This is a genomic window from Chlamydiota bacterium, assembly GCA_016178055.1.
Classification (GTDB): domain Bacteria; phylum Auribacterota; class JACPWU01; order JACPWU01; family JACPWU01; genus JACOUC01.
In genome coordinates this window covers 1-44,711 of the sequence record JACOUC010000078.1, presented here as the reverse complement: position 1 = coordinate 44,711, position 44,711 = coordinate 1, and the positions used below count along the sequence as shown (strand labels likewise).

The 44,711-nt window shown below is 41.1% G+C and carries 35 protein-coding genes, 3 tRNA genes and 2 pseudogenes; 26 read left to right on the top strand and 14 right to left on the bottom strand.

Annotated elements, in window-relative coordinates; genetic code table 11:
• Positions 1-78: 78 nt before the first annotated feature.
• A complete protein-coding gene (locus HYS07_11285; GenBank protein MBI1871750.1) occupies positions 79-6,993 on the bottom strand; it encodes a hypothetical protein in 6,915 nt (2,304 codons plus the stop codon).
• A gap of 322 nt (positions 6,994-7,315) precedes the next feature.
• Here HYS07_11285 and HYS07_11280 point away from each other — a divergent pair.
• A pseudogene (locus tag HYS07_11280) lies at positions 7,316-7,549 on the top strand (transposase).
• 24 nt (positions 7,550-7,573) lie between these two features.
• Here HYS07_11280 and HYS07_11275 read toward each other — a convergent pair.
• The 10 genes and pseudogenes from HYS07_11275 to HYS07_11230 form a co-directional block, all read right to left on the bottom strand.
• Positions 7,574-8,744, bottom strand: a pseudogene (locus tag HYS07_11275) (IS4 family transposase).
• Between the two features lie 260 nt (positions 8,745-9,004).
• Positions 9,005-10,177 carry an ATP-binding protein gene (locus HYS07_11270; GenBank protein MBI1871749.1) on the bottom strand — a complete coding sequence of 391 codons (1,173 nt, stop codon included), beginning with the start codon at positions 10,175-10,177 and terminating at the stop codon, positions 9,005-9,007.
• A 136-nt stretch (positions 10,178-10,313) separates the two neighbouring features.
• The gene (locus HYS07_11265) at positions 10,314-10,811 is read right to left on the bottom strand and encodes a YajQ family cyclic di-GMP-binding protein (protein ID MBI1871748.1); all 498 of its coding nucleotides are present in this window, start codon (positions 10,809-10,811) and stop codon (positions 10,314-10,316) included.
• 359 nt (positions 10,812-11,170) lie between these two features.
• A complete protein-coding gene (locus tag HYS07_11260) occupies positions 11,171-11,977 on the bottom strand; it encodes an ABC transporter ATP-binding protein (protein ID MBI1871747.1) in 807 nt (268 codons plus the stop codon).
• A 146-nt stretch (positions 11,978-12,123) separates the two neighbouring features.
• Positions 12,124-13,086 carry an ABC transporter ATP-binding protein gene (locus HYS07_11255; GenBank protein ID MBI1871746.1) on the bottom strand — a complete coding sequence of 321 codons (963 nt, stop codon included), beginning with the start codon at positions 13,084-13,086 and terminating at the stop codon, positions 12,124-12,126.
• Positions 13,080-13,880: an ABC transporter permease gene (locus tag HYS07_11250; protein MBI1871745.1), complete on the bottom strand. Its 801-nt coding sequence runs from the start codon at positions 13,878-13,880 to the stop codon at positions 13,080-13,082. Before HYS07_11250 ends, HYS07_11255 begins: the two co-directional genes overlap by 7 nt.
• A gap of 246 nt (positions 13,881-14,126) precedes the next feature.
• Positions 14,127-15,053: an ABC transporter permease gene (locus HYS07_11245; GenBank protein ID MBI1871744.1), complete on the bottom strand. Its 927-nt coding sequence runs from the start codon at positions 15,051-15,053 to the stop codon at positions 14,127-14,129.
• Positions 15,050-16,615 carry an ABC transporter substrate-binding protein gene (locus HYS07_11240; GenBank protein ID MBI1871743.1) on the bottom strand — a complete coding sequence of 522 codons (1,566 nt, stop codon included), beginning with the start codon at positions 16,613-16,615 and terminating at the stop codon, positions 15,050-15,052. Before HYS07_11240 ends, HYS07_11245 begins: the two co-directional genes overlap by 4 nt.
• Positions 16,616-16,753: 138 nt before the next feature.
• The gene (locus HYS07_11235; protein MBI1871742.1) at positions 16,754-17,461 is read right to left on the bottom strand and encodes a gamma-glutamyl-gamma-aminobutyrate hydrolase family protein; all 708 of its coding nucleotides are present in this window, start codon (positions 17,459-17,461) and stop codon (positions 16,754-16,756) included.
• Positions 17,448-18,872, bottom strand: coding sequence for an amidohydrolase family protein (locus HYS07_11230; GenBank protein ID MBI1871741.1), 1,425 nt, complete (start codon positions 18,870-18,872; stop codon positions 17,448-17,450). Before HYS07_11230 ends, HYS07_11235 begins: the two co-directional genes overlap by 14 nt.
• A gap of 64 nt (positions 18,873-18,936) precedes the next feature.
• On the opposite strand from HYS07_11230, the gene HYS07_11225 reads away from it, so the two are divergent.
• The 18 genes from HYS07_11225 (at position 18,937) to bioA (ending at position 35,195) form a co-directional block, all read left to right on the top strand.
• Complete coding sequence (locus HYS07_11225; protein ID MBI1871740.1) at positions 18,937-19,056, top strand: hypothetical protein; 120 nt, start codon at positions 18,937-18,939, stop codon at positions 19,054-19,056.
• Positions 19,057-19,288: 232 nt separating this feature from the next.
• The gene (gene gspG, locus HYS07_11220) at positions 19,289-19,708 is read left to right on the top strand and encodes a type II secretion system major pseudopilin GspG (protein MBI1871739.1); all 420 of its coding nucleotides are present in this window, start codon (positions 19,289-19,291) and stop codon (positions 19,706-19,708) included.
• Positions 19,709-19,941: 233 nt separating this feature from the next.
• Entirely contained in the window at positions 19,942-20,295 is a 354-nt protein-coding gene (locus HYS07_11215) for a hypothetical protein (protein ID MBI1871738.1), read from the top strand.
• 113 nt (positions 20,296-20,408) lie between these two features.
• A complete protein-coding gene (locus HYS07_11210; protein ID MBI1871737.1) occupies positions 20,409-20,891 on the top strand; it encodes a hypothetical protein in 483 nt (160 codons plus the stop codon).
• Positions 20,888-21,682, top strand: a complete 795-nt coding sequence (locus tag HYS07_11205; GenBank protein ID MBI1871736.1) for a general secretion pathway protein GspK — start codon at positions 20,888-20,890, stop codon at positions 21,680-21,682. The genes HYS07_11210 and HYS07_11205 overlap by 4 nt, the downstream gene beginning before the upstream one ends.
• Complete coding sequence (locus HYS07_11200; GenBank protein MBI1871735.1) at positions 21,667-23,013, top strand: hypothetical protein; 1,347 nt, start codon at positions 21,667-21,669, stop codon at positions 23,011-23,013. Before HYS07_11205 ends, HYS07_11200 begins: the two co-directional genes overlap by 16 nt.
• Positions 23,000-23,422, top strand: a complete 423-nt coding sequence (locus HYS07_11195) for a hypothetical protein (protein ID MBI1871734.1) — start codon at positions 23,000-23,002, stop codon at positions 23,420-23,422. Before HYS07_11200 ends, HYS07_11195 begins: the two co-directional genes overlap by 14 nt.
• A gap of 27 nt (positions 23,423-23,449) precedes the next feature.
• Positions 23,450-24,559, top strand: coding sequence for a glycosyltransferase family 4 protein (locus HYS07_11190; protein ID MBI1871733.1), 1,110 nt, complete (start codon positions 23,450-23,452; stop codon positions 24,557-24,559).
• A gap of 64 nt (positions 24,560-24,623) precedes the next feature.
• Positions 24,624-25,805 carry a glycosyltransferase family 4 protein gene (locus tag HYS07_11185; protein MBI1871732.1) on the top strand — a complete coding sequence of 394 codons (1,182 nt, stop codon included), beginning with the start codon at positions 24,624-24,626 and terminating at the stop codon, positions 25,803-25,805.
• Between the two features lie 148 nt (positions 25,806-25,953).
• On the top strand, positions 25,954-27,057 hold the full coding sequence (locus HYS07_11180; GenBank protein MBI1871731.1) for a glycosyltransferase: 1,104 nt from the start codon (positions 25,954-25,956) through the stop codon (positions 27,055-27,057).
• 31 nt (positions 27,058-27,088) lie between these two features.
• The gene (locus HYS07_11175) at positions 27,089-28,483 is read left to right on the top strand and encodes an undecaprenyl-phosphate glucose phosphotransferase (GenBank protein ID MBI1871730.1); all 1,395 of its coding nucleotides are present in this window, start codon (positions 27,089-27,091) and stop codon (positions 28,481-28,483) included.
• A gap of 35 nt (positions 28,484-28,518) precedes the next feature.
• Complete coding sequence (locus tag HYS07_11170; protein MBI1871729.1) at positions 28,519-28,893, top strand: hypothetical protein; 375 nt, start codon at positions 28,519-28,521, stop codon at positions 28,891-28,893.
• Positions 28,894-29,063: 170 nt separating this feature from the next.
• Entirely contained in the window at positions 29,064-29,759 is a 696-nt protein-coding gene (locus HYS07_11165; GenBank protein MBI1871728.1) for a MotA/TolQ/ExbB proton channel family protein, read from the top strand.
• Positions 29,760-29,768: 9 nt separating this feature from the next.
• The gene (locus tag HYS07_11160; protein MBI1871727.1) at positions 29,769-30,176 is read left to right on the top strand and encodes a biopolymer transporter ExbD; all 408 of its coding nucleotides are present in this window, start codon (positions 29,769-29,771) and stop codon (positions 30,174-30,176) included.
• Between the two features lie 230 nt (positions 30,177-30,406).
• Positions 30,407-31,144 (top strand): SDR family NAD(P)-dependent oxidoreductase, encoded by a 738-nt coding sequence (locus HYS07_11155; GenBank protein MBI1871726.1) that lies wholly within the window; start codon positions 30,407-30,409, stop codon positions 31,142-31,144.
• 230 nt (positions 31,145-31,374) lie between these two features.
• Positions 31,375-32,538, top strand: a complete 1,164-nt coding sequence (locus tag HYS07_11150; protein MBI1871725.1) for a beta-ketoacyl-[acyl-carrier-protein] synthase family protein — start codon at positions 31,375-31,377, stop codon at positions 32,536-32,538.
• A 154-nt stretch (positions 32,539-32,692) separates the two neighbouring features.
• On the top strand, positions 32,693-33,886 hold the full coding sequence (gene bioF / locus HYS07_11145; protein ID MBI1871724.1) for an 8-amino-7-oxononanoate synthase: 1,194 nt from the start codon (positions 32,693-32,695) through the stop codon (positions 33,884-33,886).
• Complete coding sequence (gene bioA, locus HYS07_11140) at positions 33,858-35,195, top strand: adenosylmethionine--8-amino-7-oxononanoate transaminase (protein ID MBI1871723.1); 1,338 nt, start codon at positions 33,858-33,860, stop codon at positions 35,193-35,195. Before bioF ends, bioA begins: the two co-directional genes overlap by 29 nt.
• A 17-nt stretch (positions 35,196-35,212) precedes the next feature.
• Here the strand turns inward: bioA and HYS07_11135 are convergent, their stop codons facing one another.
• A complete protein-coding gene (locus tag HYS07_11135) occupies positions 35,213-36,256 on the bottom strand; it encodes a hypothetical protein (protein MBI1871722.1) in 1,044 nt (347 codons plus the stop codon).
• Positions 36,257-36,467: 211 nt separating this feature from the next.
• Here HYS07_11135 and HYS07_11130 point away from each other — a divergent pair, with 211 nt between their 5' ends.
• The 4 genes from HYS07_11130 (at position 36,468) to HYS07_11115 (ending at position 40,856) form a co-directional block, all read left to right on the top strand.
• Positions 36,468-36,959, top strand: coding sequence for a DoxX family protein (locus HYS07_11130; GenBank protein MBI1871721.1), 492 nt, complete (start codon positions 36,468-36,470; stop codon positions 36,957-36,959).
• Positions 36,960-36,961: 2 nt separating this feature from the next.
• Positions 36,962-37,993, top strand: a complete 1,032-nt coding sequence (locus tag HYS07_11125) for a polyprenyl synthetase family protein (GenBank protein ID MBI1871720.1) — start codon at positions 36,962-36,964, stop codon at positions 37,991-37,993.
• Between the two features lie 14 nt (positions 37,994-38,007).
• On the top strand, positions 38,008-40,032 hold the full coding sequence (gene ligA, locus HYS07_11120) for an NAD-dependent DNA ligase LigA (GenBank protein ID MBI1871719.1): 2,025 nt from the start codon (positions 38,008-38,010) through the stop codon (positions 40,030-40,032).
• Between the two features lie 251 nt (positions 40,033-40,283).
• Positions 40,284-40,856: a prepilin-type N-terminal cleavage/methylation domain-containing protein gene (locus tag HYS07_11115; protein MBI1871718.1), complete on the top strand. Its 573-nt coding sequence runs from the start codon at positions 40,284-40,286 to the stop codon at positions 40,854-40,856.
• On the opposite strand, the gene HYS07_11110 is transcribed toward HYS07_11115, so the two are convergent.
• A complete protein-coding gene (locus HYS07_11110) occupies positions 40,853-42,199 on the bottom strand; it encodes an ATP-binding protein (protein MBI1871717.1) in 1,347 nt (448 codons plus the stop codon). The genes HYS07_11115 and HYS07_11110 overlap by 4 nt on opposite strands.
• Positions 42,200-42,340: 141 nt before the next feature.
• On the opposite strand from HYS07_11110, the gene HYS07_11105 reads away from it, so the two are divergent.
• Complete coding sequence (locus tag HYS07_11105) at positions 42,341-43,720, top strand: ATP-binding protein (protein MBI1871716.1); 1,380 nt, start codon at positions 42,341-42,343, stop codon at positions 43,718-43,720.
• A gap of 61 nt (positions 43,721-43,781) precedes the next feature.
• Here the strand turns inward: HYS07_11105 and HYS07_11100 are convergent.
• A tRNA-Leu gene (locus tag HYS07_11100) sits at positions 43,782-43,863 on the bottom strand.
• A gap of 177 nt (positions 43,864-44,040) precedes the next feature.
• Between HYS07_11100 and HYS07_11095 the strand changes: the two genes are divergently transcribed.
• Together HYS07_11095 and HYS07_11090 are read left to right on the top strand one after the other, a co-directional pair.
• A tRNA-Lys gene (locus HYS07_11095) sits at positions 44,041-44,113 on the top strand.
• A 153-nt stretch (positions 44,114-44,266) separates the two neighbouring features.
• Positions 44,267-44,341: transfer RNA gene (locus tag HYS07_11090), tRNA-Gly, on the top strand.
• Positions 44,342-44,711 lie beyond the last annotated feature (370 nt).

The window sequence follows — 44,711 nt, the reverse complement described above, 5'->3', positions numbered from 1 at the left end:
TTATCCGATGAATCCGGAATTCAAATTGTAGAAAAACCTGTTTATTTTATCTAAAGAAATGACCTGACAAAACTCTGATTACATACTGAGCCGAGTAATTTCGGCGGTCTTGCGGAATCGCTCTAACTGATTTTTCATGGAAGCAAGGACGGGAATGGGTTTCAGGTCTCCACTGCCGGCTAGAAGTTGATCTATTTGGCGAGAGTTCATGCCCAGTTTCTCGAACGCTGTTCGAATGGCTTCCCGATCTCCGCAAGCAATGGCAAAAACAACCGCCAAATCATCCCCATAGGCGTCTTTAACACCATGTCTTTGCATCACGGTCTTAAACTCACGTTTATGGTCCTGATGTCCCAAAAATCGAACGGTTCGAAAATCTAAATCTTGTCCGGGATGTTCCTCTTTCCATAAAGCCTTCACTTTTTCAATAAGCGCCTCTCCGGGATTTTTCTCTCCTTTAAGAGAAATGAGATGAACTTCATCCGGGTGGGTTCCCAATTTGATCAAGGCTTCTCTCAATTTTCCCTCCGTTCGATTAAGGTCTGTAACGATGGGCTTTGCAAAACCAGGAACTTGCTGAATGATCTCTTCCAAACGAAGGCCCTCTTGATTTTTTTCGACGAGCGCAAAGTCGGAAATGGTAAGGAGGGATGCCTCTTTTCCTTGTGTCTCTTGGGTAAAGGAATCTTTCAAGAGATGAGATTGAATCTCACGTAATTTCTTCCTTAGGAGAAGATAGGCTGTAGCGATGGGAAAATCCTTCGCTTCGGCTATCTGAAAGAGATTTCCCCCGACAGTTGAAGGGGTCAATAGGGCTGAAAGGGTCTTAGGAAGAGGACGGGATTTTTCTTCTTCCAATCCTTTTGCAGGTTTAATGAGTTGGGCCTCACGTGGGTCTTGATGAAGCGAAATTTTCACCCTTCCTGAGAATGAACTCTTTTCTAACTCACTCGTGACATCATCCACAGATTCGGGGGTAATGCGGCTCTTCCCTTCAGATCGGCTCAAGACTCCCCATGCCTCTAAAAGAATCAGGGTGGGGGAGAGAAACTGTTGATCTCTTCCAATCAGTTCAGGATGCCTTGCAGCAATCAGGGCATCGGCCACAGCATGATAAAGAGGGTTCAGTTCATTTTCACCTAAATGATTTTCTTCTGCGAATTGTTTTAAAGCGTTCGTGAGTGTAAGATAGAAGAAACGATTCAACTCTTCGTAAGCGACGAAATACTCAAAGCGCCTTTGGGGATGATATTGAGTATTAAATCGCTTTATAAATTTCTCAAAATAGGGCCTGGCCCGGCGATTGATTTTCTTATGAATGAGCATAGCCGCTAGCACTGACACAATGACCAAAGCATCGATACCAATGAGCATAAGCGCTAGCATCCGCATAAAGATCAAACCAATGAGTGAGGTTTGCGTATTATTGAAAGGATCAAGAGGAAATCCAGATAAATATGAAATAGCCATAAGAATAAGATTCATATGTGCAGTAAATCCCAAATTTGGTTCAAGACCCAGAGTGGATGTAGTGAGAATAAAACTAAAGAAAGCGATCATCACAGGATATCGTCTTTCTCCCCTTGGATGAAAAAAGACAAAGATAAGCCTCGAAATGGCATTGATGCAAGAGACCCATAAAAAAGGATTGATGGCCTCACGGTCCCATGAGATATTAAATACTACGATCATGGCAAGGAGAGTGGGAAGAATGAAGAGACCTTCTTCAAGTTTTGGGGCAATGCGCGTGTCGTAAAGAACAGCCTGTTCAGGGCTGAGTATGTGTTTGAACATGAAGCGCTTCAAAGCGGGAATGACACCGCCAGAGGGTGTTTCAACAGGTAGTGCTCCTTTTTCTTCCTCATTCACTTCCTCTGTTTTCCCACCCCCCACATCGAAGGACATCCCCATTTCTGTTACCAATTCGCCATCAAAAAACGTCCACTCAGCCATCTTAACTCCATCTATGGTTACGATAACCTGATCAACACGATACCCTTCAGGCAATGGATAGTATCTGTCACAAAACATTTTGTTACAAAAGAATTGGGTTTCAAATATCACTTGATCACCCGCAAGTGCCTCAGCCCAAATATGGATATTTCGCACACCCAAATTGAGTCCCTTAACACGAAGGTAAGGATATTCATCCGTACTTATGTCATCATAGATCTTTGGAACCTCAACCACCAAATGTCTACGATGCTCGTCATCAAAGTAAGTCTTAACAAGTTTTGGTAACTCTTCTTCATCTCTCTCCTTTTTTTCCTCATCTAAAGTATCCGCAGTCGTTGGTTGCTGATCAGACGGCTCAGAATCATTTAAGTCTGGAATAAGAGAACCGGGAGTTTCACCCTCTTCGCCTTTCAAAGAAGTGCCTTTTCTGATGATAGTTGGAGGGGGTAGAGGAGATACTTCAATGGTTACCGAATTTTGTCGATGAGCAGTTGGTAAAAGACTGTATAAAGGCAATCCCAAAATGAAGATCATGGCCGCCCAAACAGGTCGCATTCTTTTTTCTTCATCTGCTTTATTGATTCCAGTGTGAATGAGAATAACCCCCAGAACAAAAAATGGGAGAAAAATCATAGATAAATTCAAATAGAGAGGAAGCGAAGTGAGGGCAAAACTTGAAAGAGCCACAAGAACGGCCACCCCACGTCCGCCTTGATGTCTGGGCAAAATAAAGAGAGTCCAAGAAAGCAGATTAATGCCCAGACTCCATGTAGGGTCAACTCCTAGCAAAGCAGTCACCAAAAGAGGAAGGCCAAACAATATTGTTTCTAATATAGGGGTCACGCGTGTGTCGTAGTGACTACTCCAAGATGGCATGCGTTGAAGGATCCAACCCTTAAGGGCTGAGATAACGCCGCCGTGACCCTCATGATCTGTTGTTTTTGTAACCCATGCCTGAACGTAAGAATAGGGGTCATTAATTTTCTTAATCTCAATATCTTGAGTGATAGTATTACTGCCTTCGCTTTCATTGCGAAGTTTAATTTGTCTAATTTTTCCATTTTGTTTAAAAACATACGTCCCTGCTTCCTGATTTAAAGGAGCCCCATCAACTCGAACAATCCATAAGTTTTGAGAAGGCACTCTCCCTAAATAGGCATAAGCAAAGAAAATCTTTTGAGCTAGATCAGGATCGTTGTATTGAATCAAGTTGTCGATCGCCTTATTGACGGATCTCTCATAGTCAGTGGCAACCCGAGCTACGGTCTCTGCAATATCTTCTTTTCGAAAGGATGCTTCTATGCTTCCAAGGTATCCTATAGAATCTCTATATGGATCGTACCTACCGTTTTTATCATAAGCCCCTCCTCTTGACTCCTCTACTGTAACAATCCAACTAATCCCTTCCATTTCTTGCCTCATGCGAGAATTGATAAATCTAGAATGCCACCGATGGCCAAATTCGTGGTATACCACGCTTATTGGAAGAATGACCTTACCCTCCCTCGAGGGAAGAGCATCAAAATACTCTTGTAACGCTATGATCATGAGATCATTTCCTTCGTCATTGCTATAAGAACCGTCTATCCCATTACCCCCATCAAAAACCATCGTGACTCCTTGAATTCTTTCCGGAGGTAGATTTCTCATTGCATTAAAAGCAACCATTAAATACAGTTTCTTAAACCTCTCGTCCGTGAAATTTCTAAAGCTAATTTTTATTTGACGACTTGTAAAAAATTTCGTCAAATCATCGTATGATATTTTATCCATGATTGACGCTAACTTCGAAAGCAGTTTATTTTGTGTTAGTTTTCTTAACTCCGGATAAACAGTTTTAAAATCTGTCTTAATTTGAGAGTAATCGCTTTCAAAATTTCCGAAAGCTTCTTCAACTTCTGAACTCCAATCTCTACTTCCTTTGAGATAATCCAACAAAATACTGAATCGAGAAAACTGTGTTGAATATTTCTCCCTTAGGGACTTTAATTTTTCATCCTTATCCAACAATTCTAAAAGACGATAGAAATAGTTTGAGCCACCCCCATATTGAAAAGCATGGCGGAAACTTCCTTCAAAAACCGTACGACAGGTAATAGCAAATGCAGCGTTGTCAGTATATTTTTTAGCTACCTCCTGTCTAAATTTCTCTATCTCTTCGTATGTTGATCTTGGATCGGAGACCGCTCTTAAGAAAGAGATCAAACCCATTTTTTCTTTAGGTGATAGCTTTGCAAGGTCCTCTTTAACTAATTTGGCATAGAGAGGGGCGAGATCCAAGGCATCGATAGCGCTTTCTATAATAGAATCGTCTCCTTTCTCTCGTAACTGATATAAGCCTGTAAAAAGAGGAATCTCTTTCTCTATCCCTTTCTCCAACGTATCACCCATTGCAAAATACCATCTGAAAGATTCATCACTTTCCAACAAGGAGTTTATTGCAGCTAACGATGACTCAACTGCCAAATCAATTGGAATAGTGGTTTGATTAGAACTTTCAGACGGTATGGCAAACAGATTCAATGTAGGAGCTGTATTTTCAGGAGAAACCGAGGGCTCTGAACCTGGCAGGGGAGGAAGGTCTAAAGGAGCAGATGCTTGAACAGGGGTAGAGATAGGTGGAGCCCGTCCTGACGAATCTGAACTTTTCTCTGCATTTCCTTTACAAGCCGTCATCCACAACCAAGGTAAAAGAGCAAAAAGCACCATCCAGTTTCCTGCACCTGAATTTCTGAGAGCACTCATGATTCCTCCACCTGAGGGAGGAAATTGAGGAGGCTCTTCTTCATTTCCCAAAAGCACTCGCCAATCTTTACCTGCATGCCCCGAGAGTGCCAAAAGCTTTTCAATGTAACGTTCTAAAAAGGGACGAACTTGATTATCCTGAAGCAAAGTTCTTAATTCAGGAGCTGACAGCTCTGTCAGATCTAAAAGGGTTTGTAGAGTAAACTCACCTCCTGAAACGGTTCCCGATTCAGGATGACTTCTTTCCAATGCTTCAATCACAGAGGAAAGGTCTTGGGCTTTGCTTTCCCACGCATCGAAGAAACCTTTGGGCAAAATTCTAGCTTCCTCGACCATCACTCTCCCCATCGCCTGGGCTTGGGTCATAAAATGATGAAGCGCAATTTTTTTCAACGTGGAAAAAGAGGCATTCTTGAGGCCGTCATCCATTCCACCCAGAACCTCAAATAGCTCCTTCATTTTTCGATAATAGACACTGCGGTCGTCAGAGTGAGTCATCCGAGGGGCAATCACGCAATAGCCAATATGGGCCTCTTTAAGGGCTTCTTTGACTCCCGACGTGTGAAAGCCACCCATGACCAAAGCTGCATAAGAAAGCTTTTTCTCTTGAAGAACACGAAGTGCATTCTTCATGAAAATCTCATCACGGTCGAGAACCTGTGAATAGAATTTTTCTGCCTTTTCAAAAAGATCGCCAAAGTCGGGGGATTCGTAGTCTATTGCTTCCTTCTCAGTTATATCTGCTAGTCTCTGGAGAAAATCCCCTATAAAGCTGGTCTGGCTTGCCTGGCTCGAGGCTCGAGGCTCAAGGCTCGAGGTAAATACTTCTTCTTTTTCTGTTTTTGCCTCCAGCTTCGAGCCTCGAGTCTCAAGCTTTTTTATATCTTCCCTCTTCCCCTCTAAACTCACGATTCGCTTCAAGATTTCATAATGGCCTTCCAAGGCAACCAAATTCTTTTCCTGTTCTGTGTTTGTCAAGACCGTGGTTAATTCTTTTTCAACTTGATGGATCTCTTCTTCCAAATCTTTCCACGAAAGTTTTTTTAAAATTTTCATCTGTCTGAAGAGCAACTTCAAATTTGGAATTTCGCTCGCTTGGACAAGATGCACATATTGACTTAGAAAAATGTAATGATCTTGATCGCTTTCACGTCCTAATCTGCACTCCAGGACATGGCGAAGGATTAAAGCAGATTTTTCTTGGGGAAGTTTTTTCTCTAACGTTTCAAGAAATTTTAGATATTCCTGCTCAGCTTTTGATAGATCTGTTTTTCCTTCAAGGGATTGAAGTTTGAGAAATCTTTGAATGGCTGGGTAGATGGGAAGCTGGGAGGCTGGGAAAAACATTGCTGGGTTTTTTGAATTTTTAATATTTGATTTGTCATTTTGATCTTTGATTTTTGATATTTGATTTAAGTACTCCCCCATTCCTATCTTAAACTCCCGATACTTCTCCCTCTTTTCCATCAGTTCGCGTATATCTTTTGAATAAATCTTCTCCCTTAATTTTCTAAAATCCATTTCCAAATTTTGCCAAACATGTTCTTGAAGTTCTCTTTCTTCGATAAAATCTCCCATGTACTCAATATTTTTGACATAAGCCTTTAAATCTTCAACACCGACTCCTTCAGCTTTCTCGGGTCCCTCTGTGACCAGAAAGGATTCCACACCGTCCATGTCACTCTTCTGAAGGAACTTTTCAGTAGCTCGTGCGAGAGCCTCTTTATCCGGGAAAGCCGTAAAAAAAGACAGGTCCATTTCACCACTGGCCGCCTCACAGAATATATAGAATGGTTTGAAATCTTGAGATGTTGTCAGAGTTTCCAGACCATTTTGGCTCGAGGCTCGAGGCTGAAGGCTCGAGGAGGAAAGAGGAAAAGATTGATTTTCTGCTTTTTCAGTTTGTTCTTTTGTTTTTGCCTCGAGCCTCGAGCTTCCAGCTTCGAGCTGTCTTTCTGCTTTTACCTCCAACTGTCTTTGAAGTATTTTTAAAATCCCTCGTATGTTTTTTTGAGCCTCAGGATTACAATGAATGTCTTCGACAATAAAAAAATTAGGATGATTGGGAAGAAGATTATTTTCAATCACTTCACCCAAATTGTTAGGAATTCTAAATTGATCTATGAAATTACCTAAATAGTTCTCTGATAGATTAATAGGACCTTTAATATCTGAATGAGAGGCATTTTTGGGTGTTATAATTCCAGAGCGTTGAGCTAAAGTAGGAGAAACGTCATAAAATAAAAGAGAAAAGGAAAGAATAAAAGAAGTCCATTTTTGAATAAATTTCACACTAAAAACCTCCGTTTATAAAATTGGCTCTATAACAGAATCTGTTGGTTAAAAAGAGCGATTAAATAAAAAAGGTGAGCATTGCAACCACTCCTTGTTAGAATGAGTTTTTCTTAGGAGATAAACATTCATTCAGCAGTGGGAGAAAGCCAACAATGCTCATCAAGAGACTACTCAATCAATGCTATCCAATCAAGGGTTTTGTTTATAGAGACCAAGTCCGCCTGGAAGGCAAGAGCGTGGTCGTGAATATCCAGCATCGAAAAAATAGACGGGGCCTGTGCCCGAAATGCCAAACACCATCGCCCGGCTATGATCATCTTGGCGTCTGTTGAAAAACAAATGCAACCAAACACATTCTCAACTGGCTAAACTCAAAGAACTGGTCCAATACAACTTAAAGACCATGCGGACCTATTTACTCAAAGAGGCCTTCCAACACTTCTGGACCTACACAACTCGCTCTCGTGCTGAGCGCTTCCTCAAAGACTGGCTCGCCCGCGCCATGCGGTCTGAGACTTCCCGAAATCAAAAAGGTCGCCAAGCGTCTACGTAAATATCAGGACCCACTGCTGTCCCATTATAAGTTAAACAGTATCAATTGGTTATCGTTTTCACAACTTTGAGTTTCGAGTTGAAACTCGGCAAAGGCTTGTAAAATGGGCATTTTCTCGAATAACGTCACACTCAAAATCTGTAGAATTGTGTAAAGGCCGTGATCGAAGCCAAGCCGCTTTTTCAGGATGGCTACCAGGATGTAAACTGAGACGGCGATCCAGACTTGGGTTTTCACGGCATTTTCTGAGGTACCGTAAAAGGCTTTGATCCTCAGATGTTGTTTGATCCATTTGAAAAACAGTTCCACCTGCCAACGGCATTTGTACAGTTGGGCAATGGTCAAAGCTGGCAGCAAAAAATTGTTGGTCAAGAAGCATAAGCGTTTGTTGTTTTCGCGATCGAAGTAGCGGACACGCCGAAGTTTTTCCGGATACGACTTGGCGGCGTAAAAAGTTGTCAGGACAACGGTTTGGTCCGAGAGGACTCCCGTGGATTTGTCGATCGCGTGAGAATAGAGTCTTCGGAATTGAAGATTCGATTTGGAACGAATCACAAAGAAGGACAGGGCCTGATGCAAATGGTAGAGACGATTGAAGTCGAGATAGCCACGATCCAGAATGTAGAAAGATCCGGGTTCCGGGACCAGATTGTCGAGGACATTGACGTCGTGGACTTTTCCATCGGTAATCTGAATAAAGGAAGGGATGTTGCCGCGAAGATCGATCAAAGTGTGGAGTTTGACGGCGGCCTTGTGTTTTCGGAATCTGGCCCACGGAGAAAGCGAAAGACTTAAGATCGATGGTCGTAGAGTCGAAGGCGTAAACCGTTTGATCCAATTCGACGCCGAAGGGATCGTCGGCATACAGATGCCGTGCTGTGTGAATCAACACTTGAGCAAAGTCGGCCCAGATGCGCCAATCTCGTGTTTCGTTGGCATGAGCCAAGTTGTTGCGGGAAATTCCTCCGCGGATTCCCATATGATAAAGTTTGCTGCGCATAGCCCGCAGACAAACTTCTATATCGCGCAGGCTTTCTCGATAGCTCAATTGAGCGAAGGACATCACAAGAAATGGATCGAGGCATGAAAATGTTTGGATCTTGTAATTGCCGCGGTAGCGTTGGACGCATTTGCGAAACTCCAGAAGCGGCAGATGCTCCATCACTTGAGAAAAAATAGTTGTGCCAATATTCATAAGCCATCCCTTTCTTGAAACTGGAATGGCTAAAGCGTACTGACGATTTCAAATCGATTACAGGCATTTTGATCAATAACCTTTTGCTTTGAAACAAGTTACAATAAAATCTAAATCAAACGTTGGGACAGTAGTGATTTTGAATATGTGCGCAAAGACGTGGAAAAGTTTTTGTACGATAAAGACGAACTTCGTTTTCTGGATAGAGAGATGCTTTTGAGTTTGATGAAATGACCCCTACAAAATCTAATCTCGATTTTTTAAGGCAGCTTCGACAAAAAATGGGTAGCACTTGTGAGAAATATGCCGGAGCTTGTTTTATAATGCACGTTTTCTTCTAGGGCATAAACGGCTTGGAATGCGTAAGTGGGTTTCAGACGCTCTTGAAAGTAGAGAAGGGAGCGGTCGATCGTTTTATCCGAATATTTGCATTCAATTAAGGCCCAAGGTTTCTTTCCGTTAGCGATTAGAAAATCCACCTCACGCTTTTCTTTATCACGGACATAATGAAGTTCGAAATCGCCGTATCCTAAATCATTCCAGGTGTCACAGGCTTTAAGGAGATGAAGCGCAACCATGTTTTCAAAGCGGGGCCCTTCTTTTTGAATCACACTTCCATCGAAAAGATAAACCTTGGCCTCTTGTTTAAGCGTTCGGGCAAGTCGTCCTTGAAACGGCCGTATCGAAAAAAGGTAATAAAGAGAGCTTAGAGTCTGAATCCAGTTTTTGACGGTATTAAACGACACTTCTAAATCCTCTCTTAATGCATTAAGGGAGAGGGTTGATCCGACCCGTTCCGGAAGAAGTTCAACAAGGGCATCAATCAGTCCGATCTCACGAATTCGCGTCAGGTCGCGAAGATCTTCACGGATAATCAGTTGGCGGTGTTCTCTACGCCAACGATGCAGGGTGTTAGGATCATTTTTATAAAAAGGTTCTGGGAACCCGTTGAGTGTAAATAATTTTTCAAGGGTCGCTTTTGAGTTGGGTAGGCCAGGTTCTCTCATTAAAGAATCAACGGTCTCTTGGGGAGAGAAGATTTTATCTTTTTCTTGGCGGGTGATTTCTCCCACACTTAACGGATGAAGGTGAAAGAGGTGATAGCGTCCAAAGAGAGAATCTCCGCCTCTCTGGTAAGTATTCAGCCGTCCACTGCCAGTGATCATGATTTGGGTTTTATCGCCAACCGCGTCAAAAAGCCCTTTTAAAAATTTTTTCCAACGGGGATATTTGTGAATTTCATCTAGGGCGATGCAAGGATGGGCATTTTCCACGATTTTTTCTCGCCAAAAATCTTCTGGACTCCTTAAAATACTCTTTCGATGGCTTTCGATATCCCAGTTAAAGTATGCATCACCGGCTTTTTTTCCCTCGAGGATGTGCTTGACCAAGGTCGTTTTTCCGACTTGACGTGGACCTGTGATCAGGGCCATTTTGTGGTCTTTCTCTATGCAGTCTAGGAGAGCTTGCCGAAGGTATCTCATAAGACTATTCTACATATGTATGAAATAAAGTCACGACTTTTTTTCATGGTTGTGAAATGAATGATTGGGCGAACGCCCCATTATCCTACCTAAAATTAGAAAATTGAAGGGGAATGGAAAGCTCTTTTTCTTTCAGAAGGGCTATGACAGTTTGTAAATCATCTTTGCTTTTGCTGGTCACCCGAACTTGATCTGACTGAATTTGGGGTTGAACTTTGAGTTTAAGCTCGCGAATCATTTGGGTGATTTCTTTAGCTGTTTCAGCGGGGATTCCCATTTGGAGTTCAATTTTTTGCTGAACAGTCCCATCAAGGGCTTGCTCCTTGTCTTGCCATTTGAGGGATTTAAGAGAGATATTTCTAGAGGCCACTCGTTCCTTTAAAATATCTGAGACGGCCTGGTGTTTCATTTTATCATCGGCATTGATTTGAATTTTATTTTCTTTTCGATCAAAGGAGACTTTGCACTTGGAGCCTTTAAGGTCGTAGCGGGTGAGGATCATTTTTTGGGTTTGGTTCACGGCATTGTCCACTTCTTGCAAATCTATTTTAGAAACGATATCGAATGAAGATTCTGAGGCCATGTTAGACTCCTTTTTAGTTTCTTTCCCTAAGCAGGGAAAATAATATCACTTTTTTAAAAATTGGAGGAGGGATAAAAATTAAAGATCAAACATCAAAAATCAAAATGACATATTCAATATCAAAATGTATTTGTGAAATTGTCTTCGATGATCATTTTGGATTTTGATTTGTCATTTTGATATTTGGAATTTGATTTTTGATTTCTATTCGCAGTTGACTCGACGCCTATGGGAAGACATGGGGAAGAGACATGGCAAAGTGCATAATGCCCTTTACTATTTTCTTTCCAGGGAGGAGTTTTTTGATGGCAGATGTTCATCACCTGGTCGCAAACTTGGGTGAAGGGGCATGCTCCTTTCTATGAAAAATAGGTGTTTGTTTCTTCCCATTTTAATTCTAGAGGAAGATGGGATTTGGGATGAATGAGTTTTTGAGTGTAAGGATGAATGGGATTTTTTTGAAAGAATGAAGGGGGCGCCTCTTCCACTTTTTTCCCGTGGAACATGACAAAAATACGATCGGCCAAATAGGTCACAGCCTCCCAATCATGTGAAATCAAGATGAGGCTTATTTTCAGTTCTTTTACTTTTCGTTTTAAAAGGTTCATGACTTGACGTCTCAGATAACGATCGAGAGAAGAGGTAGGTTCGTCCGCGATAAGGATTTTTGGAGAAAGACTTAGAGCCCGAGCGATCACGACGCGTTGGAGTTGTCCTCCGCTTAGCTCACTGGGTTTTCGTGAAATTAAATCATTTGAAAGGTCAAAGTCATCTAAGAGGCGGGATAATTTTTCTTTTATTTCTTTTTGTGAAATAAGATGGTGAATTTTCCATCCTTCTGTGAGAATGTCGAAAACGTCCATCCGAGGATCGAGAGAAGATTTCCAGTCTTGAAAAATCATTTGAATCAATCTTGCTTTTTCACGAGTTTTAAAATGGGATGGATCTTTTCCCAAAAGACTAATTTTCCCAGAGGAAGGAAGAAAGAGTCCGGCTAGAATTTTACCGAGGGTAGATTTGCCTGAGCCGCTTTCGCCCACAATTCCTAGGATTTCTCCAGGGAGAAGATTGAAACTCACTTCATCGAGCGCTAAAATTTCTTTTTTACCCTGATGAAAAATTTTTGAGAGTTTATCAACTTGTAATACAACATTATTCGAGTTCATGATCGTCCTTTTTACCTGAAAATAACCCCTCCATCCCACCACCTCTTGTTGGTCGGATGGCGGACTCACCTCTGTAGACGAGAGGTGGTGGGACCAACTCCCCTTAGAATAAGGGGAGAGCTCCCCTCTTGATACCCCCTCTTTTTCTAAAGAGGGGTCTGGGGAGTTAAGGGGGGAGTTACTCCGTTTTCATAAATCCAGCAGCGAACGCGATGGTCTTCTTTTCCACTCTCTAAAAACCAAGGTGGCATTTCATGATTGCATTTGGGTTTTGTGTGAGGACATCTTAAAGTATAAGGGCAACCTTGGGTTTTAAATTCTAAAAGTGGCTCTTTCCCTGGGTTGGAAATGTTCGTCCCCGATTGCTTCAAAAGCTCTTGGGTATAGGGATGAAGAGGATTTTGAAGGAGTCCAGAGGCGGGGGAATATTCCACGAGAAAACCCCGAAAAATAATTCCAAGAGAATCGCAAATGGTGGATACCGCTTCGAGGTCGTGGGAAATAATAAAAAGGGTTAATCCTTCCATTTCCTTTATTTTTTTGAGGAGCTCTAGAATGCTGTATTTAAGGTTGGCATCCAGGGCGGTCGTAGGTTCGTCCGCAATCATCAGTTGGGGATGTTGCAAGAGGGCAAGTGCAATCATCAGCCTTTGAAGTTGGCCTCCGCTGAGTTCATGCGGATAGCTTTTTAATATTCTTGTTTCGTCCTGCAGGGAAACAGCCTTCAATAATTCTGAAATTCGAGGACGTGACTCTTCCCTTAGAATTTCACGAAACTGTTTTTCAAGACGCAGTGTTGGATTAAAAAAAGTAAAGGGGTTTTGGAAAATCATGCTGATTTTTTTCCAACGGATTTCATGCCACTGATCAGGACTTGATTGAAGCAAATTTTTATTTTCATAAAGGATTTCACCCTTGACTTGAGCTTGGGGGGCTTTGAAAGGGAGAAGTCCCAGAATGGATAGAGCTGTGAGGGTTTTTCCTGATCCAGACTCTCCCATAAGTCCAAAGATTTGATTTCGTGAGATTGAAAGAGATAAATCTGAAAGCGCCATTTTAGGGCCTTCATGAGAAGGAAACGAAATGGTTAAGTTTTTAATTGCTAGCATGATGGAGATTCTCTTTTTTGGAGGCTATCTCCTAATAGATTAAAGCTGATAATTCCCATTGCAATGAAAAGGCCCGGGAAGAAACTCCACCAGGGAGCTGCTCGAAAATATCGGGCTCCATCATAGACCAGTTTCCCGAGCGTAGGATAGGGAGGCGGTGGCCCAAATCCGAGGAAGGAGAGGCTGGACTCAGCAAGAATCATGGTTCCTAAAGAGAGCATCAGAAGAATGGAGAGAATCCCTTTACAGTGAGGAAAGATGTGTCGAATGAGGATATGAAAGTGATTGGCTCCTAGAAGCCGACTTGCGGTTACAAAATCTTTTGAGCGAATGGATTGGACTGTTGAACGAATGACGCGGGCCGAGGAGGCCCAGCCTGAAAAAATAAGAGAGAGGAGTAATGTTTTTTCCCCCGGCCCGAGGGTAGCACAAATGGCCAGGGTCAAAAGCAAGGAAGGAAAGGCAAGCATGCAATCAATGATCGAGACTAAAACCCAATCAATGATTCCTCCAAAGTAACCACTTAAAACCCCAGCAAAGACTCCGATTGCAAGTGTAAGAATCGTGGCGAAGGTTGCTACAATGATGCTGTATCTGAGCCCATAGAGAGAGCGAGAGAAAAGGTCTCGACCGAGTTGATCTGTGCCAAACAGGTGCTCTGGATTGGGAGCCTGAGGTGATTCCACAAGCTCAATTTCTGAGGGGGAATGCGTGGCGAGGAGGGGGGCAAGCATTGCCAGTGTATAGAGAAAGATGACGCCAGTTAGACCTAGAATGCGTTGAAGGTTGATCATGTTTAAGTCTTTTTTTTGAATGGAAAATTCATATTATTAAAATATCAAAAATCAAACATCAAAAATCAAAATTGCGGTAGAGATTTATGAAAGACTTCTGAACCAGATTTGCTAATAGTACACATAAAATACGTCTATTCTTTTAAGTTTTCGAACAGTTTTAAATTTTAATATGTCATTTTGATATTTGCATTTTGATTTTTGATATAAGGCTCTAGATAAAGTGGACGAGTGTTCAAAGAATGCCTATGTTTTTACCCTTAACTTTGGATTCAACGTGTAAATAATCATATCAGCAATAAAATTCATGGTCACAAAAATAAAGGCTGAAAAAAGGACCATGCCCATGACAACAGGATAGTCTCTTCTCCCGAGTCCTGTCAGGGCATATTTTCCAATACCTGGAATTCCAAAAATCGTTTCTGTAATGGCTGCTCCACTTAAAAGGCTGCCAAAATCGAGGGCTAAGGTCGTTAAAATCGGACCGAGTGCATTCCTCAGCGCATGAACGAGAATGATGCGTTTTTGTGATAGGCCTCGTGCCCGGGCGCTCAAAATATAGTCTTCTTTAAGAATTTCAATCATTTGATTCCGTGTGATACGGGAAAGAAGGGCTGTGGGCCGGATTCCCAAGACGAATGCGGCGAGGATAAGATTGAAGGTAAGTGAAGAAAAAGTATTTAAAAGGGGAAGGGTGTCAAGGCGAGAGGCAAAAATTAAAATGAGAATTCCCATCCAAAAAACGGGAAGAGAGATGGCAAAGAGGGTCAGGGTCATGATTCCCTTATCCCAAATTGAATGGGGACGAATGGCCGCAAATATTCCGGTTGGAATTCCCATCAGTCCTCCAATCAGGGTTGCAAGCAAAGCCAGAAAAAAAGTGATGGGAAAGCGTTCCATTAAATTTTTGAGAATATTTTCATGTGTAAAATAGGAGCGGCCTAGATGACCATGAAGTACGTTAGAAATATATTGCATCCATTGATAAAACAGAGGCCGGTCCAATCCTAATTCTTTTCGAATGCTGGAGAGCGTTTGGGCATCCGCATGTTGGCCTGTAAAATTTTGAACGGGATCTCCGGGGACAAGATAGATAAGAATAAAAGTGAGGGTCAGGACGCCTAGAAGGATGAGGAGGGTACTGGTGATTCTCTTTAGAAAATAGCTTTTCAATGCGGCCTCTTTTCTATTTGGAGGAATTTGTTCCCGTTGTATAAAGGATGAGCGATGACGGGGTCGATCCAGGGCTGTTTAACCAGCGGACTCACCGAACTATAGAGAAAGACCATGGGACATTCTTTTAAGATTTTCTTTTGAATGCTTCGATACAATTTTAAACGTCTTTTAATAGAGGTTGTTCTTTGAAGTTTCTCAATCAGTTGATCAATTTCTGGATTATGAAGGCCAGTGTAATTACCTCCGGCCCCTATATTAGATGAATGAAATAAGGGATAGAGAAAATTTTCTCCCTCTGGATAATCAGCCCACCAGCTCATGAGGCAAAGATCAAAGTTCCCTTGGGCAAGACTCATTTTAAAGGAGCTCCACTCTTCCTCGACTATTTTGACATGGATCCCAATCTTTTCAAGCTGGGCTTGAATGGCTTCTGCAATCTCGCGTGTTTCTTCGTTGGTGCTTTCTAAAAGCACGAGCTCTTGTCTGATTTGGGAAGAGGATTGAAGGATTTGACGTGCACGATAAGAATTAAACGGCAGGGTCGACAAATCCTTGTTGTATCCAAAGACTCCGGGCGGGATAGGTCCATTCACCGGAAGAGAACGGTTTTTTCTTAAAGACTGAATGATAGAAGCGGTATCGATTGCTTGCGTCACTGCACGTCGGTATTCTAACGAAATGAAGGGGCTTCTTCTCATGTTCAATCCTAGATAGTAGAGGCTTAAATTTTTTTGCTCAATGATTTTGTCCTTCCACTTCGGATCTTCAAGATATAGAGAAATTTCAGGACCTGGGATATCAATAAGATCTAGATGCCCTCGTTTAAATTCGGATGACACAAAAAGGGTTTCCTTGATCATCCGAAATCGTATCTTCTCGATCTTGGCTTTTCCCTGATAGTAAAGGGGATTTGATTTTAATAGAATTTCATAATCATGACGCCAGTGGTCAAGGAGAAAAGGGCCGGTCCCCATGAATGACTTATTTTCTTCAAACGCTTTCTTGGAAAGGATGCTTGCGTTAGGTAAGGTTAAGAGCGATAGAAAAGGAGAAAAAGGCTCTTCGAGCCGAATGGTAATGATCAAAGGTGTTTTGATCTCGAGCCCAGTCAAATGATTATTTTCTCTAGATCGAAAAGCTTGAAATCCTTCCACATGAGAGAGAATCCAGGCCCTGGGAGAAAGTGTGGAAGGATGGGCGAGCCGTTCGAGGCTGAAGACAATGTCTTCAGCCGTAAGAGGGATTCCATCTTGAAAACGCATATTTTTTCTTAGGAAGAAGGTGTAGATTTTTCCATCTTTCGAGATTTTCCAGGAACGGGCAAGGGCAGGATGAAGGGTTAAATTTTCATTGTACTGAAGGAGGGTATCGTAGAGAAGGGCACTTAATTTTCCACTTTTAACATCGGTCATGAGGGCTGGGTCGAGCGTCGTCGGATCGCTGTCGAAATGAAGACATAAGGTTTTTGAAAGATCTTCCCTTTGGGAACAGCCGATTAGACCAGTAAAAAAGATTAAGGATAGATAGAAAAACAGTTTTTGCATTGTCGTTCTTGTCATATCGATTTACCCAAGGTTAATTTAAAATTCAAAATTCAAAAATCAAAATGACAACCTAAAATCCAAAATTTCTAATGCTATTGCAGGGGAGACATTTTAAGTTTTGATCTGTCATTTTGATATTTCATTTTTGGATTCTTATAGTTGTCGATTACAGTTTAAAATAAAAGCCTCAAAAATCTTCCTTTGAAACGGATCTTTTTCAAAAAGATCCTCAGGATGCCATTGTACTCCAACAATCCAATGAGGTCCGTCTTTTTCAATCGCTTCAATCACATGATCATGGGATTTGGCGCTGATACTTAATCCCTTTCCCAGTTTTTGAATCGCCTGATGGTGACGGCTATTCACTTGTGTTGTGGGAGGTAAAAGAGAACTTAATTTTTTTGAGGCAAGAACCTCAACTTCATGATAGGAAGAAGAACCGTCTGGTTTTCTACAATGAATTTGTTTCGATTCGGGCGATAAATCACTGTACAGCGTTCCCCCAAAAGCGACATTGATGGCTTGAAGCCCCAGACAAATTCCGAAAATAGGTATTTTTTTTTCATGAGCCTTTTGAATCAGTGAAATCTCAAAGAGGGCTCGTTTCTCATCTCTCTCAGTAGGAATGACTCTTGAGACCTCTCCCCAAAGATAAGAAGGAATATCCCCTCCTCCTGTCAATAAAAGGCCATCGATTTGATTTAGAAAGTTTGAATCGATCGTTGGGCTGGGAAAAAGAATTTTAGGATCTCCCCCTACCGATTCAATGGCTGAGATATAATTTTTAAGGTGGGAAACATTTTCATTCTTTTCAGAAGGAATACCTGTTACAACTGCAATTTTGGGTTTATGACTCGCCATGGCGAATAAAAATTCCGGGTCCTGCGTTGGTTTCTTTTCCCTCATCGAGGACGATTTTGCCATTGACCAGAACCATTTTGATTCCTGTTGAATCCAGTGTCGGTTTTTGAAAGCTAGCACGATCTTTTAAGGTTTTAGGATTAAAGAGGACAAGATCGGCATAAAAATTTTTGTCAATGAGTCCTCTCTTTTTTAGGCCCAATCGCTGGGCTGGGAATCCCGTCATCTTATAAATGGCCTCTTCGAGAGAGAGGAGAGGATTTTTCCCAAAAACATAACGCTTTAAAAATTTTGGAAAGGTTCCGTAAGTCCTGGGATGGACCACAGGGAGAAAGGTTTTTCCATTGCGGCTACGGGCCGATGCATCCGATCCAATCATCGATTTGGGATGGAGGAGAATGCGGTCCATATTTTCTTCAGACATCGAAAAGAAGATGACATTCACCTGCATTTTTTCCTCGCAAAGAAGATCAATGACAAAAGTTCCGATGGATTTTTTACTCAGAAGTGCGCATTCGGCAAGCGTTCGGCCGATCCACTGCTGGTTAGATTTCCCAGGCAAATTTGCAATCAAGGTCAGCGAAAATCGCGAGCCGATGTTATCAAGAAATTGAATATATTTTTTTCTTAAGGCAGGTTTTTGAAGTTTGATCACCGCCTGAAGGTCTCCGCCATTAAATAAATGTTTGGGAAGGTAGGTGTCCAGTGATGTGAAAGAAGCGGCATAAGGATAGCGGTCCCAAGTGATATCATCCCCTTTCAAAATTGATTTTTCGAGCAGTTCAAAAAGAGAATCGATTTTTCCCCAATTTTTCTCTCCTGCCGTTTTGAGATGAGAAATTTCAAGAGGAAGTTTTGCTTGACGGCTGATTCGAATGGATTCTCGAACCGATTCAAGCAGATGATCTCCTTCGCTTCTCATGTGGGTTGCGTAGATTCCATTTTTTTTTGAAACGATTTTAGCAAGGGTGACCAGTTCATCTGTTTTTGCAAAACATCCTGGGGTATAAATAAGACCGCTGGAAAGCCCCACGGCTCCTTCGTCCATGGCTTTTTCAAGTTTGTGTTTCATCCATTTAAGTTCATCGGAATTGGGGGTGCGATTTTCATGATTCATGGCAGCCAATCTTAATGTTCCACTTCCTACGAGCGTCATCCAATTCATCGCAGGTTTAAGAGATGTGACAAGTTGACTGAATGAGGCAAGGTTCTTCCAATCCTCTTTAAGGCCATAAGCTTTAAGTTCATTCTGAAAATGTTTTTTGAAATGACCGGTCAGGAGAAAAGGAGAATACCCACAGTTACCGCATACTTCGGTGGTGACACCTTGAGAAATTTTGCTTGAGGATTGGGGATCGATGCAAAAATAATGATCCGTGTGACCATGCATATCGATAAATCCCGGGCTCAAAATCCATCCCTTAGCCTGAATCACTCTTTTGGCAGGGGTATCGATTTTTGGGGCAATTGCAGCAATGCGTGATCCTGAAACAGCCAGATCACTGACAAAGGGCCTTTTGCCAGAACCGTCTACGATGAGAGCTGATTTAAAGACAATGTCAACCGGGTTCATGGGTGTTACCTTTTTAATTTAAAATTCAAAAATCAAAATGCAAAATGACAACCTAAAATTCAAAATTTCTAGTGCTATTGCAAGGGAGACATTTTAAGTTTTACATTGTCATTTTAATTTTTGATGTTTGAATTTTGAATTCTCTTTATTGATTCTATGATTGAAAAGAGGGTCTATTCAAGTATAATTCGTAAATCGGTTATAGGTGATGGGTGCTCGGTGATCGTGAAAAACTCTGGTCTCTTGGAAAATATATGAAAAAACACAATGGATTTACCCTTCTTGAAATTCTTGTAGTCATGGCTATTTTAGGAATTCTTGCGGTTCTTGTCGTTCCAAAACTCTCAGAAAGGCCAAAGCAGGCGAAGCGATTAAAAGCGCTTCTTCAAATGAAATCTTTTCAGGAAGCCCTTGAGCTTTTTAATGTAGATCAGGGTTATTATCCCGCGACTGAGCAAGGTCTAGCACTTTTGGTGAAGAGCGGGCAAGATCCCACAAAAAAATATCTTGAGACAGGGGAAGTTCCTTTAGATCCCTGGGGGCACTCTTATCTTTACCTTTCCCCTGGTTTAGAGGGAAGAAACTTTGATATTGTTTCCCTGGGACAAGATGGCCGCCGTGGTGGGACGGGATGGGATAGGGATATTGAAAGTTGGAAGCTAGAAGAAAATTAGGAATGAAACCTCTCAAAAAGGCCCATCTGCTGCGTTGCCCGCCGCGCTCCCTTGTGCGACGTACGAGAAAATGTACGTCTCCGCGGTCGCTTGCGGGCGCCTTGCATCTGGACCTTTTTGAGAGGTTTCTAAATTAAAGATAAAGAATTAGGGGAAATCCCATCGATACAAATTTACGTCAAAATACAACTGGTTTCATTCTTCTTGAGGCACTGATTTGTCTTACCGTTCTTGTGATTCTTCTTCCCTTAATGCATCGTGTTTATATCGAAGGTATTAAAAAGTATGAGCAATGCCTTCTCAGGGAGGAAGCAGGTTTGTTGGCTAGGGCCTCTCTTTCAGAGATAGAGATTTCTTTGCTTCATCCAGAGATCTTACTGAATTTAGATGAGGCCCAAAAAAAATCTCAAAATGGAACACTTTTTTTTATTCACAAAAACGTATTGGATAAAGATGGTTTTAAAGAAATCAGGATCGAGGTTCAGTGGAGGATAGCGAATGTGCTTGAACATTATCTATTGAGTGAGGATGTATTTTTAGGAGAGGATGAAATTAATTTAAAATCCAAAAATCAAAATGCAAAATGACAATCCAAAACTCAAAATTTTTCCATGCGACGACATTGGGAACATTTTGGATTTTGATCTGTCATTTTGATTTTTGATATTTGATTTTTGGATTTTCATAGATGGAGCTTGTAATGAAAAAAGGCTTCACCCTTCTTGAATGGGTTATTGCTTTTGCGATCCTTATTTTGGTTTGGGGAAGTACAGCGCCGGGTTTAGTTCATTTGATGAGATCCCTTAAAAGAATGACCCAGAATCATCCCATTCAAGAGTCTGTCCGTACTTTCCGACTTTTTGAAAAGGATCTGACAACTGGTATCAAAGGATTTGAGGGAGATCCCTTGCATGTCACCTTTCGTTCTTTCGAAGAAAAAATAAAATACGAGTGGCGAGATAAAAATATTTATGTGATTCGCAATGTTTTAAAAGGAAGGGCATTCCATAAAGAGGAAGTTCTCTTAAAAAATATTGAGGAATGTCGATGGCAATATCTTGTTAAAGGAGAGTGGCAAGGTATTTTTAAAACGGGGGATTTTCCAGAGGCTATTCAATGGCAATTTGAGAAGGATGGGGAGATTTTCCAAATGTTTTATCCAATACGAACCGAGCGTTCATGAAGAAAAAAAATAACACCGGATTTATTTTCGTCCACTTGATTTTGGCTGTTTTTCTTTTGGCCTCTTTGCTTTGTTCATTTCAAATCTGGATTGCTCAATACGAAAGGCAAGTCAAAAAGAGTCTGAAAATTTTTGAGAAAAAAATTCACCATCGTTCCCTGATCTATCGAGCCATGGCCTTATTATCTAAGGCCGATGTTTCAAAAAAAATCGAAGATGTTTCGGAATCTTCCATCCATCTTCAATGGGAAGATGAGAGTGAAAAATTTGATTTAAAAGAATTAAATCATCCCGATCAAGATCAGCGTGAACAATATTCACGCTGGATTGAAAAATTGTTTAAAAAATTGCAGATCCCTTCCTCAAAAATCCATGCGATTTTTGAGGAGATCCATTCTCATGAAAATTTAGAATCACTTGAAGAAATTCCCTCTCTTCGTACCCTTATGAAAGAGAAAGATTTAGACTTAAGTGCTTATTTAACCGTCTATTCTCAAGGCGGAAAAATTAATATCAACACGGCCCCCAAGCTTGTTTTAGAGGTTTTACTGGAAGATGAAGACCCGTTTTTGGTAGAAAGGGTTCTTAAAAAGAGGAGAAGTGGGATTTCACCCTATCATTCAACGGAGGAACTCTCGGGGCTCAGCACGAGTGTTTTAAAATGGCTGACCTTTAAAGGGTCTTATTTTAGAATTCGAATCTTTGATCAAAATTTTAAAGAGCCTAGAATGGATGTTGTTTTAGAAAGGGCATTTGGAACGGTTAAGGTCAGACAATGGATCGAAAAATAAAAACCACGTGTTTAGAGATGATGGGAACACAAGTTCGTGTGGCCCAAGTTTCCTTGATCCATCGTAAGATTGATTCAGTTAATATTGATGAAATGACCTTGGATGCATTTAAAAAAAGCCATTTGATCAGTAAAAACCAGGGCAGAATTTCTGTCATTTTTCCTGTAGAACGGGCTTTCCTTCATGAAATGCGTATTCCCAAAAATATATCCAAGCGGGTGATGTATCAAATGTTGGTTTCAAATTTTGAAGTAGCTCTACCTTTTTCGATGGATGGATATGAGCCTTATAGTCTTTGTATCGATGAGACAAAAGAAGAAGTCCATTATTTGCAATTTATTCTTTCTCCCGATGCATGGCCTTTTAAAGCGGAACTAGAAATGGGGTCATTAGAAAGTCATCCAGGTGCTATTTTTAAAGGTTTTTCAGATCTATTCTCATTTCCTGAAGGTGAAGTTTCTCTTCTTTGTTTGGAAGGGAGCAATCATTTTCAGGTGGTCTGGGGACTGAATGGAGTGATGCAAGGAATTCGTATTCTTCGAAAAGTCGAAGGTGAAAATTTCGCTAGCACTTTTGCGCAGACGATCTTGGCCTGTCCCTCTGTAAAAAATTTCTTTTCCTGGTGTCATGGAAAAGAAGAAAAAATGTTGGACGATTCTTTATTAACTTCGAAATGGACTCATCTTAAGAAAGGACCGATTCCTGATCCTTTAAAGGGAAAGGAAGAACACTTGGCTTTGATCTCAGCGGCTTTGGCTCATGCCCTGGGTTATCCTCAGGAAGTGATAGGTCCTAAATCTTCTTTTCTTCAAATCTTAAAAACTCCTCATATGACCCAACTCTTGATTCGCAGCCTATCCCTTTTTTTGATTGCTGGTTTGATTGTGGAATGTTTATGGATTGCCTCTTTGATAAAAATACGTCGTGAAAATCAGAATTTTTCTCAAAAAATAGAAAGTGCTTTTTATAGTATTTTCTCAAAAGAGACACCGATCATTAATCCTGTAGAACAGATGAAGGAAAAGGCAGCCGCTCTATTGGGAAGTTCCTGGGACTCAAAAGTTCGTCCGCGGGAATTCCTAAATCTTATTTCATCGATTCATCCCTCGAAAGAATCCGGTATTCAAATTGTGAAGATTTCCCTATTAGCAGGTCAGTTAAAATTGGATGGAGTGAGCCCGACGGTTGAGGTTGTCTATCCATGGGTGGGAAGCCTTCGTTCTAAATTTCATACGGTGGAGCTTTCCCGCGTGGAGCGGGAGACTCAAGGGACTCAATTCTTGTTTCATATTTTAATCTTTTTAGAAGAGGGGCATCATGTCTCAATATAGAAAGTGGCTTATCCTTTTTGCTGGTATTGCCTTTTTTCTTGGGGGAACGTTTATTTTTACCTTTCGTCAGTTGAGGATCAATGAAAAAGAAAATGCCACCCTTTCCCAAGAATTCTTTTCATTGCAAAAAATGTCTCATCTTATGACAGATCATCAGCCCTCGATTCAAAATGACAAAACGCTTGAAAAGGTCGGGCAAATTCTTCAGAAGTTAAGATTGAAAGACAGAATTCTTCATATTCAACCCTCTCAAAATGAGGTTGAGATTTCGCTTCAAAATCTTTCCCAAAATGAATTTATTGGGCTTCTAGAGTCTTTGGACGAGCTGGAGGGATTGGTTCTTATCCATGTTGAACTTGCTCAAGGTTCTTCCCAAACCTTGTCTCTTCTTCTGACACTCAAGGCTTAACATCTCATACTCAAGGAGCATTTAAAAATGCCAGCAAAAATTTCAATGGATGTTCAGCCTCTTCTAGGGAGTAAATCAGGAGTCGGTTATTACATTTGGGGTTTGATCCACGGACTTGCGAAGATTGATCACGAGAATACTTACCAACTTTCCTTTTTTGATTTTAGAAATCAGGGTTTTAAGGTACCCCGGCCCGGCACTCAATTTTATCAAAAGAGAAGCCGTCTTCCCGGGCGAATGATTCAATACCTATGGAAGACCTGTGCTTGGCCAAATTATAATACTTTTTTTGGGGGATGCGACCTTTACCACTTTCCGAATTTTGTGATTCAGCCTTTGAAAGGGGTGAAAAAGGTGGTGACCATTCATGACCTTTCTTTTTTTCGCTATCCAGAATATACCGATCCCAAAAACTTAAAATATTTAAGAAACAAAATTGGCGATACCGTTTATGGAGCAGATGAAATCATTGTCGATTCTCATTTTACAAAGAGTGAGCTTTTAAGTTTTTTTAAAATTGAAAAAGAAAGAATCCATGTCATTCATTTGGGGATTGATTCCCGATTTCAAAAGGGGACAGCCTTACGCGAAAAACAGATTCTTTTTGTGGGAACTCTAGAGCCTCGAAAAAATATTGAAGGCCTACTTTCAGCCTTTAAAATTTTTCTCGATCGTACCCATTGGATGGATTATCGTTTGACCTTGGTTGGGATGAAAGGTTGGCTCTATGAAGGAATGATGAAGGCGTTGGAAAATCATCCCTATCGAGAAAAGATCGAGTGTTTAAATTATGTGTCTGAAGAGGATTTACCGCTTCTTTATCAAAAAGCGGCTCTTTTTATCTATCCTTCGTTTTATGAAGGATTTGGTCTTCCTCCTTTGGAAGCCCTTTCATCAGGGACTCCAGTCATTGCAGCCCGGAGGGCTTCTCTACCCGAAGTTTTGGGGGATGCTGCGCTTTGGATTGATCCTCAGAATGCAGAGGCCATAGCCATTGCCATTGAAAGAATGATTCGCGAGGAAGGTTTAAAAAGTGAGCTGATTCGTAAGGGTGAAGAGCAAGTGAAGAAATTTTCCTGGGAAAAAGCGGCTCGAGAGACTTTACAGGTTTATCAAAAGGCGTTGGCACAAAAATAAAGTTTAAAGTTCGAAGTTCAAAGTTTAAAGTTAAAAACAAAAGACAATTTAATGGTTTAGGAATATGAGAATTGGAATTGACGCACGGTGGATTACAAAAGAGCCTTCAGGTATTGGTCAATATACAATACAGTTGATCAAGCATTTAATCCTGCATGATTCTCAAAATGAATATTTTCTCTTTTTTTCAAGAAGAGAGATTGAACATCGAGTTTCCCAAGAGTTTTCAATAGGAGAGAAGAAAAATTTTCATGTTGTTTCTTTTCCTTATTCCGTTTTTTCCTTGAGAAGTCAAATTTTTCTGCCTCTCAAGCTTAGGTTTCTTAAAATTGATTTATTTCACTCGACCAATTTTATGACTTCTCTCTTAACTTTTCAAACTCGACAGATTATTACAGTTCATGATTTGATCCCCTTTCTTTTCCCGGAGTTTGCCCCTCGGTCCAAAAAAAGTCGCTACTATAAAATTTATCGATTCTTGTTAAAGATGATTTTAAAGAAGGTTGATCATGTTTTTCTTGATTCAGAACACTCTTATCGAGATTTGATTCGTTATTTTCCGTCGATGGAATCTAAGGCCAGTGTTTTAACTTTTGGGATTGATTCAAGTTTTAAAAGGGGAACTCCTTCCGAAAGCAAGATCGGAATTCGTGAGCGTTTTGGAATTGAGGGCCCTATTCTTTTATATGTCGGGCGTCAGGATCCCTATAAAAATCTGATGAATCTTGTGAAAATTTTTCACCAACTTTTACCGAATAAGCCAAATGCCGTTTTAATTCTTGCAGGTCCAGAGGATGTTCGTTATCCAGAATTAAGAGAATTGATTCGTCGTCTAAATCTTGAGAAAAAAGTTTTGGTCACAGGATTTCTCTCTCAAGAGGAATTGGTTCGACTTTATCAAGAGGCTACTTTTTTTCTTCTCCCCTCGTTGTATGAGGGTTTTGGTCTTCCCATTTTGGAGGCGTTTGCATGCGGGGTCCCTGTCATTGCTTCAAAGGTTGCGTCTATTCCTGAAGTGGTGGGAGAGGCCGGTGTTCTTCTCGATCCTCAAAATGAGGGAGCTTGGGTCGATGCTATTTCAAATCTTCTTAAATGTAAAGAGGAGAGAGAATTTTTGATTCAAAAGGGTTTTGAGCAGCTTAAGAATTTTTCATGGGATAAGGCTGTTGATCAGGTCCTAAAGAATTATGCGGATATTTATGAAAATCCAAAAATCAAATATCAAAAATCTTGTCGGACAATGTAAAACTTAAAATGTCTCCCTTGTAATAACATTAGAAATTTTGGATTTTAATATGTCATTTTGCATTTTGATTTTTGAATTTTAAATTAAAAAAGGGAGTTGGGGGATATTTCATCCTCTTGGGTGGACAAAAACGTTTAGGGTGACAACTATGAAAATAGCACTGGTTCATGATTGGCTCAATGGAATGCGGGGTGGGGAGAAATGTCTGGAAGTCTTGCTTGAAATGATGCCGCACACACCTATTTTTACCTTGCTTTGTGAGCCAGATAAAATTTCTGAAGAAATTCAAAGATCGACTATTTCTACCAGTTGGATTCAAAAACTGCCATTTGTAAAATCCAAATATCGTTATTTCCTACCCTTATTTCCATGGGCGATTCGGAATTTGAATTTAAAAGATTGTGATCTTGTCATCAGCATTAGCCATTGTGCAGCAAAATCAGTTTCTCTCCCCAGAAAAGCCATTCATGTCTGCTATTGCCTTACGCCTATGCGCTATATGTGGGGATTTTACGATGAATATTTTGGAAAGGGACCTTATCATTGGCTTAAATTTTTAGGCCTCACCCTTTTTTTAAAACGCTTGCAGCGATGGGACCAGGAAAGTTCAAGGCGTGTAGATTATTTCATTGCCATCTCTCAACATGTGGCAAAAAGGATTAAAAACTTGTATGGACGGGACTCGGAGGTAATTTATCCTCCCATCGACACAGCGAAGTTCTATTATAATGATTTGGACCTAAAAGAGGACTATTTCCTGATCGTTAGTGCTCTTGTCCCTTATAAGAGAATTGATTTGGCGATTCGAGCGTTCAATCAAACAGGACTTCCCTTAAAAATCATTGGGGCAGGGACGGAATTTGAAAAGCTGAAGACATTGGCCGGACCCAATATTCAATTTTTGGGTTGGGTGTCCAATGATCTTTTAAGACAGTATTATGCCCGAGCTCAAGCGCTGATTTTTCCTGGAGAAGAAGATTTTGGCATTACCCCGCTTGAGGCCCAGGCTTGCGGCACTCCTGTCATTGCCTTTCGGAAGGGGGGTGTACTTGAAACCGTTAAAGAAGGTGAAACAGGACTCTTTTTTGATGATCAGACTCCAAATGCTCTTGTTCAAGCCCTTGAAAAATTTAAAGGTACACCCTATGATAGAGAAGCTCTGCGTCAAAATGCGTTTCAATTTCGAACAGAAATTTTTCAGCAAAAGTTTAAAGAATTTTTCCGAAAAAATAATATTTCTTTTAACGAGTGAGAGATAACGTATTAGAACTAACAGTCATTCTATGGCTAAGCCTCGATGGGTTGATTTTGGAATGGGAATAGGGCAAGTGTTGGTAGATGGGTTAATCTTCTACCTTACTTTTTATTTGGCTTTTTGGATCCGGTTTCATTCAGGCCTTTTAGAAGTGACTCGGGGAATTCCTTCTTTTCACCTTTATCTAGAGAACTTTCCTGCAGCAACGATTGTCATGCTGCTGATTTTCAAGTCCATGAATTTGTACGGGAAAAAGGGTCTTGTTCGTGGGGTTCGATCTTCTCAAGTCATTAAGGCAGTAGGTTTGGGAATGATGGTTCTTATGGCTATTACCTTTGTTTATCGTGATGTTTCTTATTCAAGAATGTTAGTTGTGGTGGCTTGGTTTTTATGCTGTTTGACTATTCTGATGGGGAGAAAACTTCTTGAAAAATTAGACCGTTCTCTTTACCAACGTTTAGGGCTTAAGAAAAGGGTATTGGTTCTTGGAACAAATGAGTTGTCAGAAAAGGTGATGAATGGTTTAAAAGCTTATGGCGAATTTTATGAAGTTCTTGGAGCTCTTTCTGATTCTTCACATGAATTTTCTAAGAAGGATCTTGCTCCTATCTTAGGATCTCTTTCGGATCTTCCTCAAATTCTAAGCAAAAAAAAAGTTGATGAAGTTATTTTAACCATTTCAGAGTTAGAACAGAGCAAAATTATTGAAATTATTTTTGATTGTGAAAAAGAAATGGCTCATTTTCGAATGATTCCCAATCTTTTTGAAATGTTGACCAGCCAAGTCGAGATTGAAAATTTTTATGGGGTGACGTTACTGGGATTAAAACAGTTTCCATTGGAAAAGACAATGAATCGATTTTGGAAAAGGGGGGTGGATATTCTGGGTTCAATCTTGGGTCTTACAGTTGGATTTCCTGTGTTTATTTTGCTTGCAGCATGGGTCAAGAAGGATTCGTGGGGGCCGATTTTTTACCGTCAAGAAAGAGTGGGGGAAGATGGAAAGGTTTTCACCCTTGTTAAATTTAGGACCATGCGAGTGGATGCAGAAGAAAAGTCAGGCCCCGTCTGGGCGACCGAAGATGACCCTCGACGGACAGGCCTGGGTCGTTTTTTAAGAAAGTATAATTTGGATGAACTTCCTCAATTGTGGAATGTTCTAAAGGGGGAAATGAGTTTAGTCGGACCTCGGCCTGAACGCCCTCATTTTGTGAATGAATTCAAAATGCGAGTTCCCCGTTACATGTCCCGTCACAAGATCAAATCAGGCATGACCGGATGGGCTCAAGTCAATGGGTTGCGTGGGAATACGTCCATTTCAGAACGCTTGAAATATGATCTTTATTATTTAGAGAATTGGTCTATACTGTTCGATATCAAAATAATATTGAAGACACTTTCTAATCAGAAAAATGCGTATTAAATAGCTGTTCTGAATGGTTATTGAAGGGGTTTGGAATGGAAAAAAGTTATCCATTTGCGTTTTTCTTAGGTTATCTTTTTCCAGGGTTAGGTCATTTTTATATGGGAAAGAAAGGGTTAGGCTTATTTTTCTTTTTTGCTATTGTTCCTCTTTATGGAGTTGGGATGATGCTGGGAGGGGGAATTCTATGGGAAGAAATGAATATTCTCACGGTTCTTGCCTACACCGTTAAGTTTTTTAATGGGGTTCCATTTTTGTTAAACTTATTGCAACAGCTGTCACATCATTTTTCTTATCATGAAGTTGGAACAACTTTTATTTTGGTATCGGGTTCACTCAATTTACTTCTTCTGATTCATCTCATCGACGTTATTCGAGAGGATCGAACTTCATGTCAGCAGGCTTCTTAAAAAACACTCTGCTCTTTTTTTACATCTCTTGTGTGGTTTCATTTGTGTGGGCTGCAATCAATCAAAAGGGGTTGAAGCAGATTTTTAAACAGGGGTTGAAGACTTTTTTTATCTTTGGTTTTTGCGCGGTTATTCTTTTTGGGATCGTCCACTTCTTAAGCTAGGGTATTATGGGCTCACTCATTCATTTGGATTTTGTTGCCATTGTTATTATTCTCATTTTGGTCTTTCTTTCCGTGTATTGCTGGGCGGTTTTTCTCAATAAAATTAAATTGCTTCGCTCGATTGAGAAAGGGTCTCAGGGATTTTTAGAAAAATTTCGTGGAAACCATGTCGACCCCTTAAATTTATTTCGCAACACTTATGTAAGGAGAGAAGATCCCTCCCCTCTGGTCAAGGTCTATAAAATTGGATGTCGAGAGCTTGAAAATATTTTAAAGAGTACGGAAATGATCTCGAACAGCCCTTTAAAGGCGGTTTCTCCTAAAATCTCTATTTTGGAGTTAGAAAGTCTCCAGAAATATCTATCCCGAGCTGCGTCAGAAGAAATGATGAATCTTGAAAAATCTCTTTCAGTTTTAGCCACCACTTCTTCGGTCGGACCTCTGCTAGGTCTTTTAGGAACGGTTTGGGGGATTATGATTGCTTTTGTGGGAATCAGCCGAAAGGGCACGGCGAGTATCAGTGCTGTAGCTCCAGGTGTTGCCATGGCTTTGATTACAACGGTCATTGGGCTTTTAGTCGCTATACCCGCCCTCATCGCCTACAATTTTTTCCAAACAAAAATTAATACTCTTTCTCTTAAAACTGATAATTTTTCTTCGGAATTTCTTTCGGCCGTTGAAAAAAAATATGTCATGCGTTGAGGTGGTGTGATGACCCCCCGTCATTCACGCAAAGTTGTAAGCGATATTAATGTGACCAATCTGGTCGATGTGACCATGGTGCTTTTGATTGTCTTTATTCTCTTAGCCCCTGTGATTGAATCCGGTATTGATCTTAACTTGCCTGAAGCCTCTTCACAAAAAGTTGACACGCCTCAAGATGTGGTGAATTTAAGTGTATCAAAGACGGGCGTCCTTTATTGGAACCGTGAGGTATTGGAGCTTACTGATCTTGCCGAAAGGATTCGTGCCGCGAGGGAAAAGAAAGGGGATATCGCTGTTTTACTGAGGGGAGATACAGATGTTTCTTATGGGCAGATGGTAAAAGTGTTAGATATTTTAAGGAATATGGGGGTTCATCAACTTGATATCGCGACTCAGGTGGAGGAGAAGGCTTAACACGAAGCAAATTTTTTTACCCCGAATGTTAACCATTGCTTAAAAAAGACTTAACAATTATGAAAATCCAAAAATCAAATATCAAAAATCAAAATGACAGATCAAAATCCAAAATGTTCCCAATGTCGTCGCATGGAAAAATTTTGAGTTTTGGATTGTCATTTTGCATTTTGATACTTGGATTTTGATTTTTGTCCACTTGTGTGGCCCGAAATAAGAGGGTGGCGATAATGAAGATTAACGAAATACGAAGAACCATCCTAATCACCGGTGCTTCGCGAGGGCTTGGGGCAGAATTGGTTCAAGTTTTTGCGGGGGAAGCCGATCAAGTGATAGGTCTTTATCGACAGTCAGATTCTGAAGTAAAAATCTTGAGTGAAAATGCTCAAATGAGAGGACAGCATGTCCAGTTTTTTAAAGTGAATATTGGAGATTCAAAAGAGGTAAAGTTTTTTTTTGCTTTTCTCAAAGAAGAAGGCGTCGTCGTTGATGTTTTAATCAACAATGCAGCTATTACTCGAGATCAAAATGTTATTTTAATGAAGTCGGAAGATTGGGATGAGGTGATGCAGGTCAATCTGAAGGGGCCTATTGATTGCATTCAGGGAGTCCTTCCCCTGATGGAATCCAATCCATCGCAAGAGAGAAATTTTTCTAAACATATCATCAATATTATTTCTCGTGTGGCAATGACGGGAAATCGGGGGCAATCAAATTATGCGGTGTCAAAGGCAGCTCTTCTTGCTTTGACAAAGGTAGCAGCTCTAGAGCTCAGGTCTAAAAATATTCAGGTGAATGCGGTGATTCCCGGACTTTTACCCACTCGGATGACGGAGGGGATGGATGTTATGAGAAATAAGTCGGAGAGGTCTTTGAGGGATGTGGCCGAGTCGATTAGAGCGATTACAGAACTTCATGCTATGACGGGGGAGGTGTTTAGTCTGGAAGACAGGGTTTTTAATTATTAAAGGTAAGTTGGAAGAGGTCGGCGGGTCCTGTCCCAAATCTGACCTTTCCGTCCTCAGATCTCGTGGTTCCAGCGACAAGGGTCCGGATAAATATTTTCTGCAGGATAAGAAGAAATTCAAGATAGAGTGAGAGTAGAGTGCCTTTTCCTTCGTCCACTGAGATCTTGCGGGCGGAAGGGCCCCAGATTTGGGCCACCCGCTTATTCAATACGAATAATGGAAATAGTCCTATGAAAATTTCTCCTTATCCTTCCCGTGTGGTGATTACAGGGGTAGGGCTTTTAACGGCGATTGGACGGAACCAAAATGAGGTATGGGAGGCGATTGTTCAGGGCCGATCCGGGATACGATGGTTTCGTGAGAATGGATTTGAATGGCCAGCGGGGATTGTGACGGAGGATAGGCGTGATCATTTAACTCGAGAGTGGGCCTTTCAAGTGAGCTCTCAAGCCTTGCAAGATGCCCAAGTCAATTTGGAGACGATGGATCCGACTCGTGTGGGTTTAACAGTGAGTACGAGTAAAGGGGACGTTTGTCGTTGGTTGGAAGGGAAAGACGGTTTTTCTCTTCATCAAGTGAATGCTTTTTTGATTTCTATGCTTCAAACGCAGGGTCCGGCATTGAATTTGGTTGGAGCCTGTGCAACCGGTCTTCATTCTGTGGAATGGGGGGCTCGATGGATTAGGGAGGGTAGGGCTGATTTGGTTTTAGCAGGAGCCAGTGATTCAGTTCTTCATCCCTTTTTACTTCAGGGTTATCAACGCTCGGGGATGATGGCTAAATTTTCTTCTACGAATGAGCCTTCTCAACTCTTAAGGCCATTTGATCAGCATCGATCTGGAACGGTTTTAGGGGAAGGATGCGCTGTTCTTGTTCTAGAGTCTTTTAAACATGCTCTTAAAAGAGACGCAAAAATTTATGGGGAAATCTTGAGCGTTTATAATGGAGTTGATTTATATCATCCTCTCAAAATGGATGAAAGCGGGAACAGTGTTGCAAAGGCGTTGCAAAATCTTGTTGAAAAAGCTGGGATGGCGAAAGAAAAAATAGATTATATCAATCTTCATGGAACGGGGACGCCCTGGAATGATCGAGTTGAGACACGGGGGCTAAAAATTTTTTTTGGTAGAGAGGCTAAAAAAATTTCTTTGAGTGCGACTAAACCGTTTACAGGACATGTGGTTGGGGCCAGTGGAGCCTTAGAGCTCATTGTGTCGCTTTTGGCAATGAAACATCAATTTATTCCTCCAACTTTGAATTTGGAAAAATCGGACCCAGAATGTGATTTAGATTATACGGCCCGAGAGGGTCGTGAAAAAAAGATTGAAACTTTTGTGTGTCTTGCCTATGGATTTGGGGGACATGTGGGAGGGATTTTAGTGAGGAAAGTATAGAAGTTTATTTTGCTTTTCGTTCTTGTTAACTCAAGTGGATGAAAATAGGCTACAGTCCACAGTCGACGGTCAATAGTCGATGGTTTTAGAGGAATTATTTATTTCTATGGACTGTGGACCGTAGACTGTGGGCTCATTTTTATGGCGGATCTTTATGACAATGAATTCTTTAAAAGAAGAGCTCAATATTTTAAAAGGCAAAAACCGCTATCGTTCTTTTAAAACGGTAGAGAAAATTTCAGGTCCTATTGTAAGAATCAATGGAAAGAAATTGATTAACTTTGCCTCGAATAATTATTTGGGTTTGGCGCATCGTTTCAGTGTACGTTGGGCGGCCCTTCGAGCCACATGGCAGTTTGGGACTGGGGCTGGGGCCTCGAGATTGGTCAGTGGTCATACGGTTTTTCATGAAGCCCTTGAAGATGCCCTGGCAAAATTCAAGGGGGTTGAGGCGGTTCTTCTTTATCCAACGGGTTACATGGCTAATTTGGGGGCCATTTCTACATTAATAGGACCTGACGATTTAATTATTTTAGACCGATTCAATCATGCAAGTATTATTGAGGCTGCACAGCTTTCAAGGGCAAAGATATGGGTTTATCCTCATCGAGATGTCAAGCGATTAGAAGAAATTTTAAAAAAAGCAGAGAGCCAAAATTTTAAAAATAAATGGGTGATTACCGAAACCCTTTTTAGCATGGATGGGGATATCGCTCCCTTAAAAGAAATTTTAAATCTTTGTCAAAAATACAATGCCCATCTGATGATTGATGAGGCGCATGCTACAGGAGTTCTTGGAAAAACAGGCAAAGGAGCTCTTGAACATTTTTCAATCAATCCAAGAGAAGTGGATGTTGTGATGGGAACTCTGAGTAAAGCTTTAGGTTCTCTTGGAGGTTTTATTGGAGGAAAGCGAGAAACCATCGACTATCTTCGCAATAAATCAAAAAGTTTTATTTACACGACAGCTTTGCCAGCAGGGGTTTGTGCCAGTGCCCTAAAAGCACTTGAAATGATTCAGGGGAAAAATAGCCCACTTCAGTTTTTAAGAAAAAATACAGAATATTTTTTTGAGGGATTAAAGAAAAGGGGTCTCGAATCTTCAGGAGAGTTTACTCCTATTATTCCTATCATCATTGGGGATGATCGAGCAACTTTGGCCGTAGAGGATTTTCTAAAAGAACAGGGAACCTTTGCTCCAGCGATTCGTCCTCCAACGGTTCCAGAAGGTAAGGGTCGCATTCGCTTGAGTCTCATGGCCAGTCATACTCAGAAGCATTTGGATCAGGTTCTGGAAATCATTGGAAAAATCAAGAAAGATGAACACACATCAGCTTCAGCAGCTTGATCGTCAATACATTTGGCACCCCTTTACCCAGATGAAGGATTGGGGAAAAGAAAATCCTTTGGTGATTGAACGTGGGGAGGGGCCCTATCTTTTTGATACAGAGGGCAAACGCTATTTGGATGGAGTCTCATCGCTTTGGGTCACTGTGCATGGGCATCGAAAAAAAGAATTAGATCAAGCTCTTCAAAAACAGCTCAAGAAAATTGCTCATAGCACGCTTTTGGGGCTAGCCAATGTTCCATCCATTGAACTGGCGGAAGAGTTGATTGAAATAGCTCCCCAAGGACTCACAAAAGTTTTTTATTCGGATAATGGCTCAACAGCGGTTGAAGTCGCTCTTAAAATGGCTTATCAATATTGGAAGCATCTAGATCCAAATTCAAAAAGAACAAAATTTATTAGTTTTCGCGAGGAATATCATGGCGATACTTTAGGTTCCGTCAGTGTGGGCGGAATGGAGCTTTTTCATCAAGCCTTTAAACCACTTCTCTTTGATGTGATTCGTTTCCCTTCCCCTTATTTTTTTAAAGGGAGAGAAGGCATTAAAAAGTTAATCCAGAAAATGGAAAATGTGATTCGGCGTTATCAAGGACAAATCATTGGCATTGTGATGGAGCCTTTAATTCAGGCAGCAGCAGGAATGTTGATCCATTCCGAAGGCTTTTTAAAAGCCGTTCGAGCGCTTTGTAATCGTTATGATCTTCTTTTGATTGTGGATGAAGTGGCCACCGGATTTGGGCGGACAGGGAAAATGTTTGCTTGTGAACAGGAAAATGTCACGCCTGATCTCATGGCTGTGGCCAAGGGAATCACAGGAGGTTATCTTCCTTTGGCTGCGACCTTGGTAAAGGAAAAAATTTATAATGCTTTTTTGGGGGAATATCGAGAATTCAAAACCTTTTTTCATGGTCATACCTATACCGGGAATCCCTTGGCCTGTGCGGTGGCCCTTCAAAATCTTAAATTATTTAAAAAGGAGAAATTACTGGAGAGGGTCGAGAAAAATATTTCTTTCTTAAAGAAAGAACTTTCACGATTGAATGAGCTCGCTCATGTAGGAGAAATCCGACAATGCGGTATGATGATTGGGATTGAACTCGTTAAATCTAAAAAACCCTATCAAGAGTTTCCACTCAAAGAAAAAATGGGAATTCGGGTGTGTCAGGACCTTCGCAAAAGAGGGGTGATTTTAAGGCCTCTGGGTAATGTGATGGTTCTCATGCCACCTCTCGCCATTCGGCAAAAGGAGCTTCTAAAACTTTTAGATGCGACTTATCGAGCTATTAAAGGTGTGACAGAAGCTATTTAAAAATTTTTAATCATATTTTAATCATACACCTGAAGGCTGACACCAAAAAAGCTGTTACCATCTGAATAGCCATAGGCAAAGCCAAAACCCACATAATCCCCAGAGTAGTGGTAGTACCCATCCGTATAGACGTAGGAACTGCCATAATAATCAGCCCACGGGATTAAGAGGTCCCAGCCCCAAGGCTCATAAGAGGTGTAAGAGTCGTAACCGTAAGGATAGTAATAATAGCCGCTGTATTGACTGGCCATTTTTTCTTTTTCGAGCTCAAGCTGCTTTTGTTGGACAATCCATTGATTCTTTTCCTCAATATCTTTGTCAGCAGATTGTCTGGCCATTCTTTGCTGTTCGATATTGGGTACTGGAGGTCTTGAAACACTTTCACCGACTGGATTCCAACCAGGGGGAGGCTCTATTTGACTTTGTTCAGCATGGCCTTGAATTCGGGCAAATTCCTCTTTCGCTATTTTCATCTGTTGAGATTCATTGGGGAGCCCGCTCTTTTGATAAAGCTCGGCAAGCACTTGAGCCCCCCTCAAACTTTTTGTTTCTTGAACAATTTCTCGTGCGTCATTCAGGGCTTGAACAGCCGCAGGTTGATTTTCTAAATGATTAAGCCCATTGGCAGCTTCTGTTAAGCCCATCCAATCTTTTTTTTGCTTGGCTGCTTGAGCGGCCAATATAAATGAATGGATCGCTTTATCTTTTGCGTTAAGATTTTGGGGAAGGCTAGCCAGGGCATATCCCGATGCGACAAAAATTCTCCAATCTCCTTGTTTTTGAGCGATTGGAAGGGCTGACTCAAAAAGGGAAAGAGATTGATTGGCTTCGCCCAATTTAAGAAGGGCATTCCCTGCATCTAAACACCCTTTCCATTCACTGATTTGGATGGCCAACTGCCCTGCTTTTTCAAATAATTGAACGGCTTCCTCATGATTTTTTGCTTTGACGGCTTGAAAAGCTCGACCCAAGGCATCTTGCATTGATTGAGCTCGATCCTCAGCAATAGCAATGGGTAATAAAAAAGAAAATAGAATAAGTCCTAGCCAAAATTTTTTCATCGAATCCCGTCCTCCTTTACATAGAACTTATGAGTTGTAAGCGCAATGTGCATTCTAATCGTCTAGCTTTCTAAACGCAAGGCTAAACCAAGTTGAAACAAGGTCAAAACAAATTGACAACCCCTAGTCCCTGTGGTTCTATAGATGTCTTCATTCCACTGATAATGGGTAACCGGTAACCCGTTACGGGTAACTAAAAAAAAGGTGAGACATGGCGAAGAGTGTAGCAGAAGGTGCTTCCAATACAAAATCTGGGTCGGGCAAAACAACTTGGCTAGCCCTCTTAAGAATTTATATGGGTGCCTATTTTATTCATACGAGTATTGATAAATTTACGGCTTCTTATCTAGGCGAATTTTCGAGGCTGGTTTCCCGTTGGGCTCATCATACGAATTTTGCATGGTATGAAGGCTTTTTAAATAACTATGTTCTTCCTCATGCCAAATTTTTTGCTTATCTTACGGCGATTGGTGAGTTTTACGTGGGCTTGAGTTTAATTTTAGGATTTCTTTCAGGGCTTGCAGCTATTTTTGGAATACTTCTTTATATTAACTATTATCTAGGGGAAGGAAGTCCAGAAGAGGTGTGGAGATTTGGGATGATTCTTGTTAACCTTTTCGTTATCGTGGTAACAGGAGCAGGTCGGGTATTTGGTTTGGACAAATTTCTCTCTAAAAAAATTCTCTTTAAGTATATTGTTTAAATATGACGACGCTTTTAGAAATTAAAAAACTCATTGAACCTTTAGTAGAGCCTCTCTCTGAAGTAGAGCAATTAATTCTTCGTGAGGTGAGCTCCTCAAAATTTGATTTTATCAATGAGGCAGCCCAGCACATTACTTTAGATCAGGGTAAAAGGCTTCGTCCGATTCTTATTTTAGCGTCCGCGAAGGCGTTTGGGACTTTAAGTCATGATCACATCTTGCTTGCAGTGATCGTGGAACTTCTCCATACGGCTACGCTTCTTCACGATGATGTTTTGGATGAGGCAGATACACGTCGTCATCGTAAAAGTGTCAATGCCCAGTGGGGAAATACCACGTCCGTCTTATTAGGCGATTATCTCTTTGCAAGGGCCTTCATGCTGCTTTCCTCTCTCAAGTCCAACATTCTCTTCGAACTTATTTCAGAAACAACAAAGGATATTTGTGAAGGAGAGCTTCTTCAAATTCGTTCTGCCGGTAATCCGTTGTTTCAAGAAGAAGAATATTTTGAAATGATTCGTAAAAAGACTGCGGTTCTTTTTACTTCGTGTTGTCAGGGAAGTGCGATTATATCGGGAGCAAAACCTATTTGGATTGAGGGAATGAGAAGGTATGGAGATTTTCTAGGCCAGGCTTTCCAGATTGGGGATGATATTATGGATCTTACGGGGAGTTCTTTAAAAGAGGGAAAAACGCTGGGTACGGATCTTAAAAAAGGAAAATTAACGCTTCCGCTCATTCATTTATTAGCTCGGCTGGGCTTCCAGGAAAGGCAGCAATTAGAAAATCTGATTATGCAAAAAAAATCAGATCTTTCTTTTATTCAAATTCAGGGTCTTCTTTCCCGAGGGCAGGGTTTTCCTGAAACTTTAAAAGTAATTTCGGGACTTTGTCAATCGGCCATTGATGAAGTGGATCGATTCCCTTCGGATTATGAATTGACGCTTTTTCGAGCGATTCCCCATTATATTTTATCTGAGGCAAAAGGACGCCTTGTCCAAATAGAGGCGGAACCCATTGTTAAAAGTGCTTAAATGTGGGATATCAAATGAAGGAATCCCATTCATCCTTCAACGAAGTTTCCAAAAATATTAAAGACCTCCGCGAAAAAATTCTAGGATATGATCGAAAATATTTTATAGAGAATGCCCCTGTTATCAGTGATTATGAATATGACTTATTGATACAAGAATTAAAAGATTTGGAGACAAAGTATCCAAATCTTATCACGTCAGATTCTCCCACCCAAAGAGTTGGAGAGGGCCTTATCAAAGGTTTTCAGCCTGTTCGCCATTCAATCCCCATGCTGAGTATTGAAAATACTTATAGCCCTGATGAGATTCTTTCTTTTCATCACCGGATTCAAAAGGTTTTTCCCCAGGAAAAAATTGATTATGTTGTTGAACTTAAAATTGACGGATTAGCCGTGGTGTTACGCTATGAGGAAGGCCTCTTTAAAAGAGGGCTCACTCGAGGTGATGGTTTGATGGGGGATGATGTTACTGCAAATTTGAAGACGCTTCGATCGATTCCTCTTAAGCTTCAGGGAAAAAATATCCCATCCGTTCTGGAAGTTAAGGGCGAAGTCTACTTCGATCACAAGGGTTTTGAAAAACTGAATCAGGATCGTATTGAAAAAGGGGAAGAGACTTTTGCAAACCCAAGAAATGCCGCTTCCGGATCTCTCAAACTTTTGGATCCGCGTTTAACGGCCGAGCGTCCGTTAAAATTCTTTGCTCATGGGATCGGCCTCGTTAAGGGGGGGGGATTTCAAACTCATCTGGAAGTTTTAAGAATGCTTCAATCCTGTGGAATTCGAGTCGTCGAGGGCTATCAGGCGGCTTCTTCTATTGAATCGGTTATTAAGATTTGTCATGAGTGGAACAAAAAGCGAAAAGAACTCGCCTTTGACATTGATGGAATGGTGATTAAGGTGAATTCCCTTAAACTTCAAGATTTATTAGGGTCCACTTCGAAAAGTCCCCGTTGGGTGATTGCCTATAAATACCAGGCTGAAGAGGCCAAGACACTTTTAAAAGACATTGTGGTTCAAGTGGGAAGAACCGGCACACTGACGCCTGTCGCTATTCTGGAACCGGTTGAATTATGCGGCAGTACGGTCAGTCGGGCCACCCTCCATAATCAAGACGAAATTAAACGCAAGGATATTCGCATTGGAGATACCGTTGCCATTGAAAAAGGGGGAGAGGTGATTCCTAAAGTCACCCGTGTTCTTTTAGAAAGGCGTCCGAAAGAGGCTCAACCCTTTCAGTTCCCCAACCATTGCCCTGAATGTCAAAGCGAGGTGGTTCATTTGGAAGATGAGGTGGCTCTTCGGTGTGAAAATCTTTCATGTCCGGCTCAACTCAAACGCAGTCTTGAACATTTTGCCTCACGGAAAGCCATGGATATTGAGGGGTTGGGAACCGCGTTGGTTGAACAATTGGTCGATGGACAGTTAGTGAAAAATGTAGCGGATCTTTATCGATTAAAAAATTCTGACTTTTTGTCGCTTGAAAGAATGGGTGAAAAATCTTCTCAAAATATTTTAGATGGAATTGAAAAAAGTAAAACACGATCGCTTCATCGATTGATTTTTGGTTTAGGGATTCGTCATGTAGGGATTCATGCCGCAGAAATTCTCGCGTTTCAATATAAGAACATGGATGCCCTCATACAGGCTTCCTTTGAAGATTTGCAAAATATTCACGAGATTGGAGCTGTCATGGCCCAGAGCATTATTTCCTTCTTTCAAACGAAAGAAAATTTGAAAACGCTTTCCCAGTTAAAAAACTTTGGACTTAACTGGGTCGATACCGAGCTTGCGTTAAGGAAAAAAGATTCTTTTTTAGAGGGGAAAACTTTTGTTCTTACCGGCACCCTCGAAAAATTTTCTCGGGAAGAAGCAGGGGCCTTCATTAAAAAATTAGGGGGAAGAGTTAGCTCAAGCATCAGTACAAAGACAGATTTTTTGGTGGTAGGAAATGAACCAGGCTCAAAACTTGAGAAGGCAAACTCTTTGGGGGTTAAGGTCTTGGATGAGAAGGAGTTTTTGAAGCTTTTGAAGGTGTGAGACCAATCGAATCTAGGTCGCCCACTTTTTTCTATACGCTCTACGCTAAACGCTGTACGCTAGAAATGGCGAAAGAGCAATTGTGAGAATCCAAAAATCAAATATCAAAATCCAAAATGACAGACCAAAATCCAAAATGTTCCCAATGCCATTGGATGGAAAAATTTTGAATTTTGGATTGTCATTTTGATTTTTGAATTTTGGTTTTCGTTATTATAGGGTTTCGATGTAACATGGGGGTGGTGACAATTGTGAAAAGAAAAAAAGCCTTTACCCTCGTCGAAGTTTTGATTGTTTTATCCATTATGGGGGTTATCATGAGCCTCCTTTTGGGGGCGGTGCTCAAGGCTCGTGGCAAGGTGAAATTGTCTAAAGTTCATGTTCTCATGGATTCCATCAGTGCAGCCCTCAGAATGTATGCCGATGATTTCGGAGACTATCCTCCCGATAATTCTCTTCTCAATCTTTCAAATCCAAGCTCAGCCGAATGTCTCTATTACTATTTGGGAGCGACCTTTATCAGAGGGAGAAATAGTTCGGTCAACGCTGGCCCTTATATGAGATTTAAAGGAGAGGAACTAAGAGCGGTTGCAGATAAGTCTTCTTGTGATTTTGACGGGGATGGGTTTGGGGATGATCCAACGAAAGAAATCATTGATCCCTGGGAAAATAAAACAAGTCAAAACCCTGATGGGAAGCAGATTTTGATTTATCATAAAATTCCAACCCATAATCCTTCTTTGAATAAATTTGAGCTCTATTCTATAGGTCCCAATGGGGTCAATGACAATGGAAGTGGGGATGATGTAACGAATTGGAGTTAAACGTTCTCGCAGCATTCTCGGATTCTGGGTAGAAGATAAAAAGGGAGAGAGATCAGTTTAAAATTTACCCCTTCTATACTCACTTCCTCAATTCGGAAAGGTCCTCGATAGACTCTGACCGTTTTTTTTATTCCTGATTGTTTAACAAATTCTTTGAGAGAACGCAATCGACCCGTTTTACCTGATTTTACTTCAATGGGAATGATTTTCCCTTGAGCCACAATTACAAAATCTACTTCAGCTGAGCTGCCAGGATGTTCGCGATACCAATAGAGCATACGGTTTTGTGCTCTTTCGTCCAAACTTAAGAGATGTTGTCCCACAACTTGTTCAGAAATTTTTCCACGGTAGAAATCGTTCATGGTTTCAAAAGGAATTAATTTTTCCCTGAGTCCAAGTCGGTAGTTGACTAGTCCAACGTCAAGAAAGAGAAGTTTGGGTGGTTTTTTATTTTTTACAGTTAGCGGAAGAGAGGATTGATGGGTTGCCATCGCTCGATGGAGGAGCATGGCCTGTTCTAAGGTTTCTAATGCCTCTCCCATTTCACGGCTTCTAAAATGGGAACCTCCAAAATTTTCATAGGTGATGCATTGCCCTGCAAAGAGGGGTGCCGTTTCAAGACAGTGAACCAAGTATTTGACTTTGGCAAGGGATGCGTATTTGTGAGTATCCTCGGCATAGGATGTTAGAAGGGCGTGATAGAGACGGTCGAGGTCAGAAAAATTTTGATGTTCTACAAAGTGCTGTACAACCTCGGGCATTCCTCCCACGAAGAGATATTCCTCAAAAAATTTTTCAGCCATCTGGGAAATGGCTTCAGGTATATTTTCCTTGAACGAAAAATGATTTAAGAAATGAAGGAGACGGTCCTCTTTTTTAGCTTCTAAATATTCAAAAAAATTAAGGGGATAAAGATAAGCATATTCCACTCGCCCTACGGGAAAAGAGATTTCTTCTTTGTGAAGTTTGACTTCTAAAAGAGACCCCGCGGCGATCACATGAAGGAGGGGACGTTTTTCATAGAAAAATCTCAATAACTTCGCTAAAAAAGGAGCATTCTGAATCTCATCAATGAAAAGTAAAGTTTCTCCCTCTCTTAAAATTTTACCAAATTTAATTTGGATGATTTTATCAAACTCTTCCAAGGATAGAGGGGAGCGAAAAAGTCGTTCGTGATCAGGGTCTTCTAAATTAAGGTAGATCAAATCCTTAAAGCGCTTCTCTGCAAAGAGCTTTACGCTAACCGTTTTCCCAACTTGCCTTGCACCTCGCAAAATCAAAGGCTTTCGATCTGGTCTGTCTTTCCATTTTTCGAGGTATTTTATAATTGCTCGTTCAAACATGCCTATAAGTTATTACATTAGGAGTAATATGTAAAGGGTCTTTTGCTTCTATTGTTTCAAATTAGAAACATAATCTAAAACAACCTATTCTTTAGTAATTTTTATCTTGCGAAGAACCTATTCTTTAGGAATAATCATGCTATGTTTGAGAGAAAAATTGAACGGGAATTATTGAAATGGAAATCGAAATCAGGGCGTAAACCTCTGATATTTCGTGGCGCTCGACAAACAGGCAAGACCACTCTTGTGAGAAAATTTGCCAGAAGTTTTAAAAACTTCATCGAGTTGAATTTGGAAAAAGAGGTCAACCAAAAAATTTTTTCTGAGGTGAAAGATATAAAGGATGTAGTCCAGAGCATTGAAGGGATTTCAAATCAAAGGGTGATCCCTCATGAGACGCTCCTTTTTTTGGATGAGGTTCAAAATTCTGTCTCTGCAATAAAGCTCCTCCGCTATTTCTATGAAGAAATGCCCAACCTTCATGTCATCAGTGCAGGTTCTCTCCTGGAAGTACGAATGAAGACTGAGGGTTGGTCCTTTCCCGTTGGAAGAGTTGAATTCCTTTACTTATATCCGGTCACCTTTGATGAATTCTTGTCTGTGACAGGCGAAGAGGTTCTCCTCAAGTCGTTATGGGAATATGGCATTGAAAAGTCTTTGCCACCTCCTTTGCATGATAGGTTCATTAACCTTCTATCGGATTATATGGTTGTGGGCGGGATGCCTGAGGCTGTGAATGAGTATATAAAAGAGCGCAGTTTCGTTGCTGTTAGACAATATCATGAAACCCTTGTTTCCTCATTTAAGGAGGATTTTTCAAAATATTCTAAAGGGGCAGAGGCGACACACTTGAAGTTGGTTTGGGATCGTATTCCGTTTGAGGTTGGGAGCCGTATCACATATTCCAAGTTGGCAGGTGCCAATGCCCACTCGAAGGAGATCTCAAGGGCTTTTGATATTTTACATGAGGCCATGCTGATTGAGAGGATTTTTCCAACCACTCAAGTTGCCCCGCCTCTTGTTAAAAAAACAAAAGCTGCTCCAAAGGCGCTCTTTCTTGATATTGGGCTTTGTATTGCGGCACTCCATCTTACAAAGGACCAGATTCATGAACAGTTCGTTGATCCCTCCTATCGAGGGGGGCTCTCGGAGGCATTTGTAGGTCAGGAGCTCATGGCGCTCGATTGTTACCAAAGGAATGCGCTTTTTTTCTGGATCCGTGAGGAGAAAGGGGCTTCCTCAGAGTTGGATTTTGTACTGCCGGTTGAGAATACACTCATCCCATTGGAGGTTAAATCAGGGAGCCAGGGTTCTCTCAAGTCACTTCACCAATTTTTATTGAGAAGTTCTCATCACGTTGGAATTCGTCTTTACAATGGCCCCCTCAAGGTTGAGGAGCATTCGGTTCTCCTACCGAATAGTGGCAAATTGGATTATCAGCTTATCTCTATCCCCATTTATTTAACATTCAGATTAAAAGAAATAATTTTGAAGCATTCTCGAATTTTAGGAAGGAGATGAGAAGGGAGAGAGATCAACTTGCCTTACACCCCACACACCTTGCGGTATCCCCCACCCATTTTGCCCACGAGAGGACTTGAACCTCTATGGGTTTCCCCACACGGTCCTAAGCCGTGCGCGTCTGCCAGTTCCGCCACGCGGGCATGGTGAAAATAGGGTCATAAAATGGGTGGGGGGACAAGTCTGCCAGTTCCGCCACCGCGGCTAATAAAACAGACATTCATCATAGAAGACATTTTTTCAAAATTCAACTACCCTTTTCGATTTGGGCTTGATATTATTTTCACCTTGTTCGAACATGATTTTGATTTTATTGATATGCGCCATTAGCTCAGTTGGTAGAGCAACTGACTCTTAATCAGTGGGTCGTAGGTTCGATCCCTACATGGCGCAACATTATTTCGGATTTTAGATTGCGGATTGCGGAGTTTTGGAATCGTTTATTTTTAAATCTAAAATTTGGATATTTTGGATATGCGAAATTCAGATTTTAAATAAATCAATCTAAAATTTCGCAATCCGAAATCCGAAATCCGAAATTGATTTGCGGCGGTAATTCAGGGGTAGAATGCCTGCTTGCCAAGCAGGATGTCGTGGGTTCAAATCCCATCCGCCGCTCCAACTTTGTATTGAACAGTAGCGAAGGAAGCTTGAGGGGTTTTGACTGGAACAAGTGAGGATTTGAGGGGAGACGCGAAAGCGCCGATGCGTAGCAGGCGCATATTGCAAACCTGCCGGTGGCAGGTTTGCGACAACTATGAGCGTCGGCTGGACGACCGGAGGTTGAGGCCTCAAGGCCGAAACCGTAGGCGCCAAATCCCATCCGCCGCTCCATTTAATACAGTCTAAGGTTCAAAGTTTAAGGTTCAGTGCGCCAAGCAAGCCAACAAAAGCAAGCCGAAATAAGGAGCCTGAGTAAAGGCTAACCACCGACTCAGAACTGAACTCTGCACTTGGAGAGGCAACGAACCGAGTGAAGCCAGAGGGAAGG

Coding starts and splice junctions, on each gene's coding strand:
- HYS07_11270 (MBI1871749.1), bottom strand. CDS start 10,177: ATGGCCCTGATCACAGGTCCACGTCAAGTCGGAAAAACGACCTTGGTC.
- HYS07_11265 (MBI1871748.1), bottom strand. CDS start 10,811: ATGGCCTCAGAATCTTCATTCGATATCGTTTCTAAAATAGATTTGCAA.
- HYS07_11260 (MBI1871747.1), bottom strand. CDS start 11,977: ATGAACTCGAATAATGTTGTATTACAAGTTGATAAACTCTCAAAAATT.
- HYS07_11255 (MBI1871746.1), bottom strand. CDS start 13,086: ATGCTAGCAATTAAAAACTTAACCATTTCGTTTCCTTCTCATGAAGGC.
- HYS07_11250 (MBI1871745.1), bottom strand. CDS start 13,880: ATGATCAACCTTCAACGCATTCTAGGTCTAACTGGCGTCATCTTTCTC.
- HYS07_11240 (MBI1871743.1), bottom strand. CDS start 16,615: ATGACAAGAACGACAATGCAAAAACTGTTTTTCTATCTATCCTTAATC.
- HYS07_11235 (MBI1871742.1), bottom strand. CDS start 17,461: ATGGCGAGTCATAAACCCAAAATTGCAGTTGTAACAGGTATTCCTTCT.
- HYS07_11225 (MBI1871740.1), top strand. CDS start 18,937: ATGCGTGATCCTGAAACAGCCAGATCACTGACAAAGGGCCTTTTGCCA.
- gspG (MBI1871739.1), top strand. CDS start 19,289: ATGAAAAAACACAATGGATTTACCCTTCTTGAAATTCTTGTAGTCATG.
- HYS07_11210 (MBI1871737.1), top strand. CDS start 20,409: ATGAAAAAAGGCTTCACCCTTCTTGAATGGGTTATTGCTTTTGCGATC.
- HYS07_11205 (MBI1871736.1), top strand. CDS start 20,888: ATGAAGAAAAAAAATAACACCGGATTTATTTTCGTCCACTTGATTTTG.
- HYS07_11200 (MBI1871735.1), top strand. CDS start 21,667: ATGGATCGAAAAATAAAAACCACGTGTTTAGAGATGATGGGAACACAA.
- HYS07_11195 (MBI1871734.1), top strand. CDS start 23,000: ATGTCTCAATATAGAAAGTGGCTTATCCTTTTTGCTGGTATTGCCTTT.
- HYS07_11190 (MBI1871733.1), top strand. CDS start 23,450: ATGCCAGCAAAAATTTCAATGGATGTTCAGCCTCTTCTAGGGAGTAAA.
- HYS07_11185 (MBI1871732.1), top strand. CDS start 24,624: ATGAGAATTGGAATTGACGCACGGTGGATTACAAAAGAGCCTTCAGGT.
- HYS07_11180 (MBI1871731.1), top strand. CDS start 25,954: ATGAAAATAGCACTGGTTCATGATTGGCTCAATGGAATGCGGGGTGGG.
- HYS07_11175 (MBI1871730.1), top strand. CDS start 27,089: ATGGCTAAGCCTCGATGGGTTGATTTTGGAATGGGAATAGGGCAAGTG.
- HYS07_11170 (MBI1871729.1), top strand. CDS start 28,519: ATGGAAAAAAGTTATCCATTTGCGTTTTTCTTAGGTTATCTTTTTCCA.
- HYS07_11165 (MBI1871728.1), top strand. CDS start 29,064: ATGGGCTCACTCATTCATTTGGATTTTGTTGCCATTGTTATTATTCTC.
- HYS07_11160 (MBI1871727.1), top strand. CDS start 29,769: ATGACCCCCCGTCATTCACGCAAAGTTGTAAGCGATATTAATGTGACC.
- HYS07_11155 (MBI1871726.1), top strand. CDS start 30,407: ATGAAGATTAACGAAATACGAAGAACCATCCTAATCACCGGTGCTTCG.
- HYS07_11150 (MBI1871725.1), top strand. CDS start 31,375: ATGAAAATTTCTCCTTATCCTTCCCGTGTGGTGATTACAGGGGTAGGG.
- bioF (MBI1871724.1), top strand. CDS start 32,693: ATGACAATGAATTCTTTAAAAGAAGAGCTCAATATTTTAAAAGGCAAA.
- bioA (MBI1871723.1), top strand. CDS start 33,858: ATGAACACACATCAGCTTCAGCAGCTTGATCGTCAATACATTTGGCAC.
- HYS07_11135 (MBI1871722.1), bottom strand. CDS start 36,256: ATGAAAAAATTTTGGCTAGGACTTATTCTATTTTCTTTTTTATTACCC.
- HYS07_11130 (MBI1871721.1), top strand. CDS start 36,468: ATGGCGAAGAGTGTAGCAGAAGGTGCTTCCAATACAAAATCTGGGTCG.
- HYS07_11125 (MBI1871720.1), top strand. CDS start 36,962: ATGACGACGCTTTTAGAAATTAAAAAACTCATTGAACCTTTAGTAGAG.
- ligA (MBI1871719.1), top strand. CDS start 38,008: ATGAAGGAATCCCATTCATCCTTCAACGAAGTTTCCAAAAATATTAAA.
- HYS07_11110 (MBI1871717.1), bottom strand. CDS start 42,199: ATGTTTGAACGAGCAATTATAAAATACCTCGAAAAATGGAAAGACAGA.
- HYS07_11105 (MBI1871716.1), top strand. CDS start 42,341: ATGTTTGAGAGAAAAATTGAACGGGAATTATTGAAATGGAAATCGAAA.